Source organism: Methanoculleus sp. UBA374, assembly GCA_002508705.1.
GTDB classification, from domain to species: Archaea; Halobacteriota; Methanomicrobia; order Methanomicrobiales; family Methanoculleaceae; genus Methanoculleus; species Methanoculleus palmolei.
Genome location: DAYL01000008.1, coordinates 1 through 46,278 on the forward strand (window position 1 = coordinate 1; position 46,278 = coordinate 46,278).

The 46,278-nt window shown below is 63.5% G+C and carries 43 protein-coding genes and 1 pseudogene; 27 read left to right on the forward strand and 17 right to left on the reverse strand.

Features of this window, described 5'->3' with window-relative positions; genetic code table 11:
* Both BRA42_RS01895 and BRA42_RS01900 read left to right on the forward strand, forming a co-directional pair.
* A pseudogene (locus tag BRA42_RS01895) lies at window positions 1-476 on the forward strand (ABC transporter permease); the annotation flags it as partial.
* Between the two features lie 4 nt (window positions 477-480).
* The gene (locus BRA42_RS01900; RefSeq protein WP_292407499.1) at window positions 481-1,917 is read left to right on the forward strand and encodes an NEW3 domain-containing protein; all 1,437 of its coding nucleotides are present in this window, start codon (window positions 481-483) and stop codon (window positions 1,915-1,917) included.
* A 47-nt stretch (window positions 1,918-1,964) separates the two neighbouring features.
* Here BRA42_RS01900 and BRA42_RS01905 read toward each other — a convergent pair whose 3' ends face one another.
* Window positions 1,965-2,993, reverse strand: a complete 1,029-nt coding sequence (locus BRA42_RS01905) for a GNAT family N-acetyltransferase (protein ID WP_292407497.1) — start codon at window positions 2,991-2,993, stop codon at window positions 1,965-1,967.
* A gap of 352 nt (window positions 2,994-3,345) precedes the next feature.
* Between BRA42_RS01905 and BRA42_RS01910 the strand changes: the two genes are divergently transcribed.
* The 6 genes from BRA42_RS01910 (at window position 3,346) to BRA42_RS01935 (ending at window position 6,643) form a co-directional block, all read left to right on the forward strand.
* Window positions 3,346-3,624, forward strand: a complete 279-nt coding sequence (locus tag BRA42_RS01910; RefSeq protein WP_292407494.1) for a ubiquitin-like small modifier protein 1 — start codon at window positions 3,346-3,348, stop codon at window positions 3,622-3,624.
* Window positions 3,625-3,639: 15 nt separating this feature from the next.
* A complete protein-coding gene (locus BRA42_RS01915) occupies window positions 3,640-4,056 on the forward strand; it encodes a molybdenum cofactor biosynthesis protein MoaE (protein ID WP_292407491.1) in 417 nt (138 codons plus the stop codon).
* Window positions 4,053-5,267 carry a YcaO-related McrA-glycine thioamidation protein gene (locus BRA42_RS01920; protein WP_292407488.1) on the forward strand — a complete coding sequence of 405 codons (1,215 nt, stop codon included), beginning with the start codon at window positions 4,053-4,055 and terminating at the stop codon, window positions 5,265-5,267. Before BRA42_RS01915 ends, BRA42_RS01920 begins: the two co-directional genes overlap by 4 nt.
* Complete coding sequence (locus BRA42_RS01925) at window positions 5,227-5,883, forward strand: TfuA-related McrA-glycine thioamidation protein (RefSeq protein WP_292407486.1); 657 nt, start codon at window positions 5,227-5,229, stop codon at window positions 5,881-5,883. Before BRA42_RS01920 ends, BRA42_RS01925 begins: the two co-directional genes overlap by 41 nt.
* A 120-nt stretch (window positions 5,884-6,003) precedes the next feature.
* Window positions 6,004-6,309, forward strand: a complete 306-nt coding sequence (locus tag BRA42_RS01930) for an ArsR/SmtB family transcription factor (protein WP_292407483.1) — start codon at window positions 6,004-6,006, stop codon at window positions 6,307-6,309.
* 1 nt (window position 6,310) lies between these two features.
* Entirely contained in the window at window positions 6,311-6,643 is a 333-nt protein-coding gene (locus BRA42_RS01935; RefSeq protein WP_292407480.1) for a hypothetical protein, read from the forward strand.
* Between the two features lie 155 nt (window positions 6,644-6,798).
* On the opposite strand, the gene BRA42_RS01940 is transcribed toward BRA42_RS01935, so the two are convergent.
* Window positions 6,799-7,680, reverse strand: coding sequence for an alpha/beta hydrolase family protein (locus tag BRA42_RS01940; RefSeq protein ID WP_342770483.1), 882 nt, complete (start codon window positions 7,678-7,680; stop codon window positions 6,799-6,801).
* Window positions 7,681-7,790: 110 nt separating this feature from the next.
* Between BRA42_RS01940 and rbcL the strand changes: the two genes are divergently transcribed.
* On the forward strand, window positions 7,791-9,083 hold the full coding sequence (gene rbcL / locus BRA42_RS01945; protein WP_292407474.1) for a type III ribulose-bisphosphate carboxylase: 1,293 nt from the start codon (window positions 7,791-7,793) through the stop codon (window positions 9,081-9,083).
* A gap of 57 nt (window positions 9,084-9,140) precedes the next feature.
* Here rbcL and BRA42_RS01950 read toward each other — a convergent pair whose 3' ends face one another.
* Entirely contained in the window at window positions 9,141-9,839 is a 699-nt protein-coding gene (locus BRA42_RS01950; RefSeq protein WP_342771056.1) for a DUF5591 domain-containing protein, read from the reverse strand.
* A 330-nt stretch (window positions 9,840-10,169) separates the two neighbouring features.
* On the opposite strand from BRA42_RS01950, the gene BRA42_RS01955 reads away from it, so the two are divergent.
* The 4 genes from BRA42_RS01955 (at window position 10,170) to uvrB (ending at window position 17,042) form a co-directional block, all read left to right on the forward strand.
* A complete protein-coding gene (locus BRA42_RS01955) occupies window positions 10,170-10,625 on the forward strand; it encodes a ferritin-like domain-containing protein (protein ID WP_292407468.1) in 456 nt (151 codons plus the stop codon).
* Between the two features lie 143 nt (window positions 10,626-10,768).
* Window positions 10,769-13,573 carry an excinuclease ABC subunit UvrA gene (gene uvrA / locus BRA42_RS01960; protein ID WP_342771057.1) on the forward strand — a complete coding sequence of 935 codons (2,805 nt, stop codon included), beginning with the start codon at window positions 10,769-10,771 and terminating at the stop codon, window positions 13,571-13,573.
* Window positions 13,570-15,120 (forward strand): excinuclease ABC subunit UvrC, encoded by a 1,551-nt coding sequence (gene uvrC, locus BRA42_RS01965; protein ID WP_342770480.1) that lies wholly within the window; start codon window positions 13,570-13,572, stop codon window positions 15,118-15,120. The genes uvrA and uvrC overlap by 4 nt, the downstream gene beginning before the upstream one ends.
* Window positions 15,117-17,042 (forward strand): excinuclease ABC subunit UvrB, encoded by a 1,926-nt coding sequence (gene uvrB, locus BRA42_RS01970; protein ID WP_292407461.1) that lies wholly within the window; start codon window positions 15,117-15,119, stop codon window positions 17,040-17,042. The genes uvrC and uvrB overlap by 4 nt, the downstream gene beginning before the upstream one ends.
* 280 nt (window positions 17,043-17,322) lie before the next feature.
* On the opposite strand, the gene BRA42_RS01975 is transcribed toward uvrB, so the two are convergent.
* From BRA42_RS01975 to BRA42_RS01990, 4 genes are all read right to left on the reverse strand, one after another.
* On the reverse strand, window positions 17,323-17,547 hold the full coding sequence (locus BRA42_RS01975) for a PspC domain-containing protein (protein ID WP_292407459.1): 225 nt from the start codon (window positions 17,545-17,547) through the stop codon (window positions 17,323-17,325).
* 85 nt (window positions 17,548-17,632) lie between these two features.
* Window positions 17,633-18,898: a RecQ family ATP-dependent DNA helicase gene (locus tag BRA42_RS01980; protein ID WP_292407456.1), complete on the reverse strand. Its 1,266-nt coding sequence runs from the start codon at window positions 18,896-18,898 to the stop codon at window positions 17,633-17,635.
* 69 nt (window positions 18,899-18,967) lie between these two features.
* On the reverse strand, window positions 18,968-19,759 hold the full coding sequence (locus tag BRA42_RS01985; RefSeq protein ID WP_292407453.1) for an N-formylglutamate amidohydrolase: 792 nt from the start codon (window positions 19,757-19,759) through the stop codon (window positions 18,968-18,970).
* A gap of 131 nt (window positions 19,760-19,890) precedes the next feature.
* Window positions 19,891-20,439 carry a redoxin domain-containing protein gene (locus tag BRA42_RS01990; RefSeq protein ID WP_292407450.1) on the reverse strand — a complete coding sequence of 183 codons (549 nt, stop codon included), beginning with the start codon at window positions 20,437-20,439 and terminating at the stop codon, window positions 19,891-19,893.
* Between the two features lie 147 nt (window positions 20,440-20,586).
* Between BRA42_RS01990 and BRA42_RS01995 the strand changes: the two genes are divergently transcribed.
* Complete coding sequence (locus tag BRA42_RS01995) at window positions 20,587-21,906, forward strand: hemolysin family protein (protein ID WP_292407447.1); 1,320 nt, start codon at window positions 20,587-20,589, stop codon at window positions 21,904-21,906.
* 3 nt (window positions 21,907-21,909) lie between these two features.
* Here BRA42_RS01995 and BRA42_RS02000 read toward each other — a convergent pair whose 3' ends face one another.
* From BRA42_RS02000 to BRA42_RS02015, 4 genes are all read right to left on the reverse strand, one after another.
* Complete coding sequence (locus BRA42_RS02000; RefSeq protein ID WP_292407444.1) at window positions 21,910-22,413, reverse strand: FKBP-type peptidyl-prolyl cis-trans isomerase; 504 nt, start codon at window positions 22,411-22,413, stop codon at window positions 21,910-21,912.
* Window positions 22,410-25,610: a tetratricopeptide repeat protein gene (locus BRA42_RS02005; RefSeq protein ID WP_292407441.1), complete on the reverse strand. Its 3,201-nt coding sequence runs from the start codon at window positions 25,608-25,610 to the stop codon at window positions 22,410-22,412. Before BRA42_RS02005 ends, BRA42_RS02000 begins: the two co-directional genes overlap by 4 nt.
* A 244-nt stretch (window positions 25,611-25,854) precedes the next feature.
* Window positions 25,855-26,241, reverse strand: coding sequence for a rubredoxin (locus BRA42_RS02010; RefSeq protein WP_292407421.1), 387 nt, complete (start codon window positions 26,239-26,241; stop codon window positions 25,855-25,857).
* 249 nt (window positions 26,242-26,490) lie between these two features.
* Window positions 26,491-26,886: a DUF126 domain-containing protein gene (locus tag BRA42_RS02015; protein WP_292407420.1), complete on the reverse strand. Its 396-nt coding sequence runs from the start codon at window positions 26,884-26,886 to the stop codon at window positions 26,491-26,493.
* Window positions 26,887-26,924: 38 nt separating this feature from the next.
* Here BRA42_RS02015 and BRA42_RS02020 point away from each other — a divergent pair, with 38 nt between their 5' ends.
* From BRA42_RS02020 to BRA42_RS02030, 3 genes are all read left to right on the forward strand, one after another.
* The gene (locus BRA42_RS02020; protein ID WP_292407417.1) at window positions 26,925-28,097 is read left to right on the forward strand and encodes a proteasome-activating nucleotidase; all 1,173 of its coding nucleotides are present in this window, start codon (window positions 26,925-26,927) and stop codon (window positions 28,095-28,097) included.
* Window positions 28,098-28,386: 289 nt separating this feature from the next.
* Window positions 28,387-28,833, forward strand: a complete 447-nt coding sequence (locus BRA42_RS02025; protein ID WP_292407413.1) for a DUF5804 family protein — start codon at window positions 28,387-28,389, stop codon at window positions 28,831-28,833.
* A gap of 709 nt (window positions 28,834-29,542) precedes the next feature.
* Window positions 29,543-30,136 (forward strand): GNAT family N-acetyltransferase, encoded by a 594-nt coding sequence (locus BRA42_RS02030; RefSeq protein ID WP_292407410.1) that lies wholly within the window; start codon window positions 29,543-29,545, stop codon window positions 30,134-30,136.
* A gap of 51 nt (window positions 30,137-30,187) precedes the next feature.
* Here the strand turns inward: BRA42_RS02030 and BRA42_RS02035 are convergent, their stop codons facing one another.
* Window positions 30,188-31,426 (reverse strand): proteasome-activating nucleotidase, encoded by a 1,239-nt coding sequence (locus tag BRA42_RS02035; protein WP_342770479.1) that lies wholly within the window; start codon window positions 31,424-31,426, stop codon window positions 30,188-30,190.
* 57 nt (window positions 31,427-31,483) lie between these two features.
* On the opposite strand from BRA42_RS02035, the gene BRA42_RS02040 reads away from it, so the two are divergent.
* The 9 genes from BRA42_RS02040 to BRA42_RS02080 all read left to right on the forward strand — a co-directional run bounded on the left by BRA42_RS02040 (window position 31,484) and on the right by BRA42_RS02080 (window position 40,098).
* Window positions 31,484-31,972 carry a multiprotein bridging factor aMBF1 gene (locus BRA42_RS02040; protein ID WP_292407404.1) on the forward strand — a complete coding sequence of 163 codons (489 nt, stop codon included), beginning with the start codon at window positions 31,484-31,486 and terminating at the stop codon, window positions 31,970-31,972.
* A gap of 315 nt (window positions 31,973-32,287) precedes the next feature.
* Complete coding sequence (locus BRA42_RS02045; protein ID WP_292407401.1) at window positions 32,288-33,079, forward strand: 2-amino-3,7-dideoxy-D-threo-hept-6-ulosonate synthase; 792 nt, start codon at window positions 32,288-32,290, stop codon at window positions 33,077-33,079.
* A 5-nt stretch (window positions 33,080-33,084) separates the two neighbouring features.
* On the forward strand, window positions 33,085-33,870 hold the full coding sequence (locus BRA42_RS02050) for a 2-amino-3,7-dideoxy-D-threo-hept-6-ulosonate synthase (protein ID WP_342771277.1): 786 nt from the start codon (window positions 33,085-33,087) through the stop codon (window positions 33,868-33,870).
* Window positions 33,867-34,853 carry a 3-dehydroquinate synthase II gene (locus BRA42_RS02055; RefSeq protein WP_292407399.1) on the forward strand — a complete coding sequence of 329 codons (987 nt, stop codon included), beginning with the start codon at window positions 33,867-33,869 and terminating at the stop codon, window positions 34,851-34,853. Before BRA42_RS02050 ends, BRA42_RS02055 begins: the two co-directional genes overlap by 4 nt.
* Window positions 34,854-34,858: 5 nt before the next feature.
* A complete protein-coding gene (locus BRA42_RS02060) occupies window positions 34,859-35,683 on the forward strand; it encodes a prephenate dehydrogenase/arogenate dehydrogenase family protein (protein ID WP_342770478.1) in 825 nt (274 codons plus the stop codon).
* Window positions 35,680-36,474 (forward strand): prephenate dehydratase, encoded by a 795-nt coding sequence (locus tag BRA42_RS02065; protein ID WP_292410405.1) that lies wholly within the window; start codon window positions 35,680-35,682, stop codon window positions 36,472-36,474. The genes BRA42_RS02060 and BRA42_RS02065 overlap by 4 nt, the downstream gene beginning before the upstream one ends.
* Window positions 36,471-37,739: a 3-phosphoshikimate 1-carboxyvinyltransferase gene (gene aroA, locus BRA42_RS02070; protein WP_292410403.1), complete on the forward strand. Its 1,269-nt coding sequence runs from the start codon at window positions 36,471-36,473 to the stop codon at window positions 37,737-37,739. Before BRA42_RS02065 ends, aroA begins: the two co-directional genes overlap by 4 nt.
* Complete coding sequence (gene aroE, locus BRA42_RS02075; protein ID WP_342770477.1) at window positions 37,736-39,103, forward strand: shikimate dehydrogenase; 1,368 nt, start codon at window positions 37,736-37,738, stop codon at window positions 39,101-39,103. Before aroA ends, aroE begins: the two co-directional genes overlap by 4 nt.
* The gene (locus BRA42_RS02080) at window positions 39,100-40,098 is read left to right on the forward strand and encodes a chorismate synthase (protein ID WP_292410399.1); all 999 of its coding nucleotides are present in this window, start codon (window positions 39,100-39,102) and stop codon (window positions 40,096-40,098) included. Before aroE ends, BRA42_RS02080 begins: the two co-directional genes overlap by 4 nt.
* A gap of 178 nt (window positions 40,099-40,276) precedes the next feature.
* Here the strand turns inward: BRA42_RS02080 and BRA42_RS02085 are convergent, their stop codons facing one another.
* The 5 genes from BRA42_RS02085 to BRA42_RS02105 all read right to left on the reverse strand — a co-directional run bounded on the left by BRA42_RS02085 (window position 40,277) and on the right by BRA42_RS02105 (window position 43,496).
* Complete coding sequence (locus BRA42_RS02085; protein ID WP_342770476.1) at window positions 40,277-40,750, reverse strand: hypothetical protein; 474 nt, start codon at window positions 40,748-40,750, stop codon at window positions 40,277-40,279.
* Between the two features lie 6 nt (window positions 40,751-40,756).
* Window positions 40,757-40,936, reverse strand: coding sequence for a helix-turn-helix transcriptional regulator (locus BRA42_RS02090; protein WP_292410395.1), 180 nt, complete (start codon window positions 40,934-40,936; stop codon window positions 40,757-40,759).
* Window positions 40,937-41,689: 753 nt separating this feature from the next.
* Window positions 41,690-41,857 carry a hypothetical protein gene (locus tag BRA42_RS02095; RefSeq protein ID WP_342770475.1) on the reverse strand — a complete coding sequence of 56 codons (168 nt, stop codon included), beginning with the start codon at window positions 41,855-41,857 and terminating at the stop codon, window positions 41,690-41,692.
* 152 nt (window positions 41,858-42,009) lie between these two features.
* On the reverse strand, window positions 42,010-42,639 hold the full coding sequence (locus tag BRA42_RS02100; RefSeq protein ID WP_342686171.1) for a type I 3-dehydroquinate dehydratase: 630 nt from the start codon (window positions 42,637-42,639) through the stop codon (window positions 42,010-42,012).
* 56 nt (window positions 42,640-42,695) lie between these two features.
* Window positions 42,696-43,496, reverse strand: a complete 801-nt coding sequence (locus BRA42_RS02105; protein ID WP_342686172.1) for a pyrroline-5-carboxylate reductase family protein — start codon at window positions 43,494-43,496, stop codon at window positions 42,696-42,698.
* Between the two features lie 82 nt (window positions 43,497-43,578).
* Here BRA42_RS02105 and BRA42_RS02110 point away from each other — a divergent pair, with 82 nt between their 5' ends.
* A complete protein-coding gene (locus tag BRA42_RS02110) occupies window positions 43,579-46,110 on the forward strand; it encodes a U32 family peptidase (protein ID WP_342772067.1) in 2,532 nt (843 codons plus the stop codon).
* The last annotated feature ends 168 nt before the right edge of the window (window positions 46,111-46,278 follow it).

Here is a 46,278-nt window from a genome sequence, read left to right on the forward strand (position 1 = left end):
TCGTCTCCTCGCTCCTCCCCGTCCTCGGGACGATGGCTGCAGACGCTTTCGCAGGCGACCCCCCCGAACCGCCCAATGTGGATTACTCGCGGACCTTTGTCACCGGGGGCGGATCTGTTACCGCCGTGAGGAGCGTCGCGGTAAACGATCCCCAGGCACCCCAGGAAGACACCGACCCTGAGTGGAAGGCATACGAAGAAGAACTGCAAACCTACTATGAAAAACTGAGACTCATCAACGACGTCTCAAGCATCCTCTCGCCGCAGATGAACTACTACCGGGTCGCGATGGCGGTGACGAACCCCAGCCTCTCCACGATGATATACTCGGCCTATAGTCCGGAGATGCCGGAGGAGACGCCCGGGCTTGCCGACGCCCTCGGCCAGGTCTGGATGAACATCGCCGCGCTCATCGTCTTCCCGTCGGTCTTCTTCGCCGCGACCTATGTAAAGTTCATGAGAATGGATATCAGGTGAGATCATGAAATCAGTCAGAAAGTCAGGTATATGCATCCTCCTCACACTCCTCCTCCTGGCGGCCCCGGTCGTACCCGCGGCGGCGGCCCCACAGGAAGGGACACTGCCGACGGATATCCGGTGCGATTTCCCCGGTGAACTGGTCGAAGCGGGCGACACCGCCATCTTCAACCTTGCAATCACGAACCAGGGAGATACCGGGACGTGCCTCCTCAACTACTGGACCTTCCGGGGCGCCGACGGCTGGAAGATCCGGTTTGAGGATGGGGAGCGCGAAGTCTACAGAATGCTGCTTCCGGCCGGTGAGACAAAGACCGTCAAGCTGGTGGTGGAGACCTCCGGCCAGGCCGAGGTTGGGGAGTACCCCCTCCGGGTCGGCGCCGGGGAGGGGACGATCTGGCTCTACGTCAAGGTCACGAAGACTCACAGCGGTGAGACCGGGACCATCGAGGCCACCGTGGTGGACAAGGAAGGAAACGTGGTGAAGGGCGCCGATATCGGCGTCTATGATAAGGATACCCAGGTCGAGGGGATGCTGACGACCGCCGAGGGCAAGGTCTCCATCGGCGCCCCGATGGGGACCTACACCGTCAAGGTCACGAAGCCCGGCTACCGGCCGTGGGAAAAGAAGAACGTCGAGGTCCGGATCGGCCAGAAGACCGACCTCGGGATCGTGCCGCTTGAAAAAGAGAACTTCTTTGCCGAGATCCGGGTGAAGTCTCCCTCGAAGATGGTGTCTATCGGCACGAACCCGCAGTACGAGATGATCCTGAAGAACACCGGCAGAAACGACGATACGTATGCTCTCTCCGTTCTGGGCCTCCCCGAGCAGTGGTACGGTCGGTTCAAGGAGAGTCAGGATGCTACCCAGGAGATCTCGGAGATCTACATCCCGTCCGGTGAGGAAAAGACCCTCTACCTCGATCTCATCCCGCCCTACTCGGTCGACGTCGGGGAGTACAACGTCACGCTGGTGATAGATTCCGCCGCCCGGCAGTATGAAGAGAACCTGACGCTCCGGCTCCGGGGGTCTTACGACCTGCGGACCTACGCCAAGAGTTATCGCCACGAGATCAACCGCGGCGATACCCTCACGTTCGATATGACGGTCTCCAACATCGGAACCGGAGGGACATTGACGAACCTCGGTGTCAACATGAGCGCACCGGAAGGGTGGCGGGTGACCGTCGACCCGGCGTCGGTCGCGAGCCTTGAGCCCGGCGAACGGGCGACGGTGCAGGTGACGGTGGTCCCGCCGGCCGATATCGTCGCCGGAGAGTACAAGATTGTCTCCAAGGTGAAGGGCGATCAGGCCGAAGGGGAGGACGAGTACCGGATTGTCGTGAAAGAACAGTCCTACGTCGCGGTGTTCGGCCTCATCGTGATGATCGGGGTCGGTGCGGGGCTCTATTACATGTTCCGCAAGTACGGCCGGCGGTAACGGCCGGGACCCCCCGACCTTCTTCCTTTTTTCGGACTACCGGTCCGTCACTCGATATACGAGAGGACTTTTCGTTTCATCGGACCTTTGCTTGCGATGGTGCTGTAGGCCCACCGGGCAACCCTGCCGAAGAGGTCCTGCCGGCTCAACTCCAGAAAGATGGTGACCGCGGGGTTGAATTTCGCTTTGAAGAGGTTTAAGTTCTCGTTGTTCGCCCCGACGTTCTCCATCCGCCGGTATCCCGCCGCCTTCGCCTGCTGGAGGAGGAGCCACTGCAGAAACTCGTTGCCGGGCGTCGCGGTCAGCTTTGGGGCCCCCATCCACAGGGTGAAGTCCTTATACTCCTGGGTGGCCTGCACGCCCGTCACTGCACCGGAATCGTCGTAGAGGTAGTAGATCCCGAGGCCGTCGGGATACGCCCGGTAGAGGTCCTCAAAGTAGGCCCGGCTGATCATCGGGATGTTCATCTCCGGCTCGCTGAACCGCTCCGCGATGGTTTTGTAGAAGATCGAGAGGTCGGTGCTTTTCTCGAGGCGGTAGCCGTCCTTCTCCACTTTTCGGATCTTGGTCCGAAGGTTCGAGGAGAAGCCGTTCCAGATCTCGGAGAGCGGCGGCTCGAGGTCGATGACGTACGAGAAGTGGATCCGGGTATCGTAGCCCCCCCGGAGGAATTGCCGGACGTCGATGAACCCCGGGACCTGGGTTATGGCAAGGTAGTTCGGGGTCAGCACCGCCAGTTCGTCCTCAAATTGTTGCGCGACTTCTTTGAGCATCGACTCCTTCTTGCTCTGCTTGGCGGTGTCGTAGCGGCGGCCCATGACGAACCCGAGATACGGTATCACCGACTGGAGGGGAGGTGGGGAGAGGAGGATGCTGATCCCGTGCATCTGCCTCTCGAAGAGCGGAAGGATGCAGATCAACTCGTTGCCCTTGAAGACCCCGTAGGGGAGGAACGTAAAGCCGGTATGCTTCCCGGTAATCTTCATAAACTCCCACTTATGGAAGAGACATCCAGTGGCGCTCTCGTCTACAAACGTATCCCAGACATTCCCGTCATCGATAACCTCCATCGTCATGCTCCCGCTCCATGCCCCGGTGTATGTGCCGGCGCTGATGGAGTATCCCTGACCATTAATATACGTTTCTCCGGCGGGGACCGGTTTCTCTCGTTGCCGTGAGCCCGGGCGGCCGGGCGGTCCCCCCTCCCCCCGGCACCTCCATGGAATCACAATCTTCAAATTACCCGGGACACCACATAAATTGCGTATCTGTCCGGTAGAGAGAGGGCCCGTCCACGTACGGAGGGCCGAGCGGCGATGCTCACGGATGTGAACCCGTGCCCCTATCGGCGGCAAAACGCGCTCTCCGGCATAGTAAAGGCTGCAGTGCGTGTGAAAAACGACCGGCGTTGAGGAGTTGAGAAGAGGAATGCAGGTTCGGGTCAGGGTTTTTGCCCGGTTGCGGGAGGCCATCGGGGGGGACCTCACGCTGGAGGTCCCCGGGGGAGCGACGATGAGCCGGCTGCTTGAGGCGGTCGGGGCAACTTCGGAGCAAGCAAAGAATGCGCTCTTTGACGAGAACGGGGAACTCCGGGGATACGTGATACTGATGCACAACGGCCGGCGCGTGCGGCGTGCGGAGGCCGCGTCGCTCACCCTTGCCGACGGGGACGAGGTCGCCCTCTTCCCGCCGGTGGCGGGCGGATAACGGGGGTTGTCAAGCATGATCAGCGTAACCAGAGAGGATTTCGACGTAAACGCCGTGATCGGCCGGGTGAAGCGGCCCGATATGGGCGCCCTGGTCACCTTTCTCGGCGTCGTCCGGGACGACGACGGGACCGAGGAGATGGAACTTGAGGCCTATGAGGACGTTGCGGCGAAGGAACTCACGGCAATCCGGGACGAGGCGTTTGAGAAGTTCCCGGTCGAGGCCGTTGAGGTCATCCACCGGGTAGGAAGGCTCCGGGTCGGGGAGAACATCCTTCTCATCGTCGTCGGCGCCGGTCATCGGAAGGAGGCGTTTCGCGCCTGCGAGTATGTCATCGAGCGGATCAAGCAGAGCGTGCCGATCTGGAAGAAAGAGATCGGGAAAGACGGGGAGCGCTGGGTTCCGGGCGAATCGTCCGGGGGCGACGCATGATCCGGCTGCAGTCGTGCCGGAAGGCCTACGCAAAAGAGACCCAGCGCACGGTCCCACCCGAGGAGACGCTCCGCCGGGCGCGGGCGCGCCTCCCGGCGGCGGGGATCACCCGGGTCGCCGACATCACGAACCTCGACCGGATCGGGATCCCGGTCTTCTCAAGCATCCGGCCGACCGCCGAGGCGGGCGCGATATCGGTCTACAACGGCAAAGGCGCCACCCCGATCGAGGCTGAAGTCTCGGCGGTGATGGAGGGGCTCGAGCGCTATTCGGGCGAGATTGGCGACCGGGAGACCGTCGTCGGGAGGTACAGCGAGGTCTCGGCCCGGCAGACGGCGCTCGACCCGGCGGACCTGATCCTCCCCGAACGGGTCCCGGCCGATATGGCGGTTCCCTGGGTGGAGGGCTACGATATCGTGCAGGATGAAGAGGTGCTCGTCCCGGCTCATGCGGTCTTTCATCCCCTGCCGGCGACCTACGGCCGCCTCTTTCGGACCAACACCAACGGGCTCGCGTCGGGCAACACCCCCGAAGAGGCGACCTTCCACGCCCTGATGGAGGTCGTCGAGCGCGATTCCTGGTCGCTTGTGGAGGCGACCCGGAACACCGGCCCCCGGATCGGTGGGATCGCCGATGGGCTCGCCGCCGACCTGCTCGCGAAGTTCGCGGCCGCCGGCGTCGAGGTCACCCTCAAGGACATCAGGAGCGACATCGGCGTCCCCACTGTGGCCGCGGTTGCCGACGACGTGGTCCTCAAGGACCCGACGCTCCTCACGATCGGCATGGGGTCGCACACGAGCGCCGGGATAGCGGTCCTCCGGGCGCTCACGGAGGTCGCCCAGAGCCGGCTGACCCAGATCCACGGCGCACGGGAGGATACCGATACGGCGGACGTCAGGAAGCGGATCGGCTATGAGCGGACGAAACGGCTGAACCGGCACTGGTTCGCGGAGAACGGGACGGTCGAATTTTCGGCCCTGCCGTCGTTTGACAGCGACGACTTCCTCACCGACATCCGCCGCGTCACCGACCGGCTCGGTGCGGCCGGTCTCTCCCGGGTGATCGTGGTCGACCTCACCCGGCCGGAGATCGGCATCCCGGTCGTCCGGGTGATCGTGCCGGGGCTGGAGATGTACGCAATGGACCAGGACCGGATGGGGAGGAGGTGCCATGACGCGCGGAGTCGTCGTCTTCCTCGGTCCCAGCTGTGACCGCGCGACCGCCCGAGCGGTCCTGGACGCCGATTACCGCCCGCCGGCAAAGCGTGGCGATATAACCCGGGCCGTGGACGACGGGGCCCGGATCGTCGGGCTCATCGACGGCGTCTTCTTCCAGGACTGCGCCGTCGCCCACCGGGAGGTTCTCGCCGCGCTCCGGGCCGGGGTGCGGGTCGTCGGCGCCTCCAGTATGGGAGCGCTCCGGGCCGCGGAACTCGACAGCCTCGGGATGGAGGGCGTTGGGGAGATCTACCGGGCCTACCGGGAAGGGAGGTTCGTCGCCGACGACGAAGTGGCGCTCCTCTTCGACCCGGAGACATTCGTGCCGCTCTCCGAGCCGCTCGTGAACATCCGGGCGACCCTGCAGCAGGCATTCTCGTGCGGGGTGATCGACGCCGATACGGCCGGTGCGCTCCTTGCCGCGGCCCGGGGGCTCTACTTCCCGGAGCGGACCTACGATGCGGTCGTCGAGGCGGCGGAAGGGAAGGCGGACCCGGAAGAACTCGCCCGTTTTTTGGCGTTTGCCGGTGAGCATGCCGTCGACCGGAAGCGCGAGGACGCACTGATGGCTCTTGAATACATCAGAGACCTCGCCAAAAAGATGCCGTAGCGAAGCGTCGGTTCCCTCTATGGTTGAGCGGCTCTTTGCTCTCTCCCTTTCTCCGGATTGCCGGCAATTACGTGATCCTCTATCGTAACGTTCATATGTGTAAAAAATAACAAACATCTGTTGACATTATCTTTCAGTACCCTTCCCGAACTTGCGCGCCTCTTTTCTCTGCTCGGGAACGAGCAGCGGCTCGCCATACTCCGGGCAATCGCGACCGAGGAGAAGTACGCCCGCGAGATCGCCGAAGAACTCGGACTATCGCGGCCGCTGGTCGCGATATACCTGCGGCAGCTCGAAAAGTTCGGGCTCGCGGAGGGGATCAGCAGGTCGTCGGACGAACCGCCGTACCTCCGGAGGTGCTACCGGGCGGTGCCGTTCGAGCTTGAGCTGGACCTGAACGTGATTCTGTCATTGAAGAGGTCGTAAGATGCAACAGGAACGATGGAAACTCTTTCTGAAGGCGCTGTGGGGCGCCGTCATCGCACTGCTCGTGATCAGCCTTCTCGCCGGCGCAATTGGCGGTTCAGAGTTCTGGAATACCATGCTCGCCGGGTCCTTCTTTGTTATCATACAGCTTGCTGTCCTGACGCTGCTCTTCATCATTATTGTGCGGCTCAAGGAGTGGATCGAGGGGCAGGTGGCGAGTATGGCGGGCCGGAAGGGTGCCGATGCCGAACTGCAGGCTCTGCGGCAGTCGCTGGACCGGATCGAGGCAAAGGTGGACCGGATCGAGAAGGTCTTGAACGAGATTCCGGAGTAATTCGTCCCGGAGGGGTCGGTCGGTCGGTAAAAAAATGTGTGGTATTCTGAGGGACGTGCAGTAACACGCCAGAGAGAGGCTCGGGTCCAGGCATGGTCCTGCCACGGGTGATGCCTGGCCACATATCAGTATGAGTTTGATCTATAATAATTTTATCAATTATGATATATTTTTTCATTCGTAATATCGTGGGCTGCGGTACCGGCCGTGCCCCGTCCGTCTAACGAGAGGTGTTCACCCAGCCACGCGATACGGTCGCGGCGGGCTTCATCGTTCAGGCTGTGGCCCGCGTCGTACCACTTGAGCGACTTCGGGCTCCCCGCCCGCTCGAAGAACTCACGGGACTGCTCCTCGGTGACGAACTCATCCCGGAGGCCGGACTCAAAGAGGAGAGCGGTGGGGGCGGCCCGGCCGACCCAGGCGGCCGGATCGATCTCCGCGAGCGTCCGGCGATACCGCGCGAGGTTCTCGCCCCGGAGGGCGGGCATGTTCAGGACGGCGACATCGGCAAACCTCCCGGTGCCCGCCATCAGGACGGCGGCCGCGAGCCGCTCCTCGACGCCGGCGAGCACCGCACCTATGAGCGCACCCATGCTATGGCCCACAAACCCGATCCGGTCCGGGTCGATATCCGGCCGCGCTGCGAGGAGATCGATCCCCCGGCGGAGGCCGATCACCGTCTGCAGGTGCTCCCGCACGGCGCCTTCCGGGTCCGCAAGAGCCCGGCCCCAGGCCGCGGCCCCGTCGCCGGCCCAGGGAGCGTCGACCAGCAGGGAGACCGCCCCCATCCTGGCAAGGGTCATGGCTTCGCCGAGAAACGTGGTCCGGCTCCCCGGCGCCGGGTGGAGGAAGATGACGGCGGCGGATTGAGACGGACCGGGGACCGGCTTCACCAGGTAGGCGCGGACCCATCGCTCCGGGGCGGCCCGGTACTCCAGGTCGCGGATCGCCGCGTCGGTACCGGTCATCCTGACATCAACCGGTTTCCCTGCGTCGTAGTCGAAGAGAGACCGCAGATCTTCGGTGGAGTTATCCATGCTGCACCTTCCGATCTCTTCCTCGCGCAGAGACAGATAAACCCGGCGGCTGCTCTACCCCGAATGGAAGGTTTTTCTACCCGGGCACCCATCCTTTCAGAGGTGAGACTATGGCGATTGACTGGTACAATGAGTTTGTTGACCTTGACCACACCCCCGGCCCGGACGAACTTGTAGCCCTTTACTACTTCGAACCGGCAGCGGGGATCAGCAAGGAGGAGGCGGTCGGGAGGGTCGCCTCGGAGAGTTCGACCGGGACCTGGACCACGCTCTTTACCATGCCGCCCCGGATGCGGGACCTCCAGGCGAAGGCGTTCTCGATCGAGGGGAACTACGTCAAGATCGCCTATCCCCTCGGCCTCTGGGAGGAGGGGAACGCTGCCCAGCTCCTGAGCGGCATCGCCGGGAATGTCTTCGGCATGAAAGCGCTTAGCGACCTCCGGCTGATCGATGCCGCACTTCCGGCCGAATACATCCGGCATTTTGCGGGACCGCACTTCGGAATGGAGGGCATCCGGGACATGATGAAAGTGCACGGCAGACCGCTCACGGGAGCGGTCCCGAAGCCCAAGGTCGGCTTCACGGCGGAAGAGCATGCACAGGTCGCGTACGAGACCTGGATGGGTGGGTTCGACTTCGTGAAGGACGACGAGAACCTGACGTCCCTCTCGTTCAACCGGTTCGAGGACCGTGTTCGGGCAATGACGAAGATGCGGGACCGGGCCGAGCGGGAGACCGGCGACGTGAAGTCCGCGTTCATCAACATCACGGCCGAGACGGAGACGATGAAGAAGCGGGCGCAGATGCTTGCGGACAACGGCTGGAACTACGCGATGATCGACGTCGTGGTCGCCGGAACCTCCGCCGTTGCGACCCTTCGGGACTACTGTTCCGACCTCGGGCTTGCCATCCACGCCCACCGGGCGATGCATGCGGCCTTCGACCGGGACGCAAAGCACGGGATCACGATGCAGTTCCTCGCGAAGATCATGCGCCTTATCGGCGTCTCGCAGATCCACACCGGGACCGCGGTCGGAAAACTGGTCGGCACGCGGGCGGAGGCCACCGTGCTTGCCGATGTGCTCCGGGAGAAGCATACGAATGCGGTGGAGCACATGGCCCTCGACCAGGACTGGGGCGCGATCAAGAGCGCGTTTCCCGTCTCGTCGGGCGGGCTCCACCCCGGCCTGGTTCCGGACGTGCTCGATATCTACGGCACCGAACTCGTCCTCCTCGTCAGCGGCGGCATCCACGGCCACCCGAAGGGCACGCGGGCGGGTGCAAAGGCCGTCATGCAGGCGATGGAAGCCTGGAAGGACGGCGAGACCCTCGACGAGAAGGCAAAGAAGGCTCCGGAACTCAGGGAGGCGCTGGAGAAGTGGGGGTATTATAAGCCGAAGTGAAGCCGTATCCCGACGATCTCGCGGAACCGCCCGGGTGCGGGAAGAGGGGCATGTTTCTCAACTCCCCGGCGGCATCCCGTCGGGAGGTCCCTCCCTACCCCGCCGCGCCGCCCCGGCGAGTCGCACGAGCCCCTCCCGGAACTCATCGATGTAGCCCTGCATCGAGAGGCTGCCCTCCGGGAACGGGCAGTCGATATCGTAGAGCCGCTCGATCATCGGGTCGGAGGGGAGCAGGTCGACGGCGACCCCGGTCTTCTCCGACGCTTCCACCATTGCCTTCCGGAACGGCCCGATGCAGTAGGCGAGCCGTTGCCGGTAGGTGTCCCGTGTCTTCTCGAGGTAGCCCGTCAGCCGGTAGACCTCGATCCGGTGGAAATCCCGCCGGATACGCTCGTCCGTGGTCTTGCCGAGCATGTAGTGGTAGTTCTGGTAGGGGTACATGCACTCGAGTTCCGCGGGGACGGTCCCGCAGGTGCCGAATATGACGATATGGTAGTCTTCTGGGTCCAGGACGCCGTCGATTATCCGCCGGAAGAGTTTGTGGCTCGGGCTCTGGCTGTAGGGTTTCCGCACGCTGCAGGGGAGGAAGAGGCCGATCTCCTTTGGTGCTACCCGATATTCATCGATGATGAACCGGTATGCGTCCTCAAACTCCTTCCGGTAAAACGGGGGGTCGAATATCTCGATCCGCTCCCCGTGCCGGTCCTGCACGACCTCGACGACTCGTGGGGAGGCACTCGAACTCTTTCTCTCCACTCTCAACTTCTCCAGATGAAAGTAGGGCGGAAAAGAGCAAAAAACCGACGTGATCCGGTCGGTTCTATCGGGGCAAACCGATCTTCCTGTGAACGGCCCCGACACCGGAAACAATGTCATGAAACCGCTCCCGGCTCATTCCCCGCCAATCGATGGGGCGTCCATCGAAGCCCGATTGCCGGAACCCTTGTATCAGGGTTTCCTGTAGAGATCAAAAGAGAAAACATATATGCCAAACCGGCAATACTTTATTGTTCACCCATATACGAACAAATTATGTGGCCCCTCCTCAAACCGGAAGGCTGCAGAAAGAACAAGGAGAAATCAGCTATGGATTCCGAAGACTTCCAGAAGATCATTACATTCGCTATCGATAGCGAAGTTGAGTCGTACACCTTCTACAAGTCGGTGTCCGAGAGGGTAAAGGATGCAAGCCTGAAGACGCTCTTCCTTGACCTGGCCAACGAAGAGAAGGGCCACCGGGAGTACCTGCAGGGCCTGCTGGTCCGCGGCGCTAAAGAGATGCACTTTATAGCGGCCCGCGACTACAAGGTCACCGACGCCATGGACGAGCCTGCGCTCTCGGTCGACATGAAGCCGCTCGACGGTCTGCTCCTCGCCATCAAGAAGGAACTGGAGGCGGCCCAGATGTATACCCGGCTTGCCGCAGCCTCTGCGGATGCAGGACAGAAGATGGTCTTTGAGCAGCTCGCAAACATGGAGAAGGGACACAAGGCCCGGCTCGAAGACATCTATACGAATATGGCGTATCCTGAGGCGTGGTAATCACCACCGCCTCACAACACTCTCGCTTTCTCTCTCCTTCGTAAGGCGGGCCTGGTTCGGGTCTCGCGTCATCCATTCCATTTAAAAGTAGGGGTCGGCAAACGGCTATGAGGTAAGAATACAAACAGATCCAGCACGCACCAATGAAGAAGATCGTCATCAAGGGGGCGCGGGAGCACAACCTCAACGACATCACCGTCGAACTCCCGCGAGACCGGCTCATCGTCCTCACCGGCGTATCCGGGTCGGGAAAATCCACGCTTGCATTCGACACCATCTACGCCGAAGGGCAGCGGCGCTACGTGGAGTCGCTCTCCGCCTACGCACGGCAGTTCCTCGGACTGATGCGGAAACCGGACGTCGACAGCATCGACGGACTCTCGCCCGCCATCTCCATCGAGCAGAAGACGACGTCCAAAAATCCCCGGAGCACCGTCGGCACGGTCACCGAGATCTACGACTACCTCCGGCTTCTCTTTGCCCGGATAGGGACGCCGTTCTGCCCGGAGCACCACATCCCCATCGAGGCCCAGTCGCCGGAGAGGATTGCCGATCGTATCGCCTCCGTCATGACCGGGACCGTCACCATCCTCGCCCCGGTCGTCCGGCAGAAGAAGGGGACCTACCAGCAACTCTTCAAAGACCTCGACCGTGAAGGCTATACCCGGGTCCGGGTCGACGGCGAGACCCGGCGGACCGACGAGGAGATCGCCCTCGACCGCTACCGGAAGCACGACATCGAGGTGGTCGTCGACCGTCTGTCCGTCGACGAGCGTTCGAGACTCGTTGAAGCGATCGAGAACGCCCTTGCAAAGTCCGGGGGCCTCGTCATCGCCGTCGACGCCGATGGGCGTGAGGAGACCTGCTCGTCGCTCATGGCCTGCCCGGTCTGCGGGATCGCGTTCGAGGAACTCCAGCCCCGGATGTTCTCCTTCAACAGCCCGTTCGGCGCCTGTGAGGCGTGCAACGGCCTCGGCATCAGGATGGAGTTCGACCCCGACCTGATCATCCCGGACCGGACCAAGTCCATCGCCGACGGCGCCGTCGCGCTCTACCGGAACTTCCTCGACGGCTACCGCAACCAGTACCTCAGCGCCGTCGCAAAGCACTTCGGGTTCTCGGTCTTAACGCCGATCAAGGACCTCACCGAACGGCAGTATCAGGCGCTGATGTTCGGGTCGCCGGAGCAGCTTCGCATCTCCATGCAGATGAAGAACGGGGACGCGTGGTCGCATTCCGGAGCATGGGAGGGCCTCGTCCCGCAGTCCGAGCGGCTCTACCGCCAGACGCAGTCTGAGTACCGCCGCCACGAGCTCGAAAAATTCATGCGGGTCCTCCCCTGCCCGAAGTGCGGGGGCAAACGGCTCAAAGAGAAGGTGCTCGCCGTGAAGGTGGCGGGGAGGTCCATCGTCGAGGTCACCGACCTCTCCATCACAGGCGCGCTCGCGTTCTTCCGGACCCTGGACCTCACGGCGAGCCAGCGCGAGATTGCAAAGCAGGTTTTAAAAGAGATCATCGCCCGGCTTGAGTTCCTGGACCAGGTCGGGGTCGGCTACCTGACCCTCTCGCGGAGCGCCGGGAGCCTCTCGGGCGGGGAAGCGCAGAGGATACGCCTTGCAACGCAGATCGGGTCGAACCTGACGGGAGTCCTCTACGTCCTCGACGAACCCTCCATCGGGCTGCACCAGCGGGATAACCGGAAACTCCTCGAGACCCTGCAGCACCTCCGCGACCTCGGCAACACCCTCGTCGTGGTGGAGCACGACGAGGAGACGATCCGGAGCGCCGACTGGGTCGTGGACATGGGCCCGGGGGCCGGGCTTCACGGCGGCGACGTCGTCGCCGAAGGGCCGCCCGACGCCATCGCGAGAAACCCGGCCTCGATCACGGGCCGGTATCTCTCCGGCGACCTCAAGATCGAGGTCCCCGCCTCCCGCCGACGGAGCGACCGGTTCATCCGCCTTACGGGCTGCCGGGGAAACAACTTAAAAAGTATCGATGTCGCCATCCCCATAGGCGTCCTGACGGTCGTCACCGGGGTCTCAGGGTCGGGAAAGTCCACGCTCATCTACGAGACGCTCTACCGGGCGCTGATGCAACGGCTGTATTACTCAAAGGAGACTCCGGCGGAGTACGAGGACCTTGCGCTCGACGCTGAGATCGACCGGGTGATCGTCATCGACCAGAGCCCAATCGGGCGGACGCCGCGCTCGAACCCGGCGACCTACACCAAGGTCTTCGACGATATCAGGAAGGTCTTTGCCGAGACGAAAGAGGCGAAGGTCCGGGGCTACAAGCCCGGCCGGTTCTCGTTCAACACCAAAGGCGGGCGATGCGAGGCCTGCCAGGGCGAAGGGCTCATCAAGATCGAGATGAACTTCCTCCCCGACGTCTACGTCGAGTGCGAGGAGTGCAAGGGGACCCGCTACAACCACGAGACCCTGGAGGTGAAGTATCGGGGCCGGTCCATCGCCGATGTCCTCGACATGAGCGTCGAGGAGGCGCTTTCCCTCTTCGAGAACGTCCCCTCCATCAGGAACCGGCTCGAGACGCTCACGCAGGTGGGGCTCGGCTACATCAAACTCGGCCAGAGTTCCACCACCCTCTCGGGCGGCGAAGCGCAGCGGATCAAACTGACCCGCGAACTCTCAAAACGGGCCACGGGGAAGACGATCTACCTCCTCGACGAACCGACGACCGGCCTCCATTTCCACGACGTGAAGAACCTGATCGCCGTCCTCGACGACCTGGTGGCCCGGGGGAACACGATGGTGGTGATCGAGCACAACCTGGACGTCATCAAGTCCGCCGACTACATCATCGACCTCGGCCCCGAAGGCGGGGACGCCGGCGGCGAGATCGTCGCGACGGGAACTCCGGAGGAGGTTGCGGCGGTCGATGAGAGTTACACCGGAGCGTTCCTGAAAGAGATACTCAAGAAACCATGATCGACCTCCAGAGCCTCCCTGCCGAACCCGGGTGCTACCTCTTCTCCGACGATGAGGGCACCATCATCTACGTCGGAAAGGCAAAGAACCTGAGACGTCGGGTCTCGAGTTACTTCTCCCGGCACGACCTCGACCCGAAGACCCAGAGCCTCGTCGCCGCCATCGCCGGGCTCGACTTCATCGTCACCGACACCGAGGTCGAGGCGTTCATTCTTGAGAACACGCTGATCAAGAAGCACCAGCCGAAGTACAACATCGACCTCAAGGACGCGAAGAGTTACGCCTACATCCACGTCACCGACGAGCCCTACCCGCGGGTCCACGTCGCCCGGGGGCCCGATGGAAACGGCCGGTACTACGGCCCGTTCGTCTCCGCGCGGGAGCGCGACGACCTTCTCCGCCTCTTGAAATCGCTCTTCGGCCTCCGCTCCTGCAGGCGCCTCCCCCGGCGGGCATGTCTCCGGGCCCACATCGGCTCGTGCAGCGCCCCCTGCACCGGGGCCATCGGCGAAGACGACTACCGGGAGCGGGTCCGGAGGGCCGAGGCGGTCCTGAAGGGGGATATCGCCGGGCTCATCCGGACGCTCCGTGAGGAGATGACGGCTTCCGCAAAGCGGCAGGAGTACGAGCGGGCGATGGAACGCCGCGACCAGATCGCGGCCCTCGAGGGGCTGCGGGAGCGCCAGCATGTGGACCGGCAGAAGGCGTATAATGAGGATATCGTCAACTATATCGCAAGCGAAGGGACCGTCTCCCTCATGCTCTTCAACGTCGACCGGGGAACGCTCTCGGGGAAGCACGAGTATACTTTCGACGAGACGGACGGGTTCCTCGAGGAGTTCCTCGCCCGCTACTACGCGGACCACGACCCCCCGGAGGAGGTGATCCTGCCTACGCCCGTGGACGATGCGGTCGTGGCCTACCTCTCCCACCTCCGGGGCGGCAGGGTCCGGGTGGTCGTTCCGCAACGGGGAGAGAAGAAGAACCTGCTCGACCTTGTCCGAAAGAACGTCGAGATCGCCTTCTTCGGCGACCGGATCAAACTGGACGAACTGAAACGCCGCCTGCACCTCCCGTCTCTTCCCGTCGCGATCGAGTGCTTCGATATCTCCCACCTCTCCGGGACGGCAATGGTGGGTTCGATGGTCCGGTTCCTCCGGGGGAAGCCCGATAAGCGGAACTACCGGCGGTTCCGGATACGGACGGTCGAAGGCGTCGACGACTTCGCCGCCATCGCCGAGGTGGTCCGCCGGCGCTATACGCGGCTGCAGAAGGAGGGCGGCGACCTCCCCGACCTGATCCTCATCGACGGCGGGAAGGGGCAGCTTGCGGCGGCCTGTGCGGTGCTCGAAGAACTCGGGATCAAGGCTCCGATTGCGGCCATCGCCAAGCGCGAGGAGGAAGTCTTCGTGCCGGGCTTCTCGTGGCCCCTGCCGCTTGACCGGCATGAGAAGGCGTCACTCTTCATCCAGGAGATCCGCGACGAGGCGCACCGGTTCGCGATCACCTACCACAGAACCCTCCGGAAGAAGACGGTGAGACCATGACGGCATTTCAACTTAAGGCAGACTTTGCGCCCCGGGGCTCGCAGCCCGAAGCGATCCGGCAACTCACCGCCGGGCTTTCGCGCGGCGAGCGGTTCCAGACCCTCCTCGGCGTCACGGGGTCGGGAAAGACCTTCACGATAGCAAACGTCGTCGAGGCGGTCCAGAAGCCCACCCTTGTCATCGCGCACAACAAGACCCTCGCGGCCCAGCTCTACAACGAGTTTCGGTCGTTCTTCCCGGAGAACCGGGTGGAGTACTTCGTCTCCTACTACGACTACTACCAGCCAGAGTCCTACATTGCAAAGCGCGACCTCTACATCGAAAAAGACGCCCAGATCAACCCGAAGATCGAGCAGATGCGGCTTGCGGCCACGGCATCGCTGCTCTCCCGCCCCGACACCATCGTGGTCGCCTCGGTCTCCTGCATCTACGGCCTCGGGAACCCCGCGAACTTCCGGGGGATGGGGTTCGAGGTGAAGGTCCGGGACCGGATGCGGCGGGACGATATCATCCGGCACCTCGTCGATATCCAGTTCGAGCGAAACGAGATGGAACTTGCACCAGGCCGGTTCCGGGCTCGCGGCGACACCATCGACCTTGTCCCCGGCTACTTCAACAACATCATCCGTATCGAGCTCTTCGGAGACGAGGTCGACCGGATAAGCGAGATCGATAAGGTCTCCGGCCGGCGGCTTGAGTCGATGGACTATTTCTTCGTCTACCCGGCCCGGCACTTCGTCGTCCCGGAGGAGGAGAAGGAGCGGGCGATAGCCTCCATCGAGCAGGAACTCGAAGAATGGCTCCCGGGCCTCGGCATGATCGAGGCGCACCGTCTGCGGCAGCGGACCCTCTACGACGTCGATATGATCCGGGAGACCGGGACCTGCAAGGGAATCGAGAACTACTCCCGCCACTTCGACGGAAGAAAGGCCGGGGAGAAGCCGTACTGCCTGCTGGACTACTTCCCGGAGGACTTCCTGATGGTGATCGACGAGAGCCACCAGACCCTGCCCCAGGTCCGCGGCATGTACCACGGCGACTACTCGCGGAAGAAGTCCCTCGTGGACTACGGGTTCCGGCTCCCGTCGGCGTTCGACAACCGGCCGCTGAAGTTCGACGAGTTCTCGGGCTACATGCGAAACGTCATCTTCGTCTCGGCGACCCCCGGGGACTACGAACTCCGGCGTTCAAGCGTCGCGGAGCAGATCATCCGGCCGACGGGGCTCGTGGACCCGGCGGTCGAGGTCCGGCCGATCGAGGGCCAGATCCCGAACGTTATCGCCGAGATCCGCGCCACCATCGACCGCGGCGACCGGGTGCTGCTGACGACGCTCACAAAACGGCTCGCTGAAGAACTCTCGGAATACCTTGCCGACCAGGGGATCAAGACCCGCTACCTTCATTCCGAGATCGATACCCTCGAGCGGACCGAGATCATCCGTCAGCTCCGCCTCGGCAAATACGACGTCCTTGTCGGGATCAACCTCCTGCGGGAGGGCCTCGACATCCCGGAGGTCGGGTTCGTGGGGATTCTCGACGCCGATAAGGAGGGGTTCCTCCGCGACGCCAGGAGCCTGATCCAGACCATCGGGCGGGCCGCCCGGAACGCAAACGCGAAGGTCGTGCTCTACGCCGATACGATGACCGACTCTATCAAGAAGGCGCTTGCCGAGACCGGGCGGCGGCGCACGATGCAGCTCGAATACAACGCCCGGCACGGCATCACGCCGCAGACGATCAAGAAGCCTATCCAGGAGAAGGAAGTCGATATCACCGATATAAAGCACGTCCCGAGATCGGAGATCCCGAACGTGGTCATCGAGCTCGAGGCCGAGATGCGGGACGCTGCGGAACGCCTGGATTTCGAACGGGCGATTGCGCTCCGGGATACGATCAAGAGGCTGCAGGAGGGGCGGCGATAAGAATTTGCGAATTTTTCCCGGATGAGGGCAACGGGGAGGAGTGCGCCCTCCGGACTTTCCCCGGAGGATAGAATCGCCAGGACACCGGGAAAGCCGGATGCAGTGGACCGTGGAGGATTCGCCATTAGGGGGTGGGGATAGGCGACGTTCCTCCGGAACGGAGCACGAACACCGAAGGTGCGCAAGCCCGGTGGAAAGTCGTGCACGCACGGATGAGCGATCAAAGAACGTTAAGCCCGGCATGCGGGGAAAATTGGGGCCGGCCAACCCCGGACCGCCATTATGCTTCTGCTGCAGGCGCTTCGACGGGTCGCGCCTGGCCCTGCTCCGGCAGGATGAGCCAGAGCAGGATGTAGATGACAATGCCCGCGACGAATCCCGTGGCTACGGTGATTATGACCCAGATCACCCGGATGACGTTCGGGTCGATCTCAAGGTAGTCTCCTATGCCGCCGCATACGCCGGCGATCCACCGGTCGGTCGTTGAACGGGTTAACTTCTTCATGACAACTCCCAGAATGTTCTTTCTCTCGTCAATATAATAGATTTTTCCCCGGAAGCGGGAGAAATGAGCGTCGATGCCCATCGGCTCACCCGGAGGCGGAACCGACAGCGCCGCGCTTCCGGCACCCGGATCGACGGCGTGCTTTTCTTGACGGGGCGCAGGCATCGCAGCCGCCGCAGGGAGAGGCGATGCGCTCCCCGAAGTATTCAAGGAGCATCGCTCTCCGGCACCCCGTCGTGGTGCAATAGTCCACCATCCTCTGCAGTTTCGCGCGTGCGACCTCGCGCTGGAACTCGGACGGGAGGTCGCGGTCGATCAAAGAGCGGAGGCGTTTTGCATCTTCGTCGCGGTAGAAGAGGATGCAGTCGCTCGTCAGCCCGTCTCTCCCCCCCCGGCCGCTCTCCTGGTAGTAGGCTTCAAGCGTCTTCGGCATATCGTAGTGAACGACGAACCGCACGTCCGGTTTATCGATGCCCATCCCGAACGCGCTCGTCGCACAGACAACCCGGACCTTCCCGTCGATAAACAGGTCCTGCGTCCCGGCCCGGGCCGCCGCCGTCATCCCGGCATGGTAGGGGAGCGCCGAAACGCCGTCGGCCCGGAGCCGTTCCGCAAGCGTCTCGGCCCCTTCCCTCGTCGCGGTGTAAACGATCCCGGTCCCGGTCTTCCGACCCCGCAGATAGACGCGGAGCCGCTCGTATGCGTCTGCGTCTTCTTCCTTCGGGACGACGGCATACCTGAGGTTCTCCCGGTTGAAACTCCCGACGTAGACCGAAGGGTCCGAAAGATTGAGCTGGCGTGCGATGTCCTCACGGACGTCCGGAGTCGCGGTCGCCGTCAGGGCAACCATCGGAACCTCCGGGAACCGCTCCTTGAGGACCGCGAGCGACCGGTACTCGGGGCGGAACTGGTGCCCCCACATCGATATGCAGTGCGCCTCGTCGACCGCGATCAGCGTGACGGGAAGCGATGCAAGGAGCGTGAGGAAATCACCGTCGACCGCTTTCTCCGGCGAGACGTAGAGGATCTGGACCTGGTTCTCGTCCAGGTCCGAGAGGATCCGGCGCGTCGCTGTGTAGGACCCCGAAGAATTCAACGCTTCCGCGCCGATCCCGCGGGCCTGCAGGTCGTCGACCTGGTCTTTCATCAAGGCGATGAGGGGCGAGACCACCAGCGTAACGCCGTCGCCGATGAGCGCGGGGACCTGGTAGCAGAGCGACTTGCCGCCTCCGGTCGCAAGAACCGCAAGGACATCGCGCCCGGCGAGGAGGTCCCGGATTACCTCCCGTTGATAGGGCTTAAATGCCGTATGTCCGAAGTAACGCTGCAGGATCAGGCGAGGGCGATCCATCACTATACATAGGCGCTCCGCCGGCATAGTATCTTCGGCCAGAAACGGGGCTCGATCCGGCGAGATCCTCTATCTCGATATCTCGTCCCAGAAGCCGGCGACGGCGGAGAAGATCCTCTCCCGGAGATCGGCAAGCCGGGCCTCGTCGACCTCGCGCCCCTCGGCCTCGTAGAGGCCGCGGTTGATCTCGACCTGGACCCAGGGGGTCCGTCTCTGCCGGTAGTGCGCCACCGTGATGAACCCGCCCCGGAAGGGGTCGTTCATCACGACCCGCCCTTCGCCGTCAAATTCCGCCTGGAACGACCGGGCGAGCGCCTGGAGCCACACCGGCGGGCAGGTCACGAGACTGCCCGGTTTTTGCGGCTTCCCGTTCCGGTCCCCCCGGTTGCTCAGGCAGAAGAGCGGGCGCGGGCGTCCGGCGTCCATCCTGACCGGCGGAGAGTGAGGCAGCATGCTGTGGCAGTCAAAGGCGATCTCGATGGAATCGGTATTGAGAGCCCCGGCCAGCCGTTCGTGAAACGGATAATAGTAGTTCTGCAGGAGGGACCCGATCACCTCCATGTCGGGCGTCCGGCCCTTCCGGTATATCGGGGTCCCGTCCTGCGTAATGACCTTGACCACGCCGTCCTGAGCCCGCGGCGGATAATCGTAGGGCGGGCGGTTGGTGTCGACGAAGATCCGGGAGACGTCGAAATCAACCAGAGCCGCCACTCTGCCGTCGAACCCGTAGATACGGCGGGTATGGGGATCACTGTTGAACAGGATCTCCTGCCGGGAGAGGTTGATACGGCCGTGGACCTCGGGCGGCACACAGAGACCCCCGTGGGGGATGGAGATGAGGAACGGGTATCGGTCGCTCACCCCATCACCCCTCCCGCAAAGCAGATCCGGGAACTGACGCTCATGCTCTCATTGAAGGTATGGTGATACCCGGTACAAAAGCGCATCGGCTCCGGAAAGAGGTCTCTTCCTCGCGGAAAAACGTGAAATGATTATATCTCCGGCGCCTGTTCCTCTACCCGCCTGCTTGTCTCCTGTGCCTGGAGAACGTCAAGGACATCCTGCATATCGGGCACCAACGTCGCCCGGTACCCCCCGACAAACACGATACGCCGGAATTCGTCGATAACAATGTTGGCCCGCCGGGAATAGCCCTTTGCGCTGTCAAAGACGCCGTAGATCTGTGCCACCTCACCGTGGGGCCAGAAGTCTGCAAGGAGACGGGTCTTCTCGATACCAAGACTCTCCGCCCACGCCCGCTTGCAGGGGGCGGAGTCCACGCTGATGCCGAGTGCGACAGCAGAGAGGGCATTGAACGCCTCCTGATGCGCGTCCAGCGCTTTCATCTGTCTGGCGCAGATGCTGGTCCAGGCCAGCGGGTGAAACGAGAGAATAACCCGCTTTCCCGGAAAGTCTGATAACCGGACTTCATTCCCGTTCTGGTCAGGTATCGAGAAGTCCGGAGCAAGTTCGCCGATCTCGACCATCGCACATTCACCCGGGTAGAGACTCCGGTCCCGATCATGATAAACATTTCTCATGGTCGAGCCCCTCCCGGGTCCGCCGCACAGACTACCTGCAGGTCTCCTTCGGGTGAAGGACTCCGTGATCGGGCCGTTTGTCCGCGGGCGTTATATGCCCGCCGCAAGTCCCGCAGGTTTAAGACTCCTGCCTGTGAGAATAATACAATGCCCGTGGCTACCAGTATCTTGATCATCATCCTGCTGATACTTGCAAACGGTTTCTTCTCGATGACGGAGTTTGCGCTGGTCTCCGCAAAAAAAGCGCGTCTGCAGAAGAAAGCAGCCGGCGGCGACGCCGGGGCGGCGACCGCCCTCGATCTTGCCAGAGAGCCGACGCAGTTCCTCTCCACCATCCAGATCGGCATCACCGTCATCGGGATCGTCTCCGGGGCCTTCGGCGGGGCGACGCTCGCGGGACCTCTCGCAGAAGTCTTCGCCGAAATCCCCCTGTTTGCCCCCTATAGCGGCCCGCTGGCGGGGGTGATCGTCGTCGTGGGCATCACCTACCTCACGCTGGTGATCGGCGAACTGGTGCCGAAGCGGGTGGCTATGACCAATGCCGAGCGGATTGCATCCTTTGTTTCCCGCCCGATACGAGTCCTTTCCCTGGCCGCCGCACCCCTCGTCCAGGTGCTGAGCGCTTCAACCGAAGCGGTCCTTACGGTGCTCGGGGTGCGTAAGCCGACAGGGCCCGAGGTTACGGAGGAGGACGTCAGGGTCCTGATCGGGCAGGCCACCGCGGCGGGAGTGTTTCAGGAAGCGGAACAGGACATGGTCGAGAGCGTCTTTCGTCTCGGCGACCGGCGGGTCAGCGTGCTGATGACCCCGCGGCCCGACATCGTGGCCGTGGACGTGGAAGACCCTCCCGAAGAGAACTGGCGCAAGATAGTAGAGTCCAAACACAGTTATTTTCCGGTCTATCGTGAGCACCTGGACAACCTCCTCGGCATCGTCTCGGTCCGCGGCCTCTGGGCACGGATGATCGCGGGCGAGCCGCCGGACCTTGAGGAGGCAATCGAACCCGCTCTCTTCGTTCCCGAGAGTGTCCTTGCACTCACGGTCCTTGAGAAGTTCAAGACCTCCGGAGCGCGGATCGCCCTTGTCACCGACGAATACGGGAGCATCCAGGGGCTGGTTACGGTGCACGACCTCATGGAATCGATCGTCGGTGATATTCCCTCGGTCGATTACCCGTCCGAAAACCCGGCGGTTCACCGTGAAGACGGGTCATGGCTCCTCGACGGGCTGCTCCCGGTCGATGAGTTCCACGACCTCCTCGGCGTGGGTACCCTGCCCGGGGAGGGGCGTGGATACTACCAGACCCTCGGTGGGTTTGTAATGATGTACCTCGAGCGGACACCGAAGGCCGGAGATTGGTTCTCCTGGAACGACCTCCGGTTTGAGGTTCTCGATATGGACGGCCACCGGGTCGATAAGGTGCTCGTCACGCCGGAGGCTGCCGGCGATGAGAAAAAAGAGGAGTGACGGTCATTCGATCCCGACAAGGCTGACGGTGAATGTCAGGTCTTCGCCTGCAAGGCGATGATTCGCATCGATGGTGATTGCATCGGGCGAGATGCCGGCGACCTGCGCCGGCAGAACCCGCCCGTCCGGCAGGGTTAACTCGACCGTTTCTCCGACGGTCAGGTTCTCTCCGCCGGTGATGCCGGCCGGATCAACGTCAAAGACGAGATCCTCCCGGTATGGTCCGTAGGCCTGGTCGGCCGGAATATGGAGGGTCTTCGTTTCCCCCACCTGCATCCCGACGACACCCGCCTCGAACCCGGGGATCACCTCCCCGCGGCCGACGGTAAACCTGAGCGGTTCGCCGTCGGCGGAACTGTCAAAGACCGTTCCGTTCTCAAACGTGCCGGTGTAGTGGACCGTTACCGGATCTCCCGACTTCACCGATGCCTGCCCGACACAGCCCGAGGAGAAGGCGAAGATACACGCGATCAGCAGGAGGAGACCGAACACATGCGTTCTCTTCATAGGTCCCCTCCGTTATCGAGCGCCTTCTTGAAGCATTCTACCGCTTCCGCAAACCTGCCCCGCCGGTCAAGTGCTTTTCCTTTCAGGTACCATGCCCGGGCGTGACGGGGTTCCGCCGCGAGGACCTTATCAAAGCAGGCGCCCGCCTGCTCGTACTTCCCCTGGTGACCGAGGGCGAGCCCCTTGCAGAACCAGGCATGGGTGTCGCCGTCGCCCAGTTCGATAGCCGTATCAAACGCCTTGAGGGCATCATCGTGCCTTTCCAGCGCGTCCATGAGCATCCCGGTGGCGTTCCAGAAGGCTGCGTTCTTCGGAGCGATCGAGAGCGCCTTCTCGTAACTGGCCAGAGCGTCGTCGTATCTGCCCGCCTTCTCGAGCACCGTCCCCCGCAGGAAGAGGACGGCAGGGTTCTCGGCCTGGAGAACGATGACCTTATCAATCGACTTAACCGCCTCCCCGTACCGGCCGAGATGGATGAGGGCCGATGCATGGGCATGGAGGGCCTCGATGCTGGTCGGTTCCAGTTCCAGCACCCGCGTGTAGGCATCGAGGGCATCCTCATGTCTGCCGGCCCTCCCGTACGCTTCCCCGAGTCTCCGCAGGGTAAGGGTATCCGCCGGGTCCGCCTGGATCACCTTCTCAAAGCATCCCGCCGCATCGGCGTAGCGCCCGAGCCACATGAAGATCTCTCCGCGCCGCTGCCAGGCAACCCTGTTCTCCGGGCTGACCGCGAGGATGCTTTCGGAGCACTCCAGCGCCTCTTCGTAGCGCCCCATATGCACAAGAGCGCTCTCGAGGGTGTTCCATGCCCCGGCATCATGCTCATCGCCCTTGAGCACCAGCGCGTACTGCCTGATCGCGTCGCCGAATCTTCCGTCCCGCTCGAGCGCCATGCCGAACGCCATTCTCGCATCCCGGTCGTCGGGCGTGATCTCCAGGTACTGCTCGTAGGCTTCGCCCGCCTCCGCGTGTCTGCCGACGGCTTCCAGCATCTCCGCCCGGACCCTTGCAACCGCCGCGTTCGCGGGATCGGAGTCGAGCACCCGGTCGCAGCACTCAATCGCCCTCTGGTGCCTGCCGAGCCGTGCGAGCGTGACGGCGAGCGCAAACCAGGCACCGGTATCCGCCGGCCGCCCGTCGGTCACTCGCGTATAACACTCCGCCGCCTCCGCGTCCTGTCCCATCTTCTCCAGGGCCCGGCCGCGGTTAAACCATGCAAAGAGGTTGTCCGGCTCCGCGACGGTGGCCTGTTTAAAGCACCCGGCCGCTTCCTCATACTGCCCGAGCGCGGTCAGGACGATCCCGCGGTTCACCAGGTATCCCCCCGCATCCGGATCGGCTGCAAGAAGGGTTTTGTAGCAGTCGGCCGCTGCAGCATAGTCCCCGAGGTCCTCGAGGACCCGTGCTTTCCGGGCAATTACCCCGGTGTCTCCCGGGCTTGCCTCCGCCGCCCGGTTGATCGCTTCAATCGCCTCCCCGTATCGTCCGAGGCGTTCGAGCGCCCCGCTCCGGCCGAGCAGGGCGGCCCGGTCGGCCGGGTTTCCGGAAAGCACCCGGTCGAAGCAGGCAAGCGCCTCCTCATACCCGCCAAGGTGCATGAGCACCTCTCCCCTGCTCTTCTCGGCTGCCGTATCTCCGGGATTGATCCCGAGGAGGGCACCGAACGCCTCCGCCGCCTCCGCGTACCGGGAGAGGTGCACCAGGGCATCGCCCTTCCTGTGCAGGAAGTGTGGGTCGTCTCCGGCACCCGGCACCTGTTCAAGGTATGCCAGGGCGTCGCCGTATCGGCCGAGGTTCATGAGGATGTCGGCCTTCATCAGCCGGGCAACGGCATTTTGCGGTTCTTTTTCAAGAACCGCGTCCAGGCGGTGGTTCGCCTCGTCATACCTCCCCAGGTGAAGAAGTGCGGTGCTGCTCTGCTGCAGGACGACAGCGTTCCCGGGGTCGGCCGCAAGAACGCGTTCGAAATCCTCCTCCGCTTCCGCGTACCGGCCGAGGTGAAGCAACGCAATCCCCCGGCAGTTCAGGACGTTCTCGCTCCGGGCATCGAACTTCAACGGCTTCGACTTCTCGAAAGCCGCCGACCCGTCTTTCTCAAAGAGCGCAAGGTCGGTGCCGCTCCCGATCCACTTCATCCCGGTCGCTGCCTGATTCTCAAGTACGCGGTCGAACGACCGGATCGCCTCGGCGTACTGGCCCAGGCGGAAGAGCGCCATGCCGCGGACGTACCAGACCTGGACCTGACTCTGGTCGTGTTTCAGGATCTGGTCGAAACTCTTCACCGCACGGTCATAGCGGCCGAGCGTATCGTAGACCAGCCCCATGGAGTAGCGCACCGGGATGTTGTCCGGAGCGGCGAGGGCGACCTTATCGAAGCATTCCATCGCCTCTGCGTAGTCTCCCGCCCGGAGGAGCAGCGAGCCGCAACGGTACCGGACGGGGAGGTTTTCAGGGTCGGCGGCGGCGATCTCCCGGTAGCAGCCGGCGGCGTCCTGGAACCGGCCGGTGTGCTCGAGCGCCAGGGCTTTGCCGTAGAGTGCATCGAGGTTGCGGGGTTCTTTGTCGAGCACCTTGTTGAACGTGTCGACGGCTTCGGGGTAGTTCCCTTGGTAGAGGAGGGCGTTCCCCTTTCGAGCGAGGGTTTCGGTGCTGTCGGGGTTTTCCCGAAGGATTCTCTCAAAGTTGACCGCTGCTTCCCGGTAATTCCCGGTTCGTTCGAGCATCCTTCCGAGTTTCTCCCGCAGGACACCGTCTTCCGGGTTTCCCTCCAGTGCCCGCCGGTAGGCGGCCGCCGCGTCGGCGTATCGACCGAGCCTCTCAAGCATCTCGCCCTGCCAGCAGGAGGCGTTCGTGTCCGCGGGGTTGTCTTCGATGACCGTTGCGAAACACCCGGCCGCCTCCTCGTAGTTGCCGGTTCGGGAGAGGGCGTGCCCCAGTGTCCGCAGTATCCCGGCATCGCCGGGAGACGATTCGAGCGCTTTCCGCAGCCAGTCCACGGCTTCGTCGTCCCTGCCGAGACAGGCGAGCGCCTCGCCCATGGCCCGGCGGATGGGACCGTTTTCAGGATCAACCTTGAGCGCCTTCTCGAAGCTCTTCACCGCCTCACCGTAGTTCCCGGCCTCAAACTGCGCGGTTCCCTGTTGTATCGCGGGGTTGACGTTCTTCCCCTGCCCCAGTATATTACCGAAGAAATCCATCCGGCACCCTTTGCTGTTGTTCGTTAGGTATGCGAGTATTCACTGTTATATCCTCTGTGATCGGTTTTCTCTTCTCCCGGTGATCGATGTTCTTCTCAAGGTTGATGCGCCGGCCGCTGCTTGAAAGGACCGGTCTGCGTCGGTTATGGGACCGGGGTGATATGAGGGGTACCGGCAATCGACACGCAACGGTCATGGCGAGAGAGATCCCGGGAGACAGGCGGGACAAACCGCCCATCTCCGTTCAAACGTCCAGAATAGGGTCGAACTGCGATTTGCCGACCGGGCCGTAGAAACTCGATATCTTTTGGTCCATTCCGCAGATCGGGCAGGCATAGTCCTCCGGCAGGTCCTCGAACGCAGTGCCTTTCGGGTACCCCCGGAGCGGTTCGCCGCGGTTTTTGTCATACACGTAGCCGCAGATCTTGCAGACGAACTTCGTCGGCTCCCAGGGCTCGAACCCCCATGCCCCGATCGGCCCTTTGCCGGTCGCACCGCAGACCGGACAGACGTAGTCCTCCGGCAGGTCTTCAAACGCGGTTCCTGCCGGGACGCCGCGGTGAGGTTCGCCCCGCAGCGGCGAGTAGATGTAGTTGCAGTACCTGCACCGGTATCGCTTCACCTTCTCCATGCCGGTCACACTCCTTCAAGATAGCCACCCGCACAGTCGTGGGGTGCGCTCCTGAAAGGCGGCTTATCAGATAAGGCTTCGCGTGGATTGTCCCGGCGTCGCGCGTGACCGCTATCCATACAGGGCTCTGCTGCCGCCGCTCTACGTCCGAAAGAAGACTTTGAGAATATACACGGTTTCTCGATGCCGCCGGCAGGGGGAGCGAATCGGGTACGGCAAAACGGAAACCGCCCCGGCCCTCGCGCGGTCTCAGTCGCAGGAGACCTCGCCGGTGTCCCCGTTCACCGTCACCCGGGTTCCGGGGGCAAGGCCGGAGAACTCCGGCGGCAGGCGGTCAACCATGGGGATACCTGCAATGATTGCCCCGACCGCGATGATCGGTTCGGCCTCCGTATTGATGATCGCCGCAGGAGCATACCCGTTCTGCTTTAATGCGTAGATCACGTAGGATCCGACCGTCGAGCCTTTTCCGTACGGGAAGGCCAGCACGCGCCCGGCAATGGAGTGCCCCTCCAGCGGGTGCCCGCGCTCGACTACGGTGCCGGTCTCCGGGTCGACGCCCGAGAGGAACGATATGGGTTCGGACGAGACAAGGAGGTCTCCGCTGCCAAGACCCCTGGATATGCTTCTGCCCTGCACGATCATTTCACCACACTATAATATGAGGTTGGAGATCCAACTATATGAGTGACATGGACGAAACCATTGGCAACACTCCTGGCAGCGAGCACGACATGCTTACGCTCCAGATTCAGGATCTAAAGGCGCAGATCCTGGATTATAAACTTAAAAACGAGTTGCTGGAAAAGGAACTCCTGCAGCTCCGGAAAGAGAACGCTCAGTTAAAGCGCGTGCCGCTGTTTGTTGCCGCTGTGGTCGATGTGCTTGAGAACGGCGAAGTGTATCTCCGGCAGCAGGGCAACAACCAGGAATACGTTACCGCAGTCAATGCACGACTCCACCGCACTCTTAAGCCCGGGATGAAGGTGGCTGTGAACAATACCCTCTCTATCGTCAAGACTATCGGCAACGTCTACGACTCGAGAATCAGGGTTATGGAGCTCGACGAGCAGCCGAGCGTAACGTTCGAGCAGATCGGCGGTCTAAGGGAGGAGATCGAGGAGGTCAGGGAAGCCGTCGAGTACCCGCTCACGAAGCCCGAGATCTACGAACGCATCGGCGTGGAGCCCCCGAAGGGTATCCTTCTCTACGGCCCGCCCGGTACCGGAAAGACCCTGATTGCAAAGGCGGTCGCCCACCAGTCCAACGCCCGGTTCATCAGGATGTCCGGAAGCGAACTCGTCCACAAGTACATCGGGGAGGGTGCGCAGCTCGTCCGTGAACTCTTCATCCTCGCCCGGGAACGCGCTCCGGCCATCGTCTTTATCGACGAGATCGATGCGATCGGGAGCATGCGTACGAACGACGGGACCTCCGGCAGCGCCGAGGTCCAGCGGACGCTGATGCAGCTCCTGGCGGAGATGGACGGGTTCGGGAACCGCGGCAACGTCCGGATCATGGCGGCGACGAACCGGATCGATATGCTGGACCCGGCTCTCCTCCGTCCGGGCCGGTTCGACCGGATCATCCAGGTCCCGCTCCCCGATGCCGGCGCGCGCCTTGAGATCCTGAAGATCCACACCGCGAAGATGGCGCTCTCCGGGGACATGGACCTTGCCGCGATTGCAGAACGCGCCGGGAGCACCACCGGTGCGGAGTTGCAGGCGATCTGCCGCGAGGCTGGTATGATGGCGATCAGGAGAAACGCCGATGCCGTCGAACAGGCCGACTTCCTTGCGGCGATCAAGAAAGTGAAGCGCGAGGCGGCGGCGCCCGACAGCCGCATGTATATCTGACGGGATTCTCCCGCCACTCTTTTTTGTCCGCACCTGACGGTGCTTGAACCGGCCTTTCAGCCCGTCGTATTCCATCCCTCAGTCACATGAACGATGCATGGATTCCAGGGTATCGCCATTGGAGGGAGGGGGACCCCCGTTGCGATAGTCATCACAGTCCAGTGTACCGGGCTTTCAAGTCTTAACCTCGATCTCCGCGAGAAGACTCTCTCATCTGTCCTCCTGCCGATGGAGTTCCGGGGCAGCATCGAAGGAAGTCTTATCGACCTCGTGCTCCCACAACTATGCAATGAACGTCCTCCTCATTCAACCGGAGGGGGTTGACCTCTACGCTACCCTGCTCAAATCCGAGACCAGCAGGAAGGCCCTCCGTTTTTACCAGCCCGACCATCTGGCATACGGGATGCGCATCCGGACGGCGTCTCTCGGGAGTGCGCTTGCTCTCGTCTCCGAACTCCGGTGGTACATCCAGCGCTACGTCGAAGAGGTCCTCTTCGAGCCCGCGGAGGGGGGGGTCTTCTGCTCGTCCGGCCTTGCCGGGCAGATCTACGAGCGGGACGTGAGACCCGCCGCTCCGTGGAGGTACCGGTGTCTCTATCGGATCTCGGGAGACCATATGGTTGATACCAGCTGGATGGGGGAAGGCACGACGCCGGAGGCGTATGCCGACCGGGTCGAGCCCGGCGATACGGTGCTTGAGGTCTGGTGCACCGAAGAGGAGTACCCGACCGGGTAGGGCGGCCGGGGCGTCGGCGGTCCAGGTATGCACGGCGGGCATCCTCCGCGGGATGAACGAAGGTCTGTCGGGATACCCCGGCCGCCCCCCCCTCTCCCGCAGCGATTGTTTCGCGGCAAGAGGATTCCCGGAACGGTGCACGTCCTGTGACTGCTGCGTAAGGGCCCGCCGCCCGGGCGGGTCGTATCGACCCGGAGTCGGGTCTCATTCCTGGGAGGGTATGAGGCTATCACAAGCCTCAGCCTCCGCGGACCCGAAACCAGGCCTCCAATCCCCGTCTATCGAGTATCTATGATGCGTATGAACTTTTTATGAGGAGGAGCGACCATGGGACGATCGATATCGTTTGAGGAGAACATTCTCAAAAAAAAGACGGGTGCCCAATTCATTACCGGGTCACGCCCGACCGCCACGGCAATATCAAAAAATTGCCCCGGTGTGGGCAAAACTGGAGTCGAAATGTGAGTTTCACCGGATTCCGAACGCAGGCCACTGCTCCAATCAGGACAACCCCAAAGCGTTCAACTCACTGCTTGTCTCGTTCCTGCGTAAGCATCGCCCGGTGTGAACTCTGCACTGTGACGCTCCCGGTATGCCCTCCGTGGACCGCCGTGCCCAGGAAAAGGGTTCCAGCGTTCAGAAAGAGAGTATGCCTGCCCTCCTCATTGCAGGACTATATTCCATATATTGGGAGATCGAACGCTGATACATGCAGCGCACATGGATCGGCGGGGATCTGAGGTTCTCCTACTGCACCGAGCACGACCTTCCCGATATATCCCGGATGCTCGCAAAGGAGTCGGTCTGCAGGTGGCTGTTCTTCGGACCGAACACGGAGGAGGCCACCCGGTCCTATTTTCTCCCTCTGATCGAGGAGATGCAGGCAGCGCTCGCGGAGGGGAAAACGCCGGATCACCATGTCTTCACAGTCAGACTGGAGGATACCGGGGAGTTCGTCGGGCAGTGTGCACTCCTGTCGGTCGATTTCAGTCCAGGAGCGTTTCTTATCGGCTACCAGTTCGACGATACGTACTGGGGAAGAGGCTACGGCACCATGGCCTGCAACTTTCTGGTCTACTTCGCTTTTGCCGTGCTCGACGGTTACCGGCTGAACGGCGACACCGTTGCCGATAACACGCCGTCGCGGCGGGTGATGGAGAGATGCGGCTTTGTCCGGGAAGGCGTCCAGAGGCGATACTGGCATGCACGGGGCGGGTATTACGATCGTGTGATCTTCGGCCTCCTCGCGAGCGATCTTGTTCCGGGGCGCCTTTCGGCACTGGAAAAAACGTTCAAGGCATAGCGTTCGGCTATAGTATTCCGGCAAAGCCGTTATTCAAAAAGAGAGTACCCTTCAGGCGAACATCTCGCCGAAGGTGGTATGGAAGTGGTGGCGGTCGAAGTCCACCGAGAGTTTGTCGATCGCCTTCATGAAGTCGTCGCCGGTGACCGCATCGCGCTCCATCCTGATGGCGAACATTCCCGCCTCCATGCATATCGCCCGGAGATCGGCGCCGTTCTTCCCTTCCGTGAGCCGGGAGACCTCCGAGAGGTTGACGTCCTCACCGAGGTTCATGTGCATGGTGTGGATCTTTAAGATGGCAAGCCTTCCTGCGTGGTCCGGGAGCGGGATCTCGATCATCCGGTCGAACCGGCCGGGACGGAGGAGGGCGCGGTCGAGGATATCGATCCGGTTCGTGGCGGCGATGATCTTGACGTCGCCCCGGTTTTCGAACCCGTCCATCTCCGCCAGGAGCTGCATCAGCGTCCGCTGGACTTCGCGGTCGCCGGACGTCGTCGAGTCGTTTCGGTGCGCGCCGATAGCGTCTATCTCGTCGATGAAGATGATCGACGGCGACTTCTGTTTCGCGAGGTCGAAGAGTTCCCTGACCAGGCGTGCCCCCTCGCCGATGTACTTCTGCACCAGCTCCGAACCCACCACGCGGAGGAAGTGCGCGTTTGTCTGGTGGGCAACCGCCCGTGCAAGGAGCGTCTTCCCCGTACCGGGAGGGCCGTAGAGGAGCACGCCTTTCGGCGGGGAGATCCCGACCTTCTCGAAGAGGTGCGGCTTTGTGAGGGGGAGCTCGACGGCTTCGCGGACCTCCTCGATCTGCGGCTCAAGGCCGCCGATGTTCTCGTAGGTCTCTTCCGGCGACTCAACCAGTTCCATGCCGTAGATCTGCGCGTCGTAACTCGTGGGGAGCACATCCACGATGGCGAGGGACTGCTGGTTGAGCGTGCATCTCACACCCGGTTTGAGGAGATCGGGGTCGATGAGCTGGGAGGTCCGGACTAAAAATCGCGGTCCTGCGCTGCTCCGCACAATCACCCGGCTGTTGTCGATAACGTCCGTAACCGTCCCGATCACGAGCGGGGGACTTCTGAGCTGTTCGATCTCGCTCTTCAGTTTTCGGATCTCGCGTTCGTAGCGGATCTTCTGAGTCTCAACGTATCGTTTCTCGGACTCCATCTGGCGGAACTGCTCGCGCAGCTCCAGGTTTCGGTTTTCGAGGTTCGTTATCCTTTCCAGGAGATACTGGTAGATGTCTTCACCGGTATCCTTCTCGGGTGTCTGCCGAACGATATCTCCCATGGGTCTCCTCAAATAATTATATAGGTTAAAATAAATATAAAGTTGTTTGCGAGACTTATGCAGTGTGAACTATGCGGCGCTCCTATCCAGGGACCGTCAAAAATCATTATGATCGAGGGTGCGGAACTCTGTGTCTGCTCCCGATGCGCAAAATACGGTACGGAAGTCCAGCAACCGCGACGAAAAGGCGCCCCGCAGAAGACATCGGGGTTCGCCGTCCCGCAGACCCGGAGGAGACCTCGCGACGTCTTCGACCTGATGGAAGGAGAGATCGTCGACGATTATGCCGACCGAATCCGGATCGCCCGCGAAGAGAAGGGGTGGTCCACGCTCGATCTCGCACAGGCGATAAAGGAACGCGAACTCCTCGTCAAAAAAATCGAGAAGGGAGACCTTATTCCCGAGGACGACGTCCGGAAAAAACTTGAAAAAGCGCTCAATATCAGGCTGATCGATTCGGCCGAAGACAGTACCTCCGCAGGCGGGCCGGGCCGGGTGGCCATGACCGTCGGCGACGTAATCGCGTTCAAGAAGAGCCGGAAGTAAGGCTCTTCCCATACGTTTTTCCGGATCTTCTCCGGGCCCGTCACGGACTCACCCTTCGCGCGGGAATCCGGCACCTATTTATACAATAAATGGGTAACGCTATCCCTAATGCGTGGTGAATGTTTTTTCGCCGGTGAACGTTTTTACCTCGGCTAACGAAGTAACTCCTACCCCCGCAGAGACAACCAGCCGCCTTTTGACCGTCGATGTCGGTAACTCTGGAGCGGCAGCGTTTTATCGCTATTTTAGCCAGTTTACCTGGTATTAACCGTTCTCGGAAGACCGTATCATCCGGGTCCGGGAGGATTTGTGATCATGAGAGGAAAAGAGATTCGTCTGGAACGTATTATGGATCGGAACACCGGCAGGACCATCATCGTGCCGCTCGATCACGGCGTGACGCTCGGCCCCATCCCGGGGCTGGTCGACGTCGGAAGGACCATCGATCTCGTCGCCGAAGGCGGGGCAAATGCGGTTATCGGGCACGTGGGGCTTGCGCTGCACGGACACCGGGGGCATGGGCGGGACGTCGGTCTCATCATGCACCTCTCGGCAAGCACCAGCATCGGCCCCGACCCGAACGACAAGGTGCTTGTGAACACCGTTACGAACGCCCTGAAGATGGGCGCCGACGGCGTCTCGGTGCACATCAACGTCGGGGCCGACTCCGAGGCAAGGATGCTCGAAGACCTGGGCCGGGTCGCGGTCGAATGCATGGAGTGGGGAATGCCGCTCCTCGCGATGATGTACCCGCGCGGTCGGAAGGTCGCGGACGAGCACGACCTTGAGAGCGTCAAACTTTCCGCACGGGTGGCGGCGGAACTCGGCGCCGACATCGTCAAGACGGTCTACACCGGCGATCCGGACTCGTTCCGGGAGGTGACCCGGGGATGCCCGGTGCCCGTCGTGGTCGCGGGAGGCTCAAAGACCGACGACCGGGCGACCCTCGCCCTCGTCGAGGGCGCGATGGAAGGCGGAGCCGCCGGCATCTCTATCGGGAGGAACGCCTTCCAGCACCCGGCACCCAACCGTCTGATCCGCGCTGCGGCGCTGATCGTCCACGAAGGACGGTCGGCAGAAGAGGCAATGGAGATTCTTCGGACGTGAACGAGATGATTGGAAAAGAGATCCGCCTCGAGCGGATTATGGACCGAAATACCGGCCGCGCCGTGATCATCCCCATGGATCACGGGTTCACGATGGGTCAGATCGAGGGGCTCTGCAACATGACCAGGATCGTCAGCGCCGTGAGCGAGGGCGGGGCGAATGCCATCGTCCTCCATAAGGGCATGGTGAAGGGGGGGCACCGGAAGCACGGAAAGGATATCGGCCTCATCGTGCACCTCTCCGCAAGCACCTCGATGAACCCGGACCCGAACGACAAGGTGCTCGTCTGCACCGTGGAGGAGGCGGTCGCGCTCGGCGCCGACGCGGTCTCGATCCACATCAACCTGGGCGCGCCGAACGAGTCGCGGATGCTTGAGTCGGCGGGCGCAGTGGTGCGGGACTGCAACCGCTGGGGGATGCCGCTCCTGATCATGATCTACCCCCGCGGCAGGGGGGTCGACCCGACCTCGCCGCAGGCGATAGGGCACTGCGTCCGGGTCGCCGAGGAACTCGGCGCCGACCTGATCAAGACGAGTTACACCGGCGACCCTGAGACATTCCGCCGGATCACCGCGGCCTGTTCGGTGCCGGTGATGATCGCCGGCGGCGAGAAGGGCGGGGACTTCGAGACGCTCACGACCATCCGTGACGCGATCGGGGCGGGCGCGGCGGGCGTCTGCATGGGAAGGAACGCCTTCCAGCGCGACGACCCCGCCCGGTTCATAGCCGCGATCTGCCGGGTGGTCCACGAGGGCAGAAGCCCGGCCGAGGCGCTGGAGACCGGGCAATGAAGCGGTTCTGGGTCGATGTCAGACCGTGGCGAAAGGACCTTGCGACGGCCGCTATCGAGAGCGGCGCGGACGCCCTGGCCGTCGACGATGCGGGGCGCGTGCGGGAACTCGGGCGGGTGGCGACGGTCGCGGAGAACGGCGATCTCGTCCCCGGAAAGGACGTCTTCGAGGTCGAGATCGTCGATAAGGCGACCGAAGAGGAGGCGCTCCGGCTCTCCCGCGAGGGGCTCGTCGTCGTCCGGACACGGGACTGGACGGTCATCCCGCTCGAGAACCTCGTCGCGCAGTCGGACCGGATCATCGCCGCAGTCGCGAGCGCCGATGAGGCGGCGGTCACCCTGACCGTCCTCGAACGCGGGGCGGCGGGTGTCCTCCTCTCGACCGACGACCCGGCGGAGGTCCGGCGGACGGCAAAGACGCTCGCCGGCGCCGGTCGCGAGGTCTCCCTCGTCCCGTTCGAGGTGACCCGGATCGCCCCCGTCGGGATGGGCGACCGGGTCTGCGTGGATACCTGCTCCCTCCTCGCCGACGGCGAGGGCATGCTCGTCGGCAACACCTCCTCGGCGTTCCTGATGGTGCACCCCGAGACCCTGGAGAACCCCTACGTGGCGCCGCGTCCGTTCCGGGTGAACGCCGGGGCGGTGCACGCCTACATTCTCCTCCCGGACGGGAAAACGGCCTACCTTGCCGACCTCGCGGCGGGCGATAAGGTGCTCGTCGCGGAGCATACCGGCGCGACTCATGACGCGGTCGTCGGCAGGGTGAAGATCGAGCGCCGCCCGCTCCTCCTTGTCGAGGCGAAGGCCGGCGATGTAAAGGTGAGTCTGGTCCTCCAGAACGCCGAGACGATCCGGCTTGTGGCGGAGGACGGCGCGCCGGTATCGGTCGCGGTCCTCGCGGTGGGCGACAGGGTTCTCGGCAGCATCGCAGAGGGCGGGCGGCACTTCGGCATCGCCGTTGCGGAGACGATCCGGGAGAAGTGACGCGAATGCTTGCAGGCATCATCGGCGGCACCGGGCAGATGGGACGATTCTTTGCGGAAGTCTTTCGAGCGGCGGGATGGGAGGTGATCGTCTCCGGGACCAGAACCGCGCTATCCAGCCGGGAGATCGCGGAGACGGCGGACCTCGTCATGGTCTCGGTGCCGATCCGCGCCACCGTCGGGGTGATCCGGGAGGTCGCCCCGCTTCTTACGGAGGAGCAGGTCTTCTGCGACCTGACGTCCCTCAAGGTCGAGCCGGTCCGGGCGATGCTCACCTCCCGTGCGGAGGTGATCGGGCTCCACCCGATGTTCGGGCCGGGCGCCGCCTCGCTCCGGGGCCAGACGATCGTCGCGACCCCGGGGCGGTGCCGCCCGGAGACCCTCGAGGGTCTTCTCTCGGTCTTCCGCGACCAGGGAGCGTCGGTCACCCTCTCGACGCCGGAAGACCACGACCGGATGATGGCGGTGGTCCAGGGGCTCACCCACTTCGGGACGCTCGCGAAGGCGGAGGCCATCCGCCGGACCGGCGCCGATGTCGGGGAGACGCTCTCGTTCACAAGCCCCGTCTACCGGATCGAGATAGGATTCGTCGGAAGGCTCCTCGCCCAGGATGCGGACCTCTACGGGGACATCCTGCAGATGAACCCGGCCGTTCCCGGGGTGCTTGCGGCGTTCGAGGAGGCGGTCCGGACGCTCCGGGAGATCGTCGAGTCCGGGGACCGCGAGCGGTTTCGGGCGTTCTTTTCCGGGAACTCCAGCCACTACGCCTCGTATCTCCGCGCCGCGACGGAAGAGACGGACGACCTCATCAACCATGCGGTGGGCCGATGACCGTCCTGACGCTCGGGCCGGCCGGGACGTTCAGCCACGCACTCGCGGCCCGGCTCTACGGCGGCGGTATCGAACTCCTGCCGACCATCCATGCCGTCATCGAGCGCGTGGCGGGCGGCTCGGCTATCGGCCTCGTCCCGATCGAGAACTCGGAGACCGGCGGCGTGGGCGAGACGCTCCGGGGGCTCATGGAGTTCGACGTCTCGATCACCGGAGAAGCGTATATGCCCATCCGGCACCACCTCGCGGCCCGGGGGGAGCCTGGCCGCCTCTCGGTCATCTACGCCCATCCGCAGACGCACGAGCAGTGCTCCGTCATCCTCACCAGGCTCGGGGTGGAGGTCGTGCACACGAGCAGCAACGCCGCAAGCGCGGCCGCGATGCGGAAAGAAAGCCGTGCCGGGGCGGTCGTCCCGGAGACGGCGGCGGCGATCTACGGCCTACCTATAGCCCTCCGCGACATCCAGGACAGCAGGGAGAATATCACCCGGTTCGTGGAGATATCCGCCGCCCCCCGTGAGGAGACGGGCTGCACGAAGTGCAGCCTCCTTGTGGACCCGGAGATCGACCGGGCGGGTCTCCTCGCCGACCTGCTCGGGGTCTTTGCCCGGCGTGGGGTCAACCTGACCCGGATAGAGTCTCGGCCGGCCCGCCGGGGTATGGGGCGATATATCTTCTTCATCGACGTCGAGATATCTGAGGGATGGCGGGAGGCGAAGGAGGAACTCAAAGGGATGACCGCCGTCAGGGAACTCGGGTGTTACGCATGCATGGAGGTGCCAGGGATATGATCGTCAGGGTGGCGCGGATCGGGCCGGTCGACGCGACGTTTTCGGCCCCTCCCTCCAAGAGTTACACCCACCGGGCCCTGATTGCGGGTGCGCTTGCTGCAGGGAGGTCGCGGATTGCGGGACCCCTCCGGGCGGCCGACACCGAACTGACCGCCCGGGGGCTGGAGAGCCTCGGGGTCCCGGTCGAATGGCTGCCGGGAGAGATCACCGTCACCGGGTGCGGCGGCGCTTTCCCGACGCCGGGTGAGGTCACGATAGATTGCGGGAACTCCGGGACGACCCTCCGGTTGCTCACCTCGGCGGCGCTTCTTGCCCGGTACCCGGTGGTCCTGACGGGGAGTCCGAGGATGCTCGAACGGCCGGTCGGCCCCCTTGCCGATGCCCTCGGAGCGCTCGGCGGCTCGGTCGAGTCCGCCGGCCGGCCCGGCTACCCGCCCATCCGGGTCTCCGGCAGGCTCCGGGGCGGGAAGACGCAGATTGACGGGAGCATCAGCAGCCAGTTCGTATCGTCCATCCTGATGGCGGCGCCCTACGCTGAGGAGGACGTGGAACTTACGCTCCCGGCAGCCCCGGCCTCCCGGTCATACCTCGACGTGACCGCGGACGTAATGCTCCGGTTCGGCGCCCGGCTTGAGAGGCGCGGCTACGACCGGTTCCGGGTGGAGAGCGGTGCGGTCTACCGGGCACGGGACTACCGGATTGAGGGCGACTACTCGTCTGCATCCTACCTCTTCGCGGTCGCGGCCGTCTGCGGCGGGAAGGTCACGGTCACCGGCCTCTCCCCGGCATCGGTCCAGGGTGACCGCCGGTTTCTCGATGTCCTTGAGGCGATGGGCTGCCACGTCGCCGCCGGCGTCGATGCGGTGACGGTGGAGCGGACGGGCGACCTTCACGGAGTCGAGGTGGATATGTCTTCGTCTCCCGACACCGTCCAGACGCTCGCGGCGGTGGCGGCGACGGCAACGTCGCCGACGACGATCACCGGCACGGCGCACCTGCACTACAAGGAGAGCGACCGCGTCGGGGTGACGGCGGCGACCCTCAGGAGGATGGGCGCGGGCGTCGATGTCACGGACGATTCCCTCACGATCACGCCCGCGCCCCTCCACGGCGTGGCCGTCGACCCGCACAACGACCACCGGACGGCGATGGCGTTTGCCGTCCTCGGGCTCGCGGTCGGGGGCATGGCGATCCGGGACCCGGGGTGCGTGGAGAAATCCTTTCCCGGGTTCTGGGAGGCGCTCTACGGGGAGGGGTTGCTGTGAAGGTGGTCCTCACCGGGTTCCGGGGCACCGGGAAGACCTCGGTCGGTCGGGTCCTCGCGGACCGGCTGGGGCTGCCGCTCTACGACACCGATGCGCTGGTCGAGCGCCGGGCGGGGATGCCGGTCCGGGAGGTCTTCCGTCGGCACGGGGAGGCGCACTTCCGGGCCCTCGAACGGGAGGTGATCGCGTCGCTCCGGACCGCGGAGGGGGTGATCAGTACCGGCGGCGGTGCGGTCCTCGACCCGGCAAACGTCGCGGACCTCCGGTGGCACGGCACGGTCTTCCTTCTAGCGGCCGCACCCGAGGTCTGCCATAGGCGGATCGCCGGCAGCGACCGGCCGGGGCTGACGGACCTCCCCCCGGCGGAGGAGGTGCGCACGCTCCTTGCCCGAAGGAAGGATGCATACCTCGGCGCGGCGGATGCCTGCATCGATACCGGTACGTGCACTCCCCCGGAGATTGCGGATAGCATCGTCCGGAAGATGGGGGGGGAGGCCGGCATCTCCCCGGACCGAAGGCGTGAACGCGACGGTCTCCTTGAGCGGTTCGGGCTTTCCGACCTCGGGGAGATGATCGACCGGGACCCGGGCCTCCGGGTCTGCGCCATCGTCGGCAACCCCTGCGCCCATAGCAAGAGCCCGCTCCTCTACAACCGGCTCTTCGCGCACTTCGGGATGGAGCACTACCGCTACACCCGCTTTGAGTGGCCGGACGCAGGAGTCATCGTCCGTCTCGCGACCCTCCTCCCCGTAAAAGGTCTCTCGGTCACGATCCCGTTCAAGGCCGACGTGATGCGCCACCTTGACGCTGTGGACGATCACGCGGCGGCGATCGGGGCGGTGAACACCGTCGTCCGGTGCGGCGGAAAGTTCTACGGCCATAACACCGACTGGCTGGGCGTCCGCTCGCCGCTCCTTCACCGGCGGGGCGCCCGGGCGGTTGTCCTCGGTGCCGGGGGTGCGGCGGCGGCGGCGGTCTACGCCCTCGTCTCGCTCGACATGGACGTGACGGTGCTTGCCCGGACTGCGGACGCGGCGCAGAGGCTTGCGGACCGGTTCGGGTGCCGGCGGGGCGGTCTCGAAGAGTTCAAGGGGAGCGGCGCCGATGTGGTGGTGCACGCAACCCCGGTCGGGATGGAGCCCGACACCCGGAGCCTTCTTGCCCCCGGCGACCTTGAGCGAGGGACGACCGTCTTTGACCTCGTCTATACGCCGCCGGAGACGCCCCTCATCCGGGCGGCGAGGGAGGCCGGGTGCGAGACGATACCCGGCACGGAGATGTTCGTCCACCAGGCGGCGGAGCAGTTCCGGCTGATCACCGGTATTGCGGTCTCGCCTGCGCTGGTGCGGGAGATGCTTTCATGAACACGTTCGGGAGAAACTTCAGGTGCACGACGTTCGGTGAGAGCCACGGGAAGGCGGTGGGCGTGGTCGTCGACGGCTGCCCGCCCGGGATATCCCTCACGGAGGCGGATATTCAGCCGTACCTCGACCGAAGGCGGCCGGGAAAAAGCCCGCTCGAGTCAGGGCGGCAGGAGGCCGACCGGGTGGAGGTCCTCTCGGGGACGTTTGAGGGGAGGACGACCGGCGCCCCGATAGCGCTCGTCGTCGGGAACAGCGACGTCCGGTCGGAGGACTACGACGCGCTCCGGGACGTCTTCCGGCCCGGGCATGCGGACTATGCCTATCAGGCGAAGTACGGTCTCCGCGACCACCGGGGCGGGGGGCGGAGTTCGGGGCGGGAGACCCTTGCCCGGGTCGCCGCCGGAGCGGTGGCGATGCGCTGCCTTGCGCCCTCCGGGATCACGATCCGTGGGCGGATCGTCGAGGTGCACGGCGCGACGGAGCCCGATGCGATGGAAGCGGAGATCCGGGCCGCACGGGACGCGGGCGACTCCGTGGGCGGGGTCGTGGAGGTGACGGCGGCCGGGTGTCCCGCAGGGCTCGGGGACCCGGTCTTCGGGAAACTCGACGCCGCCATCGCCGGGGCGATGATGGGCATCGGTGCGGTGAAGGGCGTCGAGATCGGCGAGGGGTTCGGCGCCGCCCGGCTCTTCGGGAGCGAGATGAACGACCCGATCGGCAAGACCGGGTTTGAAAGCAACCACGCTGGTGGTATCCTCGGGGGGATCAGCACCGGACAGGAGATCGTCGTCCGGCTCGCCGTCAAACCGACGCCCTCGATACGCCGGGTGCAGAGAACGGTGGATGTCGCCGGCGCGGAGCGGGAGATCTCGGTCGGAGGGAGGCACGACCCCTGTATCGTCCCCCGGCTCGTCCCGGTCGCGGAGTGCATGATGGCGCTCGTCATTATCGACGCGATGCTTGAGCAGGGGAAGTACCGGGGAGTGGGGCGGTGAGTTCCCTTCCTGATCCTCAAACCTTCGAAGAAGGAGAGTTAAGCATCGGAGATGCGATCGCCGGGGAAGGGCCGTGTTCACGTTCCGGCCCCGGTCATGGCCCGGATGTCAAACCACCGTCCCCTTATGCGAAGAGCGTTGCGATGCCGGGCACCAAAATTCGCGAACTACTGGTACGTCATGCTACATCGGTGGTCTGAGGACCGCTTTGGGATGCCGTCAGCAATACTGCCTGTAAAATAAGAGAGACAAATAACAGGACCGTTACTATCCACCATCCGACCGACTCGAAGATATCCTCCGGAACCATGAATGTGTATCCCATGTAAGTTAGAAACAGCACTGCCTGTAAAATCCTGAACGCGTTCGCTTCGGCTTCATTCTTCAAAGCCACCAATCTTTCATCATTCTCGCTGATTATGATCTCCTTCATCTTTTGAGGGGATCTTCTGATCATTGATAATTTGATGTAAGAAGCCAATGCCGCGCTTAATGGTATAAACGACAGCCCGATAATTGCTTTACCGTCCGGCAAGGCTTGATTTCCATCCATCGAACCGAACAAGATCCCAACCGCCAAAAGAACGACACCGACAATCAGTGCCGCAAATATAACTACTTTCGTTTTTTTAACAGTCTTTTCAATATCCATAGCGCCTCACTCCTCCCAAAACAAGTCATTTAAAGTTTTGTTGAGTGCCCTGCATATCTCAATGCATAACTTCAGGCTCGGATTGTATTTGCCGGACTCGATCAGGCTTATCGTTTGTCTGGTTACTCCGACGATCTCAGCCAGTTGCTCCTGCGATACCTCCGACTCTATCCTTGCGATCTTCATTTTTTTGTTTTTCAGTATACACCGCCTCCTCTCACACACATTACATTATGTCAATTATATGTGTCATTCTGTCATATAAATATGGTCGGTATGACTCATCTCCCGGCCATGACACAGAAACGCCTCCTCTTCGATGAAGTCTTCCTGGCGTCTTGTCCAATGAGCGCCCTGTTCGAGGACGTCTCCCCCGAGATCAAAATCAAATCATCAACCTCCAGCGCGAGACGTTATCCTCGCCCACCGTCACCTCACGCGAGGCCGAAAAATATGCCCGTAACGTGAAACAAGAGTGTTGCGATGCCGACCTCCGGAATCCGGCACAGACCGTACCGGGCCACCCCTCACTTCAGCAGGTCCGCGAGTTGCCGTATCTCCCGGAGATTACTGCCCCTTGGCCGTCGGGGTCCCGGCGTGGCAGAAGACGAACTCCGAGCCGTCGTCCCGGTCGCGGAGTGCATGATGGCGCTTGTTCTTCTGGATGTAATGCTTGAGCGGGCGAAGTACCAGGGGTAGGATGCGACGGTTCGTTAGAACGACGTTCCGAAATGCGACTGGCTGGAAGGTGCGACGTTCCCGCAGGAATGGAACTCGAACATCACTCGGTGCGAAGTGTGACGGGCCGCGGGCCGGCGCTGGAGAAACCCGAAGGGTTTCGAGAACCGGATCTTGAGAAGACCGGAGGTCTTCGAGCGGGGAATAGACCACGGAGTGATTCGTGGCTCTTTTTCCCTGACGGGCTACCCGGTCCCGCGATCAACGGACCAGTTGCGTGGTCACCACTGATTTCGCCGTGTCGTGGAGCCTGCCGTCGCTGGTCACCAGGCCGGTCCCGCACTGGACCGCAGCGGCAACAAAGAGGCGGGGGGTGTCCCCTCCCCGGTCCCCATCCCCAATGGCGACGGCCGCCACGGTCCACTGCATGGGGACAGGCCCGAGAAAAAAGGCCGATCCCGGGAAAAAATCCAGATCCGGAACTCATCCCCGCAGAGGTGGGGATGAGCATCAAGCAGAGTCCGATAATTCGGAATCGATGCCCTTTATCGGCGAAGGGGACCGTGAAGTCCCTCATCGCCTCACTTCACCAGGTCCGCAATCTGCCGCATCTCCCGGATATGGTACTGTCCCTCGGCCGTCGGGCTCCCGGCATGGCAGAACGTGAACTCCGACCCGAAAAGGGGCAAGATCGCCCGGGCGTAGCGGAACTCGGCGCCCATGACGCTCGTGCAGATGGGTTTCGGAGCGCGATGGGTGAACGCGACGAGTTCGACGAGGTCGTCCCGGGTCCGGGGTTTCACGACGATCTTCGGGATATCGCCGTAGGACCTGAGCATCTCCTCGATCTTTCCGAGCTCCGGCAGGGCGGGCATCTCGTTCGTGTGCAGAGATGCGAGGATCTGGACGCCCTCCCCCTTGATGAACGGCGCGTGGTCCCGGTAGCGCGCCTCGACGTCCACGAGGTCGACGTAGCGTGCTATCGGTCCGATGATCCGGGTCCAGAGGTCGGCGTTCCCGACAAACCTGCCCCCTTCCTCCCTGCTCCTGAGCGTAGCAATCAGCGGGACGGCGGTCTTCTCCCGGATCGCACGGACCTGATCCAGCAGGTCCCCCTCCATCCGGTCGAGCCGGATCTCGATGAACGTCGGGTTGTATTCCAGAACCTCGTCGATAACCCCGGTATTCTCCACAGAGACGACGATCTTCATACCCGTCCGGTATAACCCCTGATCATTTAAATGCCTGCCTCCTCCTCTCCCCTCCGTCACGTCCCCACCGTACCGCAGCGCTCCAGCATGGCAGCGACGACCGCATCAAAGACCCCCGGCAACCGCTCCCGGAGCCCCTGCACCCCGGCTTCCGTGACCCCGCCTCCGGTCGCAACCTCACCGACGAGGTCCGCGGGTGCCGCGCCGGTCTCCCGAAGGTAGGCGGCCGTAGCCGCAACCATCTCTGTCGTCAGCATAACCGCCCGGTCCTTCGGGAGTCCGCTCGCGCGGGCCGTCGCGTCGGCCAGTTCCTCAATCACGGCGGCGAGCAGCCCCGGCCCGCAACTCGAAAGAAGCGTGGCCGCCGCGAGTTCCTCCTCTTCGACGAGCATCACGTTCCCGACCGACGAAAAGAGCCCCTCCACCCGGAGGGCGTCGTTCATGCCAATCTGCCGCCCGTGGCAGACCAGCGTCGTCCCCTGTCCGACTGCGGAGGTGACCGTGGGCACGACCCTGGTGACCGACCCGGGAAACGCCTCTTCGAGGTCCCGAAGGCTGATCCCGGCGGCGAGCGAGACGATATGCTCATCTCCGTCCATCGCCGGAACAATCTCCCGGAGGACCTCCCGCACCTCCCGGGGCCTGACGGCGAGGACGACGAGACGGCACCGCCGGGCGAGTTCCGCGTTCGTTTCGGCGATGCCGATGCCCGGCCATGCCGCGGCGCATGCATCAAGGCTCGTCCGACTGCGAGAGGCAACCACGACCTCGTCGGTGGAGAGCGCGCCGGATGAAAGAAACCCGTTCATCAGCATCCTGCCCATGTGCCCGTAACCGATAATCCCTACGGCATCCATGATTCCTCAACCTCTCTATAACTGAATACATGTTTTCACCGGGGAGGAGTTATAGACCGGTGGGACGAATGGTACTCAAGAGATGCCGCACAATCACCATCAGGTGCCCGGGTCGCCGGAACTGCTTGCGCCGGCAGGGTCGCCGGCGGCCCTTTCCGCAGCCGTCGCCGCCGGCGCGGACGCCGTTTACCTCTCCGGGAGGCGTTTTGGAGCCCGTCACTACGCAGCGAACTTCTCCGACGAGGAACTTCGCGCCGCCGTCGATTATGCACACCTCCACGGCGTCAGGGTCTATGTCACGGTAAACGTCCTCGTCCGGGACGAAGAACTCCCCGATGTGACCCGATACCTCCTCCGGCTCTACGAGACCGGAGTCGACGCCGTCCTGGTGCAGGACGCCGGGGTGGCGGCGATTGCCCGGGAGGTGGTCTCCGACCTCCCCCTCCATGCCTCCACCCAGATGACGGTCCATAACCGCGAAGGCGTGGCCCGGGCCGCACGGGAGGGATTCTCCCGCGTGGTGCTTGCGCGTGAACTCACCCTCGCCGAGATCGAGGGGATTGCCGGGGACGCAGAGGCACGGGGGGTCGGGATCGAGGTTTTTGCCCACGGTGCGCTCTGCTACTGCTACTCCGGCCAGTGCCTCCTCTCCTCGGTCATCGGGGGGCGGAGCGGGAACCGGGGGATGTGCGCCCAGCCGTGCCGGAAGCCCTACCGGCTCGTCGTCGGGGATAAGGACGATTACGGGCGCCCGAAGGATCTTCACACCGTGCCGGCAGGAGACCGGTACCTGCTCTCGACCCGGGACCTCGCGGTATACCCGCGCCTTGACCGGATCGTGCGTGCACCGGTGGCGGCGCTCAAGATCGAGGGGAGGATGCGTTCGCCGGAGTACGTCGCGACGACGGTGAGCATCTACCGGCGCGCCCTCGACGCGCTCGCTGCAGGAGAGGCATGGTCCCCCTCGCGGGAGGAGATGCGGAACCTTGCCCTCGCGTTCAACCGGGGGTTCACGGAGGGTTACCTCCTCGGCGCCTCCGATATCATGGCCCGCGACCGGCCCGGGAACCGGGGCATCCTGCTCGGCACGGTCGCCGGCTACAACCCGCAGCGGCACGAAGCGACCGTGCGCCTCGCCGGCGATCTCGCGCCCCGTTCCGGCGACGGACTGGCCTTCTGCACGGACGACCCGGAGGAGGATACGGGCGCGGTCGTCCGCGGCCCGCCCACCGTCCGCGACGGCACGGTGCGGCTCTCCGTCCCTGCGCCCGTCGTGCCGGGGGCCCGGGTCTTCCTGACGAAGAGCGCGGACCTTGAGGAGCGGGCAAAACAGGTCATGAAACAGCCTCTCCGGCCGTTGCCGCTCGATCTTTCGGTTACCTGGGAGGACGGCACCCCCTGCCTGGAGGCGGTCGTCGACCGGAACGACGGTGAGCCGCTCCGGGTGCGCTACCGCCCGGACCTCCGGATGGAGCCTGCACGGAACCGGCCGCTCTCCCGGGACCGGATCGCGGAGCAACTCCGAAAGACCGGAGGAACGCCGTTTACGGTCCGGAAGATGGACCTCCGGTACCCGGGCGGGCTCTTTCTCCCGCTCGGGGAGTTGAACGGGGTCCGGCGAACGTTCCTGGAGAAGGTTGAGGAGGCCGTCCTCGCCGCACGGCGTCCGGGGCCCGATGCGGTGGATGCGGCCGGAAAACGTGCCCGGGCGGCGATTGCCGGGATGACGCATCCTGCAGGGCCGCATCCCGGTCCCCGGCTCCCGTCGGTATCGGTCTACGTCGATACCCCTGAGGGTGCAAAGGCCGCCGTCCGGGGCGGCGCCCGGACCGTCTATATCGAGTCCGCCGACCCGGAGGTCCTTGAAGAGGCCGCCGCCGTCTGCGCCGGAGGAGGCGCCGACCCTGTCTGGAAATGGCCGTCGATCACCCGGCGCGCGTTCCTTGATACGGCGGCTCCTCTCCTCCCGTCGCTCTATGAGGCGGGGGTCCGCGGCGTCATGGTGAGCGGTCCCGGCGCTGCGGACGCGGTGCGGCGGGCCGCTCCGGGGATGAACCTCTACGGCGCAGCCGGGCTGAACGTCTGGAACCACCGCACCGCCCGGGAACTGGCGGCGCTCTTCCTGCGGTGTACGGCATCCCCCGAACTTCCGGCGGCCGACCTTGCCCGTCTGGCGGCGACGACCGAGAGCGTTCCCGAACTTGAGGTGCTGGTGCAGGGGAACGTCGAGGCGATGGTGACCGAGGACCGGCTGGCGGCGATGGCCGCCGGTGAGAGCCCCGGCGGCCGTTTTCTGGGGCTCAAGGACGGGCGGGGCCGTGTCTTTCCGGTCCGGCGCGACAGTGAGGGGCGGACCTCTATCGCGAACGCCGTCGAGACCTGCCTCATCGACCGCCTGCCCCGGATCGCCGGGACGGGCATCGCGGCCGTCGCCATCGATGCACGGGGGCGGGGGCCCCGCTACGCCGGGGAGATGGCCGGGCTTTACCGGGCGGGGCTCGACGCCGTCGGCCGGGGAGCCCCCGGCACGCTCTCCGCGCTCAAGGAGGAGGCGAGACGGCGGGCGCTCGGGGGCATCACCGGCGGGCATTTCGTCCGGGGAATCGAGGAGTAAGGGGTATCTTGGCACCGTTGCCATGAGACCCCACTACCCGGACGATCCGTTCCGGGCGGGTACCTCCGTCTCCGGCATTCTCCATTTATCCCCAGAAGAGCATCCAGACCCCGAATCCTATCAAAAGAATCCCGCTTCCCGCTCAAATTATATCCCTGTATTCTCGTA

Bases quoted from the DNA above. Each gene is read 5' to 3' on its own strand.
- BRA42_RS01955 (WP_292407468.1), top strand. From the start codon at position 10,170: ATGGATTCCGAAGACTTCCAGAAGATCATTACATTCGCTATCGATAGC.
- BRA42_RS01940 (WP_342770483.1), bottom strand. From the start codon at position 7,680: ATGGATAACTCCACCGAAGATCTGCGGTCTCTCTTCGACTACGACGCA.
- BRA42_RS02095 (WP_342770475.1), bottom strand. From the start codon at position 41,857: ATGCAGTGGACCGTGGCGGCCGTCGCCATTGGGGATGGGGACCGGGGA.
- BRA42_RS01935 (WP_292407480.1), top strand. From the start codon at position 6,311: ATGCAACAGGAACGATGGAAACTCTTTCTGAAGGCGCTGTGGGGCGCC.
- uvrA (WP_342771057.1), top strand. From the start codon at position 10,769: ATGAAGAAGATCGTCATCAAGGGGGCGCGGGAGCACAACCTCAACGAC.
- BRA42_RS02015 (WP_292407420.1), bottom strand. From the start codon at position 26,886: ATGATCGTGCAGGGCAGAAGCATATCCAGGGGTCTTGGCAGCGGAGAC.
- BRA42_RS02085 (WP_342770476.1), bottom strand. From the start codon at position 40,750: ATGGATATTGAAAAGACTGTTAAAAAAACGAAAGTAGTTATATTTGCG.
- BRA42_RS02100 (WP_342686171.1), bottom strand. From the start codon at position 42,639: ATGAAGATCGTCGTCTCTGTGGAGAATACCGGGGTTATCGACGAGGTT.
- uvrC (WP_342770480.1), top strand. From the start codon at position 13,570: ATGATCGACCTCCAGAGCCTCCCTGCCGAACCCGGGTGCTACCTCTTC.
- BRA42_RS01920 (WP_292407488.1), top strand. From the start codon at position 4,053: ATGATCCGGCTGCAGTCGTGCCGGAAGGCCTACGCAAAAGAGACCCAG.
- BRA42_RS02005 (WP_292407441.1), bottom strand. From the start codon at position 25,610: ATGGATTTCTTCGGTAATATACTGGGGCAGGGGAAGAACGTCAACCCC.
- BRA42_RS02045 (WP_292407401.1), top strand. From the start codon at position 32,288: ATGAGAGGAAAAGAGATTCGTCTGGAACGTATTATGGATCGGAACACC.
- BRA42_RS02110 (WP_342772067.1), top strand. From the start codon at position 43,579: ATGCCGCACAATCACCATCAGGTGCCCGGGTCGCCGGAACTGCTTGCG.
- BRA42_RS02020 (WP_292407417.1), top strand. From the start codon at position 26,925: ATGAGTGACATGGACGAAACCATTGGCAACACTCCTGGCAGCGAGCAC.
- BRA42_RS01900 (WP_292407499.1), top strand. From the start codon at position 481: ATGAAATCAGTCAGAAAGTCAGGTATATGCATCCTCCTCACACTCCTC.
- BRA42_RS01925 (WP_292407486.1), top strand. From the start codon at position 5,227: ATGACGCGCGGAGTCGTCGTCTTCCTCGGTCCCAGCTGTGACCGCGCG.
- BRA42_RS01915 (WP_292407491.1), top strand. From the start codon at position 3,640: ATGATCAGCGTAACCAGAGAGGATTTCGACGTAAACGCCGTGATCGGC.
- BRA42_RS01995 (WP_292407447.1), top strand. From the start codon at position 20,587: ATGCCCGTGGCTACCAGTATCTTGATCATCATCCTGCTGATACTTGCA.
- BRA42_RS01990 (WP_292407450.1), bottom strand. From the start codon at position 20,439: ATGAGAAATGTTTATCATGATCGGGACCGGAGTCTCTACCCGGGTGAA.
- aroA (WP_292410403.1), top strand. From the start codon at position 36,471: ATGATCGTCAGGGTGGCGCGGATCGGGCCGGTCGACGCGACGTTTTCG.
- BRA42_RS01980 (WP_292407456.1), bottom strand. From the start codon at position 18,898: ATGGATCGCCCTCGCCTGATCCTGCAGCGTTACTTCGGACATACGGCA.
- rbcL (WP_292407474.1), top strand. From the start codon at position 7,791: ATGGCGATTGACTGGTACAATGAGTTTGTTGACCTTGACCACACCCCC.
- BRA42_RS02025 (WP_292407413.1), top strand. From the start codon at position 28,387: ATGAACGTCCTCCTCATTCAACCGGAGGGGGTTGACCTCTACGCTACC.
- BRA42_RS02035 (WP_342770479.1), bottom strand. From the start codon at position 31,426: ATGGGAGATATCGTTCGGCAGACACCCGAGAAGGATACCGGTGAAGAC.
- BRA42_RS02090 (WP_292410395.1), bottom strand. From the start codon at position 40,936: ATGAAGATCGCAAGGATAGAGTCGGAGGTATCGCAGGAGCAACTGGCT.
- BRA42_RS02050 (WP_342771277.1), top strand. From the start codon at position 33,085: ATGATTGGAAAAGAGATCCGCCTCGAGCGGATTATGGACCGAAATACC.
- BRA42_RS01910 (WP_292407494.1), top strand. From the start codon at position 3,346: ATGCAGGTTCGGGTCAGGGTTTTTGCCCGGTTGCGGGAGGCCATCGGG.
- uvrB (WP_292407461.1), top strand. From the start codon at position 15,117: ATGACGGCATTTCAACTTAAGGCAGACTTTGCGCCCCGGGGCTCGCAG.
- BRA42_RS02065 (WP_292410405.1), top strand. From the start codon at position 35,680: ATGACCGTCCTGACGCTCGGGCCGGCCGGGACGTTCAGCCACGCACTC.
- BRA42_RS02105 (WP_342686172.1), bottom strand. From the start codon at position 43,496: ATGGATGCCGTAGGGATTATCGGTTACGGGCACATGGGCAGGATGCTG.
- BRA42_RS02000 (WP_292407444.1), bottom strand. From the start codon at position 22,413: ATGAAGAGAACGCATGTGTTCGGTCTCCTCCTGCTGATCGCGTGTATC.
- BRA42_RS02055 (WP_292407399.1), top strand. From the start codon at position 33,867: ATGAAGCGGTTCTGGGTCGATGTCAGACCGTGGCGAAAGGACCTTGCG.
- BRA42_RS01975 (WP_292407459.1), bottom strand. From the start codon at position 17,547: ATGAAGAAGTTAACCCGTTCAACGACCGACCGGTGGATCGCCGGCGTA.
- BRA42_RS02060 (WP_342770478.1), top strand. From the start codon at position 34,859: ATGCTTGCAGGCATCATCGGCGGCACCGGGCAGATGGGACGATTCTTT.
- BRA42_RS02080 (WP_292410399.1), top strand. From the start codon at position 39,100: ATGAACACGTTCGGGAGAAACTTCAGGTGCACGACGTTCGGTGAGAGC.
- BRA42_RS02040 (WP_292407404.1), top strand. From the start codon at position 31,484: ATGCAGTGTGAACTATGCGGCGCTCCTATCCAGGGACCGTCAAAAATC.
- BRA42_RS02010 (WP_292407421.1), bottom strand. From the start codon at position 26,241: ATGGAGAAGGTGAAGCGATACCGGTGCAGGTACTGCAACTACATCTAC.
- BRA42_RS01905 (WP_292407497.1), bottom strand. From the start codon at position 2,993: ATGACGATGGAGGTTATCGATGACGGGAATGTCTGGGATACGTTTGTA.
- BRA42_RS02030 (WP_292407410.1), top strand. From the start codon at position 29,543: ATGCAGCGCACATGGATCGGCGGGGATCTGAGGTTCTCCTACTGCACC.